48 protein-coding genes, 7 pseudogenes and 1 riboswitch (1 of these 56 running past the window's edge) are annotated in these 54,468 nt (G+C 71.3%); of the genes and pseudogenes, 23 read left to right on the top strand and 32 right to left on the bottom strand.

What is annotated here, in order from left to right; translation table 11 throughout:
- Nucleotides 1–100: 100 nt before the first annotated feature.
- From ABZ396_RS27515 to ABZ396_RS27505, 3 genes are all read right to left on the bottom strand, one after another.
- Nucleotides 101–1,300, bottom strand: coding sequence for a lactate 2-monooxygenase (locus tag ABZ396_RS27515; RefSeq protein ID WP_358923942.1), 1,200 nt, complete (start codon nucleotides 1,298–1,300; stop codon nucleotides 101–103).
- An 85-nt stretch (nucleotides 1,301–1,385) separates the two neighbouring features.
- Nucleotides 1,386–2,978 (bottom strand): cytosine permease, encoded by a 1,593-nt coding sequence (locus tag ABZ396_RS27510; RefSeq protein ID WP_358923940.1) that lies wholly within the window; start codon nucleotides 2,976–2,978, stop codon nucleotides 1,386–1,388.
- A 205-nt stretch (nucleotides 2,979–3,183) separates the two neighbouring features.
- Nucleotides 3,184–3,714, bottom strand: coding sequence for a hypothetical protein (locus ABZ396_RS27505; protein WP_358923938.1), 531 nt, complete (start codon nucleotides 3,712–3,714; stop codon nucleotides 3,184–3,186).
- Nucleotides 3,715–4,038: 324 nt separating this feature from the next.
- Here ABZ396_RS27505 and ABZ396_RS27500 point away from each other — a divergent pair, with 324 nt between their 5' ends.
- Nucleotides 4,039–4,461, top strand: coding sequence for a protease inhibitor (locus tag ABZ396_RS27500; RefSeq protein ID WP_358923936.1), 423 nt, complete (start codon nucleotides 4,039–4,041; stop codon nucleotides 4,459–4,461).
- On the opposite strand, the gene ABZ396_RS27495 is transcribed toward ABZ396_RS27500, so the two are convergent.
- Both ABZ396_RS27495 and ABZ396_RS27490 read right to left on the bottom strand, forming a co-directional pair.
- Complete coding sequence (locus tag ABZ396_RS27495; protein ID WP_358923934.1) at nucleotides 4,434–4,979, bottom strand: STAS domain-containing protein; 546 nt, start codon at nucleotides 4,977–4,979, stop codon at nucleotides 4,434–4,436. The two genes, ABZ396_RS27500 and ABZ396_RS27495, sit on opposite strands and share 28 nt — an antisense overlap.
- Before the next feature lie 278 nt (nucleotides 4,980–5,257).
- Nucleotides 5,258–6,762, bottom strand: a pseudogene (locus ABZ396_RS27490) (MFS transporter).
- A 342-nt stretch (nucleotides 6,763–7,104) separates the two neighbouring features.
- Between ABZ396_RS27490 and ABZ396_RS27485 the strand changes: the two are divergent.
- Both ABZ396_RS27485 and ABZ396_RS27480 read left to right on the top strand, forming a co-directional pair.
- The gene (locus ABZ396_RS27485; RefSeq protein ID WP_358923932.1) at nucleotides 7,105–7,446 is read left to right on the top strand and encodes a metalloregulator ArsR/SmtB family transcription factor; all 342 of its coding nucleotides are present in this window, start codon (nucleotides 7,105–7,107) and stop codon (nucleotides 7,444–7,446) included.
- Between the two features lie 6 nt (nucleotides 7,447–7,452).
- Entirely contained in the window at nucleotides 7,453–7,983 is a 531-nt protein-coding gene (locus tag ABZ396_RS27480; RefSeq protein WP_358923931.1) for an SRPBCC family protein, read from the top strand.
- Between the two features lie 4 nt (nucleotides 7,984–7,987).
- On the opposite strand, the gene ABZ396_RS27475 is transcribed toward ABZ396_RS27480, so the two are convergent.
- The 5 genes and pseudogenes from ABZ396_RS27475 to ABZ396_RS27455 all read right to left on the bottom strand — a co-directional run bounded on the left by ABZ396_RS27475 (nucleotide 7,988) and on the right by ABZ396_RS27455 (nucleotide 15,057).
- Nucleotides 7,988–10,804: an NHLP bacteriocin export ABC transporter permease/ATPase subunit gene (locus tag ABZ396_RS27475; protein ID WP_359186202.1), complete on the bottom strand. Its 2,817-nt coding sequence runs from the start codon at nucleotides 10,802–10,804 to the stop codon at nucleotides 7,988–7,990.
- A 1-nt stretch (nucleotide 10,805) separates the two neighbouring features.
- Nucleotides 10,806–13,028 carry an NHLP family bacteriocin export ABC transporter peptidase/permease/ATPase subunit gene (locus ABZ396_RS27470; RefSeq protein ID WP_358923928.1) on the bottom strand — a complete coding sequence of 741 codons (2,223 nt, stop codon included), beginning with the start codon at nucleotides 13,026–13,028 and terminating at the stop codon, nucleotides 10,806–10,808.
- Complete coding sequence (locus tag ABZ396_RS27465) at nucleotides 13,025–13,831, bottom strand: HlyD family efflux transporter periplasmic adaptor subunit (RefSeq protein ID WP_358923926.1); 807 nt, start codon at nucleotides 13,829–13,831, stop codon at nucleotides 13,025–13,027. The genes ABZ396_RS27470 and ABZ396_RS27465 overlap by 4 nt, the downstream gene beginning before the upstream one ends.
- A 111-nt stretch (nucleotides 13,832–13,942) precedes the next feature.
- Nucleotides 13,943–14,158 carry a type A2 lantipeptide gene (locus tag ABZ396_RS27460; RefSeq protein WP_358923924.1) on the bottom strand — a complete coding sequence of 72 codons (216 nt, stop codon included), beginning with the start codon at nucleotides 14,156–14,158 and terminating at the stop codon, nucleotides 13,943–13,945.
- A gap of 484 nt (nucleotides 14,159–14,642) precedes the next feature.
- Nucleotides 14,643–15,057 (bottom strand): annotated as a pseudogene (locus tag ABZ396_RS27455) (PaaI family thioesterase).
- Nucleotides 15,058–15,265: 208 nt separating this feature from the next.
- On the opposite strand from ABZ396_RS27455, the gene ABZ396_RS27450 reads away from it, so the two are divergent.
- Nucleotides 15,266–16,633 carry a S1 family peptidase gene (locus ABZ396_RS27450; protein ID WP_358923922.1) on the top strand — a complete coding sequence of 456 codons (1,368 nt, stop codon included), beginning with the start codon at nucleotides 15,266–15,268 and terminating at the stop codon, nucleotides 16,631–16,633.
- A 118-nt stretch (nucleotides 16,634–16,751) separates the two neighbouring features.
- Here ABZ396_RS27450 and ABZ396_RS27445 read toward each other — a convergent pair whose 3' ends face one another.
- Together ABZ396_RS27445 and ABZ396_RS27440 are read right to left on the bottom strand one after the other, a co-directional pair.
- A complete protein-coding gene (locus tag ABZ396_RS27445) occupies nucleotides 16,752–18,911 on the bottom strand; it encodes a SpoIIE family protein phosphatase (protein WP_358923973.1) in 2,160 nt (719 codons plus the stop codon).
- A gap of 109 nt (nucleotides 18,912–19,020) precedes the next feature.
- A complete protein-coding gene (locus ABZ396_RS27440; protein WP_358923920.1) occupies nucleotides 19,021–19,278 on the bottom strand; it encodes a hypothetical protein in 258 nt (85 codons plus the stop codon).
- Between the two features lie 102 nt (nucleotides 19,279–19,380).
- On the opposite strand from ABZ396_RS27440, the gene ABZ396_RS27435 reads away from it, so the two are divergent.
- The 6 genes from ABZ396_RS27435 to ABZ396_RS27410 all read left to right on the top strand — a co-directional run bounded on the left by ABZ396_RS27435 (nucleotide 19,381) and on the right by ABZ396_RS27410 (nucleotide 26,246).
- On the top strand, nucleotides 19,381–21,828 hold the full coding sequence (locus ABZ396_RS27435; RefSeq protein ID WP_358923918.1) for a SpoIIE family protein phosphatase: 2,448 nt from the start codon (nucleotides 19,381–19,383) through the stop codon (nucleotides 21,826–21,828).
- Between the two features lie 68 nt (nucleotides 21,829–21,896).
- Nucleotides 21,897–22,172, top strand: coding sequence for a hypothetical protein (locus ABZ396_RS27430; protein WP_358923916.1), 276 nt, complete (start codon nucleotides 21,897–21,899; stop codon nucleotides 22,170–22,172).
- A gap of 162 nt (nucleotides 22,173–22,334) precedes the next feature.
- Complete coding sequence (locus ABZ396_RS27425) at nucleotides 22,335–23,402, top strand: glucose-1-phosphate thymidylyltransferase (protein WP_358923914.1); 1,068 nt, start codon at nucleotides 22,335–22,337, stop codon at nucleotides 23,400–23,402.
- Nucleotides 23,399–24,397 carry a dTDP-glucose 4,6-dehydratase gene (gene rfbB / locus ABZ396_RS27420; protein ID WP_358923912.1) on the top strand — a complete coding sequence of 333 codons (999 nt, stop codon included), beginning with the start codon at nucleotides 23,399–23,401 and terminating at the stop codon, nucleotides 24,395–24,397. Before ABZ396_RS27425 ends, rfbB begins: the two co-directional genes overlap by 4 nt.
- Nucleotides 24,397–25,278 (top strand): dTDP-4-dehydrorhamnose reductase, encoded by an 882-nt coding sequence (rfbD, locus tag ABZ396_RS27415; protein ID WP_358923910.1) that lies wholly within the window; start codon nucleotides 24,397–24,399, stop codon nucleotides 25,276–25,278. The genes rfbB and rfbD overlap by 1 nt, the downstream gene beginning before the upstream one ends.
- 155 nt (nucleotides 25,279–25,433) lie before the next feature.
- Complete coding sequence (locus ABZ396_RS27410) at nucleotides 25,434–26,246, top strand: class I SAM-dependent methyltransferase (protein ID WP_358923909.1); 813 nt, start codon at nucleotides 25,434–25,436, stop codon at nucleotides 26,244–26,246.
- Between the two features lie 46 nt (nucleotides 26,247–26,292).
- On the opposite strand, the gene rfbC is transcribed toward ABZ396_RS27410, so the two are convergent.
- The 5 genes from rfbC to ABZ396_RS27385 all read right to left on the bottom strand — a co-directional run bounded on the left by rfbC (nucleotide 26,293) and on the right by ABZ396_RS27385 (nucleotide 31,509).
- Complete coding sequence (rfbC, locus tag ABZ396_RS27405) at nucleotides 26,293–26,886, bottom strand: dTDP-4-dehydrorhamnose 3,5-epimerase (RefSeq protein ID WP_358923907.1); 594 nt, start codon at nucleotides 26,884–26,886, stop codon at nucleotides 26,293–26,295.
- Nucleotides 26,887–26,891: 5 nt separating this feature from the next.
- A complete protein-coding gene (locus ABZ396_RS27400) occupies nucleotides 26,892–28,919 on the bottom strand; it encodes a glycosyltransferase family A protein (protein ID WP_358923906.1) in 2,028 nt (675 codons plus the stop codon).
- Between the two features lie 150 nt (nucleotides 28,920–29,069).
- Complete coding sequence (locus tag ABZ396_RS27395) at nucleotides 29,070–29,654, bottom strand: hydrolase (RefSeq protein ID WP_358923904.1); 585 nt, start codon at nucleotides 29,652–29,654, stop codon at nucleotides 29,070–29,072.
- Nucleotides 29,655–29,662: 8 nt separating this feature from the next.
- Nucleotides 29,663–31,075, bottom strand: coding sequence for an MFS transporter (locus ABZ396_RS27390; protein ID WP_358923903.1), 1,413 nt, complete (start codon nucleotides 31,073–31,075; stop codon nucleotides 29,663–29,665).
- Nucleotides 31,072–31,509: a MarR family transcriptional regulator gene (locus ABZ396_RS27385; RefSeq protein WP_358923901.1), complete on the bottom strand. Its 438-nt coding sequence runs from the start codon at nucleotides 31,507–31,509 to the stop codon at nucleotides 31,072–31,074. The genes ABZ396_RS27390 and ABZ396_RS27385 overlap by 4 nt, the downstream gene beginning before the upstream one ends.
- A gap of 88 nt (nucleotides 31,510–31,597) precedes the next feature.
- On the opposite strand from ABZ396_RS27385, the gene ABZ396_RS27380 reads away from it, so the two are divergent.
- Entirely contained in the window at nucleotides 31,598–32,098 is a 501-nt protein-coding gene (locus tag ABZ396_RS27380; RefSeq protein WP_358923899.1) for a metallophosphoesterase, read from the top strand.
- A 53-nt stretch (nucleotides 32,099–32,151) separates the two neighbouring features.
- Here the strand turns inward: ABZ396_RS27380 and ABZ396_RS27375 are convergent, their stop codons facing one another.
- Genes ABZ396_RS27375 through ABZ396_RS27345 form a run of 7 tightly spaced genes read right to left on the bottom strand, consistent with a single transcriptional unit; the run spans nucleotide 32,152 to nucleotide 39,774 of the window.
- Nucleotides 32,152–32,781, bottom strand: a complete 630-nt coding sequence (locus ABZ396_RS27375; RefSeq protein ID WP_358923897.1) for an SRPBCC family protein — start codon at nucleotides 32,779–32,781, stop codon at nucleotides 32,152–32,154.
- A gap of 19 nt (nucleotides 32,782–32,800) precedes the next feature.
- Nucleotides 32,801–33,907 (bottom strand): XdhC family protein, encoded by a 1,107-nt coding sequence (locus tag ABZ396_RS27370; RefSeq protein ID WP_358923895.1) that lies wholly within the window; start codon nucleotides 33,905–33,907, stop codon nucleotides 32,801–32,803.
- Nucleotides 33,900–35,072 carry a VWA domain-containing protein gene (locus tag ABZ396_RS27365; RefSeq protein ID WP_359186196.1) on the bottom strand — a complete coding sequence of 391 codons (1,173 nt, stop codon included), beginning with the start codon at nucleotides 35,070–35,072 and terminating at the stop codon, nucleotides 33,900–33,902. Before ABZ396_RS27365 ends, ABZ396_RS27370 begins: the two co-directional genes overlap by 8 nt.
- Before the next feature lie 6 nt (nucleotides 35,073–35,078).
- The gene (locus tag ABZ396_RS27360; RefSeq protein WP_358925588.1) at nucleotides 35,079–35,963 is read right to left on the bottom strand and encodes a MoxR family ATPase; all 885 of its coding nucleotides are present in this window, start codon (nucleotides 35,961–35,963) and stop codon (nucleotides 35,079–35,081) included.
- Between the two features lie 6 nt (nucleotides 35,964–35,969).
- The gene (locus ABZ396_RS27355) at nucleotides 35,970–36,824 is read right to left on the bottom strand and encodes a xanthine dehydrogenase family protein subunit M (RefSeq protein WP_358925582.1); all 855 of its coding nucleotides are present in this window, start codon (nucleotides 36,822–36,824) and stop codon (nucleotides 35,970–35,972) included.
- Nucleotides 36,821–39,295, bottom strand: coding sequence for a xanthine dehydrogenase family protein molybdopterin-binding subunit (locus ABZ396_RS27350; protein WP_358925580.1), 2,475 nt, complete (start codon nucleotides 39,293–39,295; stop codon nucleotides 36,821–36,823). Before ABZ396_RS27350 ends, ABZ396_RS27355 begins: the two co-directional genes overlap by 4 nt.
- Complete coding sequence (locus ABZ396_RS27345; RefSeq protein WP_358925578.1) at nucleotides 39,292–39,774, bottom strand: (2Fe-2S)-binding protein; 483 nt, start codon at nucleotides 39,772–39,774, stop codon at nucleotides 39,292–39,294. The genes ABZ396_RS27350 and ABZ396_RS27345 overlap by 4 nt, the downstream gene beginning before the upstream one ends.
- A 243-nt stretch (nucleotides 39,775–40,017) precedes the next feature.
- Here ABZ396_RS27345 and ABZ396_RS27340 point away from each other — a divergent pair.
- Nucleotides 40,018–40,429, top strand: a pseudogene (locus ABZ396_RS27340) (GTP-binding protein); the annotation flags it as partial.
- A gap of 98 nt (nucleotides 40,430–40,527) precedes the next feature.
- Here ABZ396_RS27340 and ABZ396_RS27335 read toward each other — a convergent pair.
- Nucleotides 40,528–40,674: a hypothetical protein gene (locus tag ABZ396_RS27335; RefSeq protein ID WP_358925586.1), complete on the bottom strand. Its 147-nt coding sequence runs from the start codon at nucleotides 40,672–40,674 to the stop codon at nucleotides 40,528–40,530.
- Between the two features lie 32 nt (nucleotides 40,675–40,706).
- Complete coding sequence (locus tag ABZ396_RS27330; protein WP_358925576.1) at nucleotides 40,707–41,972, bottom strand: PP2C family protein-serine/threonine phosphatase; 1,266 nt, start codon at nucleotides 41,970–41,972, stop codon at nucleotides 40,707–40,709.
- An 863-nt stretch (nucleotides 41,973–42,835) separates the two neighbouring features.
- Here ABZ396_RS27330 and ABZ396_RS27325 point away from each other — a divergent pair.
- A pseudogene (locus ABZ396_RS27325) lies at nucleotides 42,836–43,162 on the top strand (endoglycosylceramidase); the annotation flags it as partial.
- 60 nt (nucleotides 43,163–43,222) lie between these two features.
- On the opposite strand, the gene ABZ396_RS27320 reads toward ABZ396_RS27325, so the two are convergent.
- The gene (locus ABZ396_RS27320) at nucleotides 43,223–44,470 is read right to left on the bottom strand and encodes a YncE family protein (protein ID WP_358925574.1); all 1,248 of its coding nucleotides are present in this window, start codon (nucleotides 44,468–44,470) and stop codon (nucleotides 43,223–43,225) included.
- Nucleotides 44,471–44,644: 174 nt separating this feature from the next.
- Here ABZ396_RS27320 and ABZ396_RS27315 point away from each other — a divergent pair, with 174 nt between their 5' ends.
- From ABZ396_RS27315 to ABZ396_RS27305, 3 genes and pseudogenes are all read left to right on the top strand, one after another.
- Entirely contained in the window at nucleotides 44,645–45,310 is a 666-nt protein-coding gene (locus tag ABZ396_RS27315) for a TetR/AcrR family transcriptional regulator (protein ID WP_358925572.1), read from the top strand.
- Between the two features lie 97 nt (nucleotides 45,311–45,407).
- A pseudogene (locus tag ABZ396_RS27310) lies at nucleotides 45,408–45,536 on the top strand (RICIN domain-containing protein); the annotation flags it as partial.
- 29 nt (nucleotides 45,537–45,565) lie between these two features.
- Nucleotides 45,566–45,778: a hypothetical protein gene (locus tag ABZ396_RS27305; protein WP_358925590.1), complete on the top strand. Its 213-nt coding sequence runs from the start codon at nucleotides 45,566–45,568 to the stop codon at nucleotides 45,776–45,778.
- A 3-nt stretch (nucleotides 45,779–45,781) separates the two neighbouring features.
- Here the strand turns inward: ABZ396_RS27305 and ABZ396_RS27300 are convergent, their stop codons facing one another.
- Nucleotides 45,782–46,630, bottom strand: coding sequence for a bifunctional 5,10-methylenetetrahydrofolate dehydrogenase/5,10-methenyltetrahydrofolate cyclohydrolase (locus ABZ396_RS27300; protein ID WP_358925570.1), 849 nt, complete (start codon nucleotides 46,628–46,630; stop codon nucleotides 45,782–45,784).
- A 26-nt stretch (nucleotides 46,631–46,656) separates the two neighbouring features.
- Nucleotides 46,657–46,739, bottom strand: a riboswitch (ZMP/ZTP riboswitch).
- 161 nt (nucleotides 46,740–46,900) lie between these two features.
- On the bottom strand, nucleotides 46,901–47,266 hold the full coding sequence (locus ABZ396_RS27295) for a nuclear transport factor 2 family protein (protein ID WP_358925568.1): 366 nt from the start codon (nucleotides 47,264–47,266) through the stop codon (nucleotides 46,901–46,903).
- Nucleotides 47,267–47,437: 171 nt separating this feature from the next.
- Between ABZ396_RS27295 and ABZ396_RS27290 the strand changes: the two genes are divergently transcribed.
- The gene (locus ABZ396_RS27290; protein WP_358925566.1) at nucleotides 47,438–47,734 is read left to right on the top strand and encodes a hypothetical protein; all 297 of its coding nucleotides are present in this window, start codon (nucleotides 47,438–47,440) and stop codon (nucleotides 47,732–47,734) included.
- A 53-nt stretch (nucleotides 47,735–47,787) separates the two neighbouring features.
- Here the strand turns inward: ABZ396_RS27290 and ABZ396_RS27285 are convergent, their stop codons facing one another.
- Complete coding sequence (locus ABZ396_RS27285; RefSeq protein ID WP_358925564.1) at nucleotides 47,788–49,509, bottom strand: ABC transporter ATP-binding protein; 1,722 nt, start codon at nucleotides 49,507–49,509, stop codon at nucleotides 47,788–47,790.
- A gap of 421 nt (nucleotides 49,510–49,930) precedes the next feature.
- Between ABZ396_RS27285 and ABZ396_RS27280 the strand changes: the two are divergent.
- Nucleotides 49,931–50,101 (top strand): annotated as a pseudogene (locus tag ABZ396_RS27280) (metal-sensing transcriptional repressor); the annotation flags it as partial.
- Between the two features lie 53 nt (nucleotides 50,102–50,154).
- Here ABZ396_RS27280 and ABZ396_RS27275 read toward each other — a convergent pair.
- Nucleotides 50,155–50,537: pseudogene (locus ABZ396_RS27275) on the bottom strand (TSUP family transporter); the annotation flags it as partial.
- Between the two features lie 102 nt (nucleotides 50,538–50,639).
- Between ABZ396_RS27275 and ABZ396_RS27270 the strand changes: the two are divergent.
- The 4 genes from ABZ396_RS27270 (at nucleotide 50,640) to ABZ396_RS27255 (ending at nucleotide 53,802) form a co-directional block, all read left to right on the top strand.
- The gene (locus ABZ396_RS27270; RefSeq protein WP_358925562.1) at nucleotides 50,640–51,728 is read left to right on the top strand and encodes an S-(hydroxymethyl)mycothiol dehydrogenase; all 1,089 of its coding nucleotides are present in this window, start codon (nucleotides 50,640–50,642) and stop codon (nucleotides 51,726–51,728) included.
- Complete coding sequence (locus ABZ396_RS27265; RefSeq protein WP_358925560.1) at nucleotides 51,728–52,357, top strand: MBL fold metallo-hydrolase; 630 nt, start codon at nucleotides 51,728–51,730, stop codon at nucleotides 52,355–52,357. Before ABZ396_RS27270 ends, ABZ396_RS27265 begins: the two co-directional genes overlap by 1 nt.
- A 57-nt stretch (nucleotides 52,358–52,414) precedes the next feature.
- Entirely contained in the window at nucleotides 52,415–52,792 is a 378-nt protein-coding gene (locus tag ABZ396_RS27260) for a DUF4180 domain-containing protein (RefSeq protein WP_358925559.1), read from the top strand.
- Between the two features lie 95 nt (nucleotides 52,793–52,887).
- Nucleotides 52,888–53,802 carry an SDR family oxidoreductase gene (locus tag ABZ396_RS27255; protein ID WP_358925557.1) on the top strand — a complete coding sequence of 305 codons (915 nt, stop codon included), beginning with the start codon at nucleotides 52,888–52,890 and terminating at the stop codon, nucleotides 53,800–53,802.
- A gap of 13 nt (nucleotides 53,803–53,815) precedes the next feature.
- Here ABZ396_RS27255 and ABZ396_RS27250 read toward each other — a convergent pair whose 3' ends face one another.
- Nucleotides 53,816–54,352, bottom strand: coding sequence for a hypothetical protein (locus ABZ396_RS27250; RefSeq protein ID WP_358925555.1), 537 nt, complete (start codon nucleotides 54,350–54,352; stop codon nucleotides 53,816–53,818).
- Between the two features lie 50 nt (nucleotides 54,353–54,402).
- Here ABZ396_RS27250 and ABZ396_RS27245 point away from each other — a divergent pair, with 50 nt between their 5' ends.
- Nucleotides 54,403–54,468: the start of an SDR family NAD(P)-dependent oxidoreductase gene (locus ABZ396_RS27245; RefSeq protein WP_358925554.1), read on the top strand. Its footprint extends 753 nt past the window's final position; the window shows 66 of its 819 coding nt (coding positions 1–66); the start codon lies at nucleotides 54,403–54,405; its stop codon lies off the right edge, out of view.

The raw sequence follows: 54,468 nt of genomic DNA, 5'->3' as shown, positions 1-54,468 counted from the left end.
GTCCACGCCTCCTCCGCCTTGCAGCTGCACGCACCAGACCCCGCTCGGCTCGGTCAAGAGGCACTGTTCCTCACTGCCGGCCTGATCCAGACGACGCCCCCTAGGGCCATGTGCCGTTCAAAGGGGCGTGCTGGGCCGGTGGTGTGATCAGGTCGGCCGCGGTGATCGCGGCGGGGGTGGAGTGGCCGGACAGGGCGAGGGTGAGGTCGAACTCGGCGAGCAGCGAGCGGATCACGTGTTCCACACCGGCCTGACCGTCCAGACCCAGTCCGTAGACGTACGGCCGGCCCAGCAGGACCGCCCGCGCGCCGAGGGCGAGGGCCTTGAACAGGTCGTCCCCGGTGCGCACCCCGCTGTCGAACAGCACGGTCAGCCGGTCGCCCGCCGCCTCCGCGACCCGCGGCAGCGCGTCGGCCGCGCCGACCGAACCGGCCACCTGCCGGCCGCCGTGGTTGGACACCACGACCCCGTCCATCCCGGCGTCGGCGGCGAGCCGCGCGTCGTCCGGGTGCAGCACGCCCTTGAGCACGATCGGCCCGTCCCAGTGCTCCCGCAGGAACGCCAGGTCCGGCCAGGTGTGACTCGGGTTCCCGAACAGACCGAGGAAGTGCAGCACGGCCGCGTTCGGGTCCTCCTGCACCGGCTTGGCAAGGCCCGCCCGGAACGCCGGGTCGGTGAAGTAGTTGGCGGTGCCCACCCCGTTCAGGAACGGCAGATAGGCCTGGTCGAGATCGCGCGGGCGCCAGGACAGCAAGGGTGTGTCGAGCGTGACGACCAGCGCCGAGAACCCGGCGGCCTCCGCCCGCGCGAGGAAACTCCTCGTCACCTCGCGGTCCTTGCCCCAGTAGAGCTGGAACCACCGCTCGGCGTCCCCCATCGCCTCCGCCACCTGCTCCATCGGCGTACTGGAGGCCGAGGACAGGATGTACGGCACACCCTGCGCGGCGGCGGCCCGGGCGGCCGCGGACTCGGCGTCCGGATGCATGATCGACAGCACGCCGACGGGCGCCAGCGCCAGCGGGGCCGGCAGCGCGCGGCCCAGCACCCGCACCGACAGATCCCGCTCGCCGACGTCGCGCAGCATGCGCGGGACGATACGGCGCCGCTCCAGGGCCGCCCGGTTGGCGCGCATGGTGCTGCCGTCGCCGGCGCCGCCCGCCACATAGCCGACAGGGCCGGGCCCGAGTCGCAGCTCGGTCAGCTCCTCGAGGCGGGTCAGATCGGTGGGCAGCCGCGGCACCGCGCCCGTCATCCCGTTGAGATAGATCTCGTACTGGAAGTCAGCCCAGTGCTTGGCCATCCGTACGCCCCGCCTCTCCACGTCGAGTATGCGCAGGGGTGACCATACCCGCCGGTATGTACGGGGGCCCACCCCGTCCTCCGCGTCAGCTCGCCGCGGTCGCCGCAGGCTGGGCCGCGTCCGGTTCGGCGCCGGGACCGGTGATCGGCGGCACCGGCACCTCGACGGTCCGGGCCAGCCGGGGCCCCTCGGGGCCGTAGGCCGCGCGCGGCTCCGGGAACAGCCGCAGCAGCGTCAGGAACAGTACGGCGGCCACCGCGAGGGACAGGGGCAGGCTGATGTCGACCCCGTTGGCGAGGTCGCCCAGCGGGCCGACGAACTGCCCCGGGATGTTGGTGAACAGCACACCGATCACCGCCGATACCCACCAGGCCGTCATCCCGCGCCAGTTCCAGCCGTGCGAGAACCAGTAACGGCCCCCGCGCTGGCGGCGGTTGAAGACCTGCAGGGCGTCCGGGTCGTACCAGCCGCGCCGGGTGTAGAAGCCCAGCATCATCACGACCATCCACGGAGTGGTGCAGGTGATGATCATCGTGGCGAAGGTCGAGATCGACTGCACCAGGTCCAGGCCGAAGCGGCCGATGAAGATGAACGCGATGGACAACACGCCGACGAGCACGGTCGCCTGGACGCGCGACAGCCTCGGGAAGACCGAGGAGAAGTCCAGGCCCGTGCCGTAGAGCGAGGTGGTCCCGGTCGACATGCCGCCGATCAGGGCGAGCAGACAGACCGGCAGGAAGAACCAGCCGGGGGAGATGGCGAGCAGACCACCGACGAAGTCCGGGGCCGCCGGGTCGACGTACTTGGGTGCCTTCGTGGCGATGATGCTGGCGGTGGCCAGGCCGAAGACGAACGGCAGCAGCGTGGCGATCTGCGAGAGGAACGCGGCCGCGACCACCCGGCGGCGCGGCGCGTCGGCCGGGATGTAGCGGGACCAGTCGCCGAGGAACGCCCCGAACGACACCGGGTTGGACAGCACGATCAGCGCCGCGCCGATGAACGACGGCCAGAACGCCGACGGGGACGCCTGCGCCGCCGCGTCCGCCGAGGCCGTGAACACCCCGGCGTACGACGGGTCGAAGTCCCCTGCGAACGCGATCGCGCCGAGCACGAACAGCACGCTCGCCGTGGCCACCGCGACCTTGTTGACGAACAGCATGAACCGGAAGCCGTACACGCACACCGCGAGGACCAGCCCCGCGAAGAGCGCGTACGCGACGACGTACGCCGGTGTGGAGCGCTCCAGGCCGAACAGCCGGTGCGCGCCGCCGACCAGGGCGTCGCCGGAACTCCACACCGAGATGGAGAAGAACGCGATCGCCGTGAGGAGGGACAGGAACGAGCCGACCACGCGGCCGTGCACACCGAGGTGCGCGGAGGACGCGACAGCGTTGTTGGTGCCGTTCACCGGGCCGAACACCGCCATCGGGCACAGGATCAGCGCGCCCGTCACCACCCCGAGGAGCGTGGCGGCGAGGCCCTGCCAGAAGGACAGGCCGAACAGGATCGGGAACGCGCCGAGCACACAGGTCGAGAACGTGTTGGCACCGCCGAAGGCGAGCCGGAACAGGTCGAGCGGGGTCGCGGAGCGGTCCGCGTCGGGGATCCGCTCGACACCGTGGGCCTCGACTTCGGTGAGGGACGGCGTGGCAGGCTGCGAGTGGTGCTGCGAGGACAAGGGGGCTCCAGCGGGGGACGGCGGCGGAGCGCGGGGCGGCGCGGGGGCGGGCGGACGGCCGGCGGCGTCGCGGGGTGTGCGGCGGACCGGAGGCCGTCCTCAGGGGGTTCTGCCGACGCTAGAGCCCGGGTCAAGCCGGCGGCCAGAGGACTATTCATCCACCTTTCGCAGCCGCAGTGGATGATTCGGCCAGGGCCCGGCGGTCTCAGTCCTGGTCGGCGTCCGGCCCCTGGGCCCGGACCCGTTCGACATGCTCCAGCGAGTCGCGCAGTTCGGCCAGCCAGTCGTCGGTGTGCTTCTGAACCAGCCGCACGCACCAGGCCAGTGCCTCACTGCGGCTGCGTGCCACACCCCCGGCGATCAGCGTGTCCAGCACCTGGCGCTCGGGCTGGCGCAGCCGGGTCATCACCGGCGCGGCCACGTGTGTGAACAGCGCCCGCCGCCCGTCGCACTCCACACCCCAGGACACCTTGCGCCGGAACTGGTGCTCCGCCTCCTGGGCCACACCTATCCGGATCTCCCGGGTGCGCTCCCGGAACTCCTGGATCCGGCCCTCCACGGCGGCTTCCCGCTCGGCTTCCGAGACGCCCTCCGCCAGCTTGGGTCCGGGGATGCGCCCCACGACGGTGATCTCCTCGCGGTCCACCGTCACCTCGACCAGCTCCTCGAACAGGTCGTCGGGCAAACGGCCGGCGAACCAGCCGCGCAGCTTCTCTCGTTCCTCTTGAGTAATCATGTAATGACCATTACTCCGGTGCAGCACAAAGGCAAGGGCTTGCCGAGAAGTCCGCCGACAGCGGAAGCGGAATGTTTCAGGACGATTAACCAGGCGAGGGGATCCGGCCATCCGGCCGTTTCGCGCGATCAGGAACCGCTCGGTTGCACGGTCAGCGCGTTCGATTTCCGTCACTTCACGCCACTGATTCAATACGCAATGTTACTGAAACCCGTGGGTTCGATGTGTGTTTCGGCGGCGGAGTCGGCAGAGTGGCGCCCGCCGCTCCCGGCACCCACCGGGCCGTGGGCGGCACCCGTCGAATCAAGCGGAAGGATGCACACAATGCGAACCACCGCGCGCTGGGCAGCGACCCTCGGTCTCACGGCCGCCGCCGTCTGCGGCCCTCTGACCGGGGCAGCCCTCGCCGCCCCGAGCTCGCTCTACGCCCCGTCGGCCCTGGTGCTCACCACCGGCCACGGCACTGACGCGGCCACCGCCACGCCCGAGCGCGCCGTCACCCTGAACTGCGCCCCGGCCGCCTCCGGTACCCACCCGGCCGCCGCCCAGGCCTGCGCCGAACTGCGCGCCGCCGGCGGCGACTTCGAGGCCCTGGCGCCCAGAACCGATGTGTGGTGCACCAGGCTCTACGATCCCGTCGTGGTCACGGTCGAGGGCGTCTGGCAGGGCAAGCGCGTCTCCTACGAGCGCACCTTCGGCAACCAGTGCATGAGGGACGCCTACGGGGTCAGCGTCTTCGCCTTCTGAGCCCGGGATCGCACGGTCCTCGTGACTGCCGGAACAGGTCCGCAAGTGGGGAGTGCGGCCACTGGAGCGAGGAACCGGCGATCTCGCGCCGGGGGTCGGACGGGCGGAGTGGGGCCGCCCGCCGCCCCCGGCATCACCGCCGCTCCCCGGCGCTCCCGTCCCGGGGGTAAGCCGGGGAGCGGCGGAAAACGACCCAGCAGGCCCGAGGCCCTGAGCAGCCGCGGAATCCGGGGGCCTTCGCACACCAGCCGCAGCCGGCCGCCCCGCTCCTTGGCCCGCGCATCGGCCCGGCACAGCACCCGCAGCCCCGAACGGTCGAGGAAGTCGAGCGCGCGCAGATCGACGAGCAGGTCGGGCTCGGATCCGGTGGTCGCGGCGAGCAGATGCCCGGCGACCAGCTCCTCGGTGGCGACGTCCACCTCACCGAAGACCTCGACCACGAGATACGCCCCGCACCGGCGGGTCCGCGCCCAGGAGTTGGCGGCGGGCAGCCCGGGTTCCACGGCTTCCGGCGTCATCTCTGCTAGTGCCTGTTGCGGCACCAGCCCTGGCACGGGGCACGTACGGGCCCGGTTGTTACCCGCCGGGAGCGCCTGCCATCCCTGATGCGGGCGGCGCAAGATCAGGCTCACTCGGCTCGGTGAACTCCCCTCAAGGGGTGACTTGAGACGCCCTGTGGGGGCCTGAGGGATCTGCGCGCTCGACTCGTACCGGCCCGCGGACGGCAACGGCGAGGGGCCGCCGTCTCCCTGCTGACGGCGACCCCTCGGTCTTCGGCGGCTCTCCGACGGTCACCTCACATATGAACGACCGGCGCCGCATCCGCGTCCTGCTGCGGCACCCCCCGACGGAACAGCAGGAAGGCGATCACCGCACCCGCCGCGAACATGCCGGCCGACCACAGAACGCGGTCGTGTAGCTCTCGATCGTCGCCTGGGCCTGCACCAGCTTGCTGGTCGCGTTCCGCCCGGCCAGATAGTCCGTCGCCGCGCCCGCCGCGAGGGTGTTGAGCAGCGCCGTACCGATCGAACCGCCCACCTGCTGCATGGCGTTGACCGTCGCGGAGGCGACACCCGCCTCGTCGGCCGTCACCCCGCCCGTGGCCAGCTGCATGGTCGCCGGCATGACCAGGCCGAGGCCGAAGCCGGTCACGATCAGCTGCGGCAGCACCGCGCTCACGTAGCTGGAACCCATGCCGATTCCGGTCAGCCAGGCCATGCCGGCCGCGGCGATCGCGAAGCCCAGCGGGACGAGCACCTTCGGGCCTGTCCGCGGCAGCAGGACCGTGGTGCCGACCTGAGCGGCGACCATCAGGGCACCGACCATCGGCAGGAACGCCAGACCGGTCTTCGTCGGGCTGAAGCCCAGGTTCAGCTGCAGGTAGTAGGTGAGGAAGAGGAACACACCGAACATGCCACCGGCGGAGATCAGCACGGCCAGGAAGGAGGCGCCCCGGTTGCGGTCCAGCAGGATGCTCAGCGGCAGCAGCGGGTGCGCCGTCTTGGTCTGCCACCAGGCGAAGGCCGCCAGCAGTGCACCGCCCGCGATCAGGAAGCCCCAGGTCAGCGGCGAACCCCAGTCGTGCGTCTCGGCGTTGGAGAAGCCGTAGACCAGTGAGAAGAGGCCGCCGGCCACGAGGACCGTGCCGGGTACGTCCAGCTTGGAGTTGCCGGCGTCGCGGTGGTTGTGCAGCAGCGCCATACCGCCCGCGAAGGCGACGACGGCGATCGCGACGTTCACATACAGGGTCCAGCGCCAGTCGAACGCGTCGGTCAGGACACCGCCGAGCAGCAGACCCACCGCACCGCCGGCACCCGCGATGGCGCCGTAGACACTGAACGCCCTGGCACGCTCGCGGGCGTCGGTGAACGTGGTGTTGAGGAGGGAGAGCGCGGCCGGTGCGAGCAGCGCGCCGAAGGCACCCTGCAGGGCGCGCGCGGTGACCAGCATTCCGAAGCCGTTCGCCGCACCGCCCAGCGCCGACACGGCGGCGAAGCCGACGACTCCTACGAGAAAGGCGGTCTTACGGCCGAACAGGTCGGCGATGCGTCCGCCGAGCAGCAACAGGGACGCGAAGGCGAGGGCGTACGCGGTGACGATCCACTGCCGGTTGCCGTCGGAGAAGCCGAGGTCCGCCTGGGCCGACGGCAGGGCGATGTTCACGATGGTGGCGTCCAGTACCACCATCAGCTGGGCGACGGCGATGACCGCGAGGATCCACCACCGCTTGGATGAGGCGGCGGCCGGCGGTGCCTCCGCGGCACCGACGCGGACGTCGTCGGTCAGAGTCTTCTCAGACATGGGGGAACCACTCCAGGGAAGTCGTTCGGGATTTTCGAGAGGCCGCTTCGGCGCGACGGGCTTACGAGTCCGCGAACGAAACGGTTTCGTACACATTGAGCGTAGACCACTTCCAGCGAAACGGCAACGTTTCGCAGGGGAGCTCTATTACGAGGTGCGCGGCGCCGGTCCGGCGCTACTGATGATCAGTGGTGCAGGCGGGGGCGCGGATCCAGGCGGAGTACCTGCGTCGTCCGGCCCTTTCGCGGCGGCGGTAAGGGCGTTGGCCACGCTGTTGCTCCCGCGGTGAACCGAGCCTTGTATGCCTTGACGGGAATATAACCTCGCGGGCATGTTGGTCTCATGTCCGCCGATACCCTCTGGACCGCCCTCGCCGACCCCCACCGACGGGCCATGGTCGGCCTCCTCCTGACGCGCCCGAGGCCGGTCGGCGAGATCGTGGACGCATGCGGACTGAGCCAGCCGAGTACCTCGAAGCACCTCAAGGTGCTGCGCGAGGCGGGCCTGGTCCGGGTACGGCAGGACGCGCAGCGCCGCGTCTACATGCTGGACCCCGCGCCGATCGCCGAACTCGACGCCTGGCTCGCTCCGTACCGCAAGCTGTGGAACACCAGCCTGGACGCACTGGAGCACCGCCTGGACGAGACGTCGGACACCCCGCAGGAACCCTCTTCCAAGGACTGATCTGCCATGACCGCCGAACTCACCGGCACCTATCTCACCCTCGACGACGGCCGTTCCGCCGTCCGCTTCAGCCGTACCTACGACCACCCTGTCGAGCGCGTCTGGCAGTTCGCGACCGACCCGGACGAGTCGGCGCACTGGTTTCCGTCGCGCCTCGATATCGAGTTGCGGGACGGCGGTACCGTCACGTTCAGCGGCGACCCACGCCAGGCGGACGCGACGGGCACGGTGCTCGCCGTCGACGAGCCACGGCACCTCTCCTTCACCTGGGGCGGCGACGAAGTGCATTTCGACCTCGAAGCGCTGGATGAGAAGCGCACCCGCTTCACCCTGACCCAGGTGCTCGCGGAGGAGAACACGGCTGCCCGCAACGGCGCCGGCTGGGAGGTGTGCCTGCTCGCCCTCGACGCCCTGGCCGGTGGCGAGCGACACGCGGGTCCGCATTCCGAGGAGGCCGCCGACTGGCGGCAGTTCTACGACGCTTACCTGGGCGCCGGAATCCCCTCCGGCGCGCCCGTCCCCGGCCTCGACGTCTGACCGTTCACGCCAGCTGCCGCCGCACCAGCTCGTGCAGCCGCCCGCCGGTGTCGGCGAGCAACTGGGCAGGCGGGCCCTGCTGGGCGACCTTGCCGTCCTCCATCACTACGACACGGTCGGCGTCCATGACGGTCGACAGCCGGTGGGCGATGACGATCCGGGTGGCGTTCAGCTTGCGGGTGCTCTCGATGACCGTGCGCTGGGTGTCGTTGTCCAGGGCGCTGGTGGCCTCGTCGAAGAACAGGATGCGGGGCCGCCGGATCAGCGCCTGGGCGATCATCAGCCGCTGCCGCTGACCGCCCGAGATGGCGCCGCTCCCGGCGACGATCGTGTGCAGCCCCATCGGCATCCGCTTGATGTCCTCGGCGAGGCCCGCCATCTCGGCCGCCGCCATCGCCTCCTCGGGGGTGTACGGCTCGGTGCCGCAGATGACGTCCAGGATCGAGCCGGTGAACGGCTGCGCGTGCTGGAGCACCACCCCGCACTGCCGGCGCACGGCCGACTGGTCGAGCGCGCCCAGGTCCTGGCCGTCGTACAGCACGCTCCCCGAGACCGGCTTGTCGAAGCCGATCAGCAGCCGCAGCAGCGTCGACTTGCCGCAGCCGCTGGGGCCGACGATCGCCACGAACTCGCCTGGCCGCACCTGGAAGGAGACGTCGTCGAGGACGAGGGGGCCGTCGTCCGCGTACCGGAAGGAGAGACGGCGGGCCTCGATACCGCCGGACAGCGGGCCGGGGCGGGTGCTGGCGGTGCGCACCTCGGGGGCGGCCTCCAGGACCGGCTTGATCTCCTCGAACAACGGGAGTGCGGCCACCGCCGACACGAAGGAACCGGTCAGCTGGGTGACCGAGGTGAGCAGCATCGTCACCGACGTGTTGAAGGTGAGGAAGGCCGCCGCGTCCATGGCGCCCTTCGCCGGGCCGGCCAGCAGCATGAACATCAGCAGGGTGCAGACCGGGAGATAGACCGAACCCAGCACCGTGGTGAGGTTCTTGATCCGGCCCACCTTCTGCTGGAGCTCACGGCTGCGGGCGAACTCGCCCGCCCAGGCCGCGTAGGCGTAGTTCTCGGCCGCCGCCACCCGCAGCTTGGGCAGACCCCGCAGGGTCTGGAAGGCCTGGTTGTTCAGCTTGTTGCCGAGCACCACCAGCCGGCGCTGCCAGCGCACCTGCCACAGCCCGAGCCCCAGGAAGAGGGCGCCGATGACGACGAGCATGGCAAGGGCCGCCAGCGCCATCGGGACGCTGTACCAGAACAGCAGGCCCAGGTTCATCGCCCCGACGGTCACCGACTGCGCTACCACCGGGCCGACGCCCGCCAGCAGCCGGCGGATCGCGCTGATGCCCATGGCCGCGCTCGCCAGCTCCCCGGTCGAGCGCTGGGTGAAGAACTTCGTCGGCAGCCTCAGCAGCCGGTCCCAGACGGCCGGCTGGAGGGTCGCCTCGATACGGCCCTCCAGGCGGAGGATGGTGAGGTTCTCCAGGAGCGTGAACGCGGACGACACCACCGCGCTGACCATCACCGCCAGGCAGACCTGCACGATCAGGTTCGTCTGGGCCTTCGGCACGTACTCGCCCAGCACCTTGCCGGTCGCGATCGGCACCAGGGCGCCGATCGCGACGGTCACCAGTCCGGCAAGCAGCAGGTTGCCGAGGTCGCCGCGCGTACCGCGCAGGCTGAACCGGAGCAGGCCGAGCAGGCTGGGCGCCTTGTCGGGCAGCGGACGGTAGAACATCACCGCGCGCGGCTCGAACTCCTCCGCGTTCGCCTTCTCGATCGGCGTCTCCCGGCCGGTCGCCGGATGGACGGCGACATAGCCGCCGCGCCGCCACAGCAGCGCGACCGGAGCGCCGGACAGGGCACGGTGTCCGATGAGAGGTCCCACGTTGTCCCGCCACCAGCGGCCGTCGAGACGTACCGCCCGGACACGCACCCGGGACGCGAGGGCCACCCGTTCGATCGGGTCGATACGGTCGCTCTCGGTGCCGCTCTGCGCGGGCTCGGCCAGGGTGATGCCGGCCGCCTGGGCGACCAGTTTGCAGGCCGCGTAGGAGGCGTCGGCATCGGCGGCAGTCGTACGCTTGGCCGCCTTGCCGATGGAGGCGAGCAGCGTGCGGTCGGCCTGGGCACGGACCGCCTCACCGGCCTTGATACCGGCCGCGGTGCGGGTCTCGTGGGTGCGCTCCAGCTGTTCGATCCACCGGTCCAGCGTGGTGAGCAGCCGGTACTGCTGGTCGACCATGGTCTGCCACAGGGCGGGGTCCATCAGCAGATCGGCGGCCGCCTCCGCGCCGTACAGCGAGCCGTACTGGACGCTGCCCGGCGGCACCTGCATCCAGAAGACGTCGTCGTCGGTGGGGGCCGCGGCCCGCTCGCTGGCGGTCATCGGCGCCTGGAAGAGGATCGACAGGCCGCGGCCGACGCCGAGCGCGAGGGCGTACTCCAGGGGGCTCGTGGTCGGCGGCACGTACTGCGGGTTGCCGTACTCGTCGTAGGACCACGTCTGGGTGCTGGCGGGCTGGTAGAGCTCGCGCAGGCCGATGCGGTGGACCACGCAGTCGCGGAGCGGGCGGGCCACCAGGGTGTGCTGGGGTCCGGCGACCGGACCGAGCAGGAGAGCGCCCGCCTCCAGCCGTCCCAGGTGGTGCCAGTGACCCTGCTGTTCGGCGTCCACCGCGAACAGGTCCAGGGCGCCGGACACCACCAGCCACAGCACCTGCGGCCCTTCTAGGTCCAGGCGGTTGAAGCCGGTGCAGTCGATCCGGGCGCCCAGCGAGCCGAGCGCGCCGAGAACGAGGTCGCCTTCCTCTACGGTCGTCATCTCATCGCTCCCTGACCAGCGCGGCGTACGCCCCGCCGTGTGCCACCAACTCGTCGTGCCGACCGCGCTCCACGATCGTGCCGTGCTGGAGCACGACGATCTCGTCGCTGTCGCGGACCGTGCTCAGCCGGTGCGCGATCACCACACAGGCGCAGCCGCGCCGGCGCAGGTTGTCCATGACCGTCAGTTCGGTTTCGGCGTCGAGGGCGCTGGTCACCTCGTCGAGCACGAGGATGCTCGGCCTGCGGACCAACGCCCTCGCGATCTCCAGGCGTTGCCGCTGGCCGCCGGAGAAGTTGCGGCCGTCCTGCTCGACCTTGCTGTGGATGCCACCGGGGCGGCGCATCACCACGTCGTACAGGGCCGCGTCCCGCAGCGCCTCCACCACGGCCTCGTCCGGGATGGACGGGTCCCACAGCGCCACGTTGTCGCGGACCGAGCCCTCGAAGAGGAAGACGTCCTGGTCGACGAAGGAGACGGAGGCGGCGAGGGCGCCGCGCGGGATGTCGTCCAGGCGCTGGCCGTCGATGCGGATCACGCCCTCCCAGGGGGCGTACAGGCCCGAGATCAGCCGGGAGACCGTGGACTTGCCGCTGCCCGAGCCACCCACCAGGGCCACCTGCCGGCCGGGGCCGACGGTCAGGTCGAAGCCGGTGAGCAGGGGCTTGTCGAGCGGGCTGTAGCCGAAGGTGATGTTCTCCAGTTCAACATGGCCGTGCAGCCGCCGGGTCGACTCGCCGGAGCCGGGGCGGGCGTAGATCGGGTCCGCCTGGAAGTTCTCCACGTCCTTGAGGCGGGCCACGTCGGCCGCGAAGTCCTGGATGCGGCCCGCGACGCCGTTCAGCCGGGTGAGCGGGGCGGTGAAGCGGGTGACCAGGGACTGGAAGGCGACCAGGAGCCCGACCGAGATACCGCCCTCGACCGCCCGCATACCGCCGATCCACAGGATCAGCGCGCTGTTGAGGGTGGCGAGCGTCGGGGCGACCACCCCGAGCCAGGCGCTCGGCACCCCCAGCCGCTGCTGTTCCTCCAGCGTGCTCGCGTGCTGCCCGGCCCACTTGCGGAAGTAGCCGTCCTCACCGCCGGTCGCCTTCATCGTCTCGATCAGCTGGAGGCCGGTGTAGGAGGTGTTGGTGAGCCGGGCGGTATCCGCGCGCAGCTTGGCGGTCCGGGTCGCGCGCAGCCGCACGACGAACCGCATCGCCACGATGTTCAGCAGCGCCACCCCGATGCCGACGAAGGTGAGCTGCGTGTCGTAGGTGTAAAGGAGCACCGCGTACAGCACCACGACCACCGCGTCCACACCGGCCGCCGCGAGGTCGCGGGCCAGGGTCTCGGCGACCTGGTCGTTGGACTGCAGGCGCTGGACCAGGTCGGCCGGGCTGCGCTGGGAGAAGAAGGTCACCGGCAGCCGCAGCAGATGGCGCAGGAAGCGGGCGCTGGACAGCGTGGAGGAGACGATACGGCCGTGCAGCAGGTTGGCCTGCTGCAGCCAGGTCAGGGCCAGGGTGAGCAGCACACAGGTGCCCATCGCCGCGAACAGCACGGCGAGCAGCGAGGTCTGGCCGCCGATGAGGAACATGTCGATGTACTGGCGGCTCAGCGCGGGCACCGCCGCGCCCACGACCACCAGCAGCAGACTGGCCAGCACCGCCGCCGGCATGGTGCCCGCCGTACCGCGCAGCCGGGCCGGCATCGCGCCGAGGACACCGGGCTTGCGGCCGCCCCTCTCGAAGCCGTCGCCCGGCTCCAGGACCAGCACGACGCCGGTGAAGCTGCCGTCGAACTCCTCCAGGGGCACGAACCGGCGGCCCTTGGCGGGGTCGTTGATGAAGACGCCGCGGCGGCCGAAGCGGCGGCCCATGCCGTCGTAGACGACGTAGTGGTTGAACTCCCAGAACAGGATCGCCGGGGCCTGGACGTCGGCGAGCGCCGCCAGGTCCATCTGCATGCCCTTGGCCGTGAGGCCGTAACTGCGGGCCGCCTTCAGCAGGTTGCTGGCGCGCGAGCCGTCGCGGGAGACACCGCAGGCGATGCGCAGCTCCTCCAGCGGGACATGGCGGCCGTAGTGGCCGAGGACCATGGCGAGGGAGGCGGCGCCGCACTCGACGGCCTCCATCTGGAGCACGCTGGGTGTGCGGACCATGCGGCCGCGGCCCTTGGGCACCGGTCGCTTGGGCGGGGCGGCGCGCCGGCGGCCGCGGGTCTCCTGGGCGGTGGTCACGGGAGCAGCCAATCGACGGGGTGCTGGTCGGCCAGCCGGATCGCACCCGAGGCCAGGGTCATGGAGTCGAGCTTGAACGGCGGCCCGTCCGCCGAGGACCACTTGTAGCCGCTCTTCCTCTTCCTCGACGTGTCCAGCCGGACGAGCACCGCCACCGGGCGGCCCTTCCTGGTGAACTGGTCGCCGAGCTGGCTGTCCCCGAGGAACGCGGAGATCGACTGGGCCGACTGGGCACTGCGGTCCACCGACTTCACATGGCCGCGCAGCACTCCGTACTCCTGTGTCGACACCGACGACACGGTCAGGTCGACCGGGGCGTTCGCGGGGATGGCGGAGGCGTTCTCGGCGGGGACGTAGACCGTCGCGTACAGCGGGTCCGAGGCGTGGGCGATCTTCTCCACGGCGGCGACGTTCGCGCCGGTCTGGATGATCTGCCCGATGGTGGCGGCGAGCGCGCTGATCCGGCCCGCGGCGACCGTACGCACGACCGAGTCGCCCTGGCTGGTGTGCACCTTCAGGACGGGGGAGTTCGCCGGCAGCCGCTGGCCCTGCTCGGCGAGGACGGCCGTGACCTGCCCGGCGACCGGGCTCTGCAGGATGTAGCTGCCCTGCCCGTGGGTGAGGATGGCCTGGGCGCTCACCGTGGAGGCGACCGAACCGGTCACCGCCCACACCGAGGCCGCCGCCATCACGACGACCGAGACGGACAGCGCGAGCCAGCCCTGCGGACGGGCGAAACGCACCGGAAGATCGAGCTCCTCCGGCGACTGAAGCTTGGCGAGGGCCTGTTGGCGGAACTGCACGGAACTTCCCTCACCTGTGGGAGAGACGCTGGTGAACAGGGGGTGTCTCAAAACACCCGAGAGCCCCGGGGCCTGGGTACGGCTCCGGGACTCAGCGGCAACGAGGTGCGGTCAGATACCGGCGACCAGGTTGGTGACCGGCTGGGTGTTCAGGCCGGTGACACCCTCGAGGGTGCCCACAGCCATGTTGACCAGGCCGGAAACCGGGGCAACGCCGTCCACCAGGCCGGTGACGGTGCCGAGAGCGTTCAGGGACAGGCCGCCCGAGACGTTGTCGAGCTCGGCGTCGGAGATCTCGACGGTCTCAACCTGGGGGGTGGAGTTCATGATGGAACTTCCCTTCATATGGATATTCACAAGGGGGAGAACGGCCCCCCAACGGCCCTTTGGGGACAGTACGGATGGCCGCCACCGCGGGCGCCGGGTGCCCGTCTCCGGGAGCCCTTCGCAACACCGCGGTGCGATGGATCAAAGCACGCTCGCGGTCCGCGCATCCAATCAACCATGCGCCTCACCTGGGCTCTTGAGCCTCAGAAGGGCTCATCCGTGCAGGCGTGGGCACGTCTTGTCGGCGACTCCTTCACACACCGCACGACTTCGCCGCAGCCGAATGGCTTGCCTCTGCGGCGGCGAATCCGGCACTCCGCGCCAAAGAGGCGGCAGGGGGCGTGCGGTTGTGCAGATCTGCCGGTTCCGGTGACTTGCTTGGGTAGTGGATGTGCAGATTCTCTGAAGCAAGGATTCCGGTAGGTGATCGCGACAGTCCGTCAATGATCGATTGCTGACCGTGTCGGTCCAAGGGTGCAGGCTTTCACCCCAGGAGTGCGTAGACCGTGCTCGACCGGGCCGCGAGCGCACCCGACCTCTCGTCGCTCATCGTGATGTCGGCGAACGCCATCCGGCGGCCCAGTTTGGTCAGCACCGCTTCGATCAGGACATCCGAACCGGTCACCGCGCGTTGGAACGACGTCGACTGCTGCACCGTCGTCATCGGCACGAAGCCGCCCCGGGCCGCCGAGACCGCGATCACCGCCGCCGTGTCGGCCGCCGCCATCAAGGCCTGCCCCGACAGCCCGCCGCCCTTCCGGGACAGCCGGTCCGACCAGGGTGGACGCAGCAACGCCCGGTCCTCGCCCACCGCCTCGACGGACAGCCCGAGATCGACCACCCAGGGGGGCGAAGTCGGCGGAGAGGATCTTGTCGGCTTCGGCGGTGGTCGTCGTCATATGGGGGATTGTTCCCGGGCCCGGGGCACGCAACGCGCGTCCGCGACCCGACACGCGCGGGTGTGGCCGATTCGCCGTCCGTCCAAGGAAGTTGGGAACCGGAACTGAACGCACCACGTGACCCGCCCGTACCTATGGCCATCCAGGCGCCGCTCACGAACGACTGCCCGATCACGGCAGACACTCCGTCCCTTGGAGGTCGAGAAGTTTGAGTCACAAGCGAATTCCGAAGCGCAGGGCCGCGATAGCGGTGGGCGGTGTCGCCGCGCTCGGCGCTGCGGCCCTACTGCTGCCGAACGCCAACGCGTCACAGGACAACGCCTCCGGCGCCACCACCGCTGCCCCCAAGACCCTGAAGGCGACCGACGCCTCGGACCTCGCCGCGCAGCTCCAGGGCCTGCTCGGCCAGGCCTTCGCCGGGTCCTACTACGACAGCGGCAAGCAGCAGCTCGTCGTCAACGTCATCAACGGCGACGACAACGTGGTGGTCCAGGCGGAGAAGGCCGGCGCGGTCGTCCGCCAGGTGGAGAACAGCAACTCCGAGCTGGCGGCCGCCGCCACCACCCTGAAGACCAAGGCGACGATCCCGGGCACCGCCTGGGCCGTCGACCCGAAGACCAACAAGGTCGTGGTCAGCGCCGACAGCACCGTCACCGGCACCAAGTGGGACACGCTGGAGTCGACGGTGCAGAGCCTTGGCTCGAACATGGCGACCCTGAAGAAGTCGTCGGGCACCTTCAAGACCTTCGTCTCCGGCGGCGACGCGATCTTCTCCCAGGTGCAGAACGGCAGCGTCCGCTGCTCCCTCGGCTTCAACGTCACCGCCTCCGACGGCAGCCCCGCCTTCCTGACGGCCGGTCACTGCGGAGTCGCGGCCCAGGACTGGTCCGACTCCGAGACCGGCCAGCCGATCGCCACCGTGGACCAGGCCACCTTCCCCGGCGAGGGCGACTTCTCGCTCGTCAAGTACAACGACCCCGCCACCCAGGCGCCGAGCGAGGTCAACGTCGGCAACGGCCAGACCGTCGCCATCAACCAGGCCGTGGACGCCACCGTCGGCCAGACCGTGTTCCGGATGGGCTCCACCACCGGTCTGCACGACGGCCAGGTCACCGGCCTCGACGCCACCGTCAACTTCCAGAGCGAGACCGACCCCAACGGCGTCGACACCGTCACCGGTCTCATCCAGACCGACGTCTGCGCCGAGGCCGGCGACAGCGGCGGCTCGCTGTTCACTCAGGACGGCGGCGCGGTCGGCATGACCTCCGGCGGCAGCGGCGACTGCACCTCCGGCGGTGAGACCTTCTTCCAGCCGGTGACCACCGCCCTGCAGGCGACCGGCGCGACCCTCGGCGGCGGCGCGGGCGCCGGTGGCGCCGGTGCCGGTGACGCCGGGGCCACGGCCGACCCGTCCGCGACGGCCGACCCGTCCGCCACGGCCGGCGACGGGAGCGGTGCCGGCGGCGACCAGATCGGCGGCGCCGCCGACCCGTCCGCGACGGCCGGCGACCAGAGCGGCGTCAGCGACCCGTCCGCGACGGCCGGCGACGGGACCGGCGTGAACGACGGCTCGTAGGCCAACGGCGGTTGTCGTCCCACTGCCCCACCGCCCGGCCCCACGAGCGGTTCCGGCCGACCGGTGGACGGTCCGGCCCTCCGGCGGGAGGGCCGGACCGCAGCACGCCCCGCGTACGTCAGCCGTCGGGCCGCGCTCTGAGCAAGAGCACCGCCACGTCGTCGACACGCTCCTGCGCCGCCGCACTGTGCCGCACGAGCGTGTCGGCGAGCTTGTCCAGCGGCTGGTCGCCGTTCTCCGCGAGCAGTTCGCCCAGATCGACCAGCGCGTCCTCGATGTCCACACCGGGTGACTCGACCAGCCCGTCGGTGTACAGGGCGAGCACCGAGCCCGGCGCCAGCGACACCTCGGTGGTCGGGTACGTCGCCCCCGCGTCGATGCCCAGCAGCGGGCCCCCGGCCAGGTCGAGCACGCGTACCCGCCCGTCCGGACGTCTCAGCAACGGTGGCGGATGCCCGGCCCGGGCCATCACCGCCCGCCCCCGCTCCGGATCCAGCCGCAGATACAGGCAGCTCGCGAACAGATCCGCCCCGAAGTCGATCAGCAGCCGGTTGGTGCTGCGCATCACCTCCTCCGGCGCCTGCCCGACGGTGGTGAAAGCCCGGACGCCGGTACGGATCTGGCCCATCAGCCCGGCCGCCGTCACGTTGTGCCCCTGGACGTCCCCGATCACCGCCGCCGCCAGCGGCCGGGTCGGCACCAGGTCGTAGAAGTCGCCGCCGATCTCCATGCCGTGCATGGCGGGCAGATAGCGCGCGGCCGCCTCGATGCCGGGCGGCGGAGCCAGCGAGTGCGGCAGCAGGGCCGCCTGGAGACCGTGCGCCAGCTGGGTCTTCGCGTCGTAGAGCAGGGCCCGCTCCAGCGCCTGCGCGACGAGCCCGCCGAGACTGGTCAGCACGGCGCGCTCGTCGGCGGGGAAGGCGTGCGGCTCGGCGTAGGAGAGGACGCAGGTGCCCACTGGCCGGCCCGACGCGATCAGCGGCAGATACGCCCAGGCGGCGAAGCCGTCCGGGGTCTCGTGCCGGCCCGGATACAGCCGCTCCAGCTGCTGCTTCGACTCGAAGAACGCGGGGACGCCGGTGTTCAGGACATGGGTGCCGGGCGTCCGTTCGGCCAGCGGGAGGCCGTCGAAGCGCTCCACGATCCGTGGCTCCTCGTAACCGCGGTGCCCGAGGACGTGCAGCCGTCCGCCCCGGGTCCCGAGGACCACCAGGGCCTGGCTGCCGACGGCGGGGGCCACCTCGTCGGCCACCAACTGCACGACGTCCTGCACACCGACGGCCTCCGTCAGTGCCCCGGCCAGGCTCAGCACCTGCGAGATGGTGACCAGCCGGGAGCCGGGCGCCGCGTCGGCGCGCGGCAGCGCGCCCACCATCTCGGCGACCGCCCGGGCCCGGCTGATCCGGGTGGTCAGTCCGGTCGTGCTCGGATACATCCGGAACGACAGCCAGTCGCCCGGCGGCTTGAGCGCCACGAACGACGTCACGTGCTGGCTGATCAGCGCCGCCCGGTAACGGTCCTCGTACATCGGGTCGTTCAGCCAGGGCACCGCCACCCACGGCGGGTTGCCGAGCAGATCGCCGACCTGGACGCCGAGCAGCTCGGCCGCCGCCGCGTTGGCGAAGCAGACCCGCCCGTGCAGATCGAGCGAAGCCAGCCCGTACGGCAGCCGCGCCACCATCCGTGCCGCCTCCACCGTGCCCAGCGTGCCCGCCACCCCGGACGCCGGCGCCGCCAGCAGATCCGGCTCGGCCCGCCGCGTACGGTGCTCCCGGCCGGCCCGCTTCAGCCGTTTCGCGAGCCGGTCGCCCGCCGACGTCAGGGCCGCCCGCTCCCGGTCCGACAGCACCGTCGGATGCGAACCTGGCCAGGTCACGAACAACGCCCCGTACGCGGTGTCCCGTGTCGCCACGGGTACCGCGGCCAGCGCGAACGGATAGGGCAGCACCACCGCGATCCGCGGGTACCGGCGGGCCATGTCCTCCTCGCCGCCCACCCACACCAGCCGCCGCTCGCGCACCGCCTCCGCCACCGGGATCGGAGTGCTCAGCCCGACCCGCTCCCAGGGCGCCGCGAACGCCCGGGGCAGCCCCGCCGTCACCGCCATCTCCAGGACCGCCTCGTCGGCGGCGAGGAGATAGACCGCGCCGGAGTGCGCGTGGACCTCCTCCATCACCGAGGCCAGCGCCAACGACAGCAGCGGCGGTCGGCCGGACCGGGTCTCGTCGGCCGCCGTCTCCTCCAGGCCCGGCTGCGCCGACGCGGGAGGGGCCCCCATCCTGTCGGACACGCCCGACCACCTCCTCGTCCGGCCGCGCGTCGCGTCCCCCGGGTCAAGACTCCCTCGTGGCGGCGACGGGCGCACGGCGAAAGCGGCGCAAGCCACCTCACCGGGCCGCGCCCGCGTACCCCGTCCGCCCCGGCACATGCCCCCGCAGCCGAAGAGCGCGGCGGCGTACGGGCGCCGGGCGTGCGCCCTGGTAGAGGCCGCGGGTGCGCAGCAGGTCCTCGTGGGTGCCGTACGCCGTGCCGGGGCCGTCCATCGTCAGGATCCGCTCGGCGCGGGCGGCGGAGGCGGTCCGGTGCGCGACGTCCGTCGGCGAGCGCGTACACCTCGTACCACCTGTCCATCGTGCGGGACGCACGGGTCAAGACATGGTCGGCGCCTTTCGAGCGCAGCGGCCCCCGGGCTGCACGGAACAGTCACAGGGGCTGCGCAGACGCCCCATAAGCGCTGTAATGGCGGCGTGGTCAGTGAGGGCGCTGCGGTACGCGGAACGAGAACGCAACGCGCCGAAATCGCCCTCGAAACGCTCACGGGCGATCCCGGCGCACCCGACCGGCTGCGCCGCGTCCTCGAACAGGCGCTGGTGCTCGCCGGCGCGGCGTTCGCCGCGGTGTACGCGCCGGGGGACGACGGGACCGTGCTGCGCCTGGCCGACTCGGCCGGACTGCCCCGCACCTTCTTCGGGCTGCGTGACGCCTACCCGGCCGTGGGGCGGTCCCCGGCCGCCGAGACCTACGGCACCGGGCGGTCCGTCTGGCTGGGACCCGAGGAACTGGCCGGCTGCCCGGACGCGCGGCGGACCCCGTTCCCGGAGTTCTCACTGGCGGTCCTGCCGTTGCCCGGCCGTGCCGGACTTCTGGCCGCCGTCAGCGAACGGGACGGCGGGTTCGGCGACGAGGACCGTGCCTGCCTGGAACTGATCGCCGACGCGATCGCCCTGCCCGTCCAACTCCCCACGCCCGCCGACACCGGCGTGCTGCCCGCCGACGCGTTCACCCTCGCCATGGACACCGGCCGGATCGAGGTCGGCGACGGCATCCTCGGGCTCTTCGACATGAGCCGGGACGAGTTCGACGGCAAGGTCGAGACACTGCTGGGCCGTACCGTGCCCGAGGACGTGGCCGCCCTGATGTCCGTCGTCGAGGCCGACCACATGTCCATCGGCGACCGCGAGCTGGAGTTCCGGATCCTGGAGCCCTCCGGGTCGCCCAAGTGGCTGCGGCTGCGCGGCCGCCTGGTGCCGGCCGGTGAGGGGCGCCCCGCCCGGCTGGCCGGCACCGTCGCCGACGCCTCCACGCTCCGCTCCGACGTCACGGACGTGGCCCGCGTGCAGCGGCTCGCCGCCGCGCTGGCCACCGCCGGCACGGTCAAGGACGTCAGCCAGGCCGTCGTCGCCGCCCTGCGCGCACCGCTCAAGGCCGACCGCATAGCCCTGGCCGAACTGGAGAACGACCGTCTCGTCGTCACCGTCCTGGACCCGCCCGACGCCGAGTCCTGGCCCGAGCTGTGGCGCACCGAATGGCGCACCGAATGGCCCGACGCGCCGGTGCGCGCCATGCCCACCCTCGCCGCAGTCCTACGCGAGGGCCGCCCCCGGATCTGGCACGCCCCGACCACCCTGGAACCCGCCCTCGCCGAGGTCGGCCCCGGCGGACTCGCCGTCCTCCCGCTGCCCGCGGGCGGCCGGATGGCCGGCGCCTGCCTGATCGGCTGGGACAGCCCGCACGACTTCGGTCCCGACGAACGCGCCCTGCTCACCGCCTCCGCCGGCCTCGCCGGCGAGGCCCTGATGCGCGCCCACGCCTTCGACGCCGAGCACGAACTCGTCGGCATGCTCCAGCGCGCCCTGCTGCCCCGCCGGCTGCCCCGGCTGCCCGGCGCGGTCGCCGTCGCCCGCTATCTGCCCACCGCCGAGGGCCTTGAGGTCGGCGGCGACTGGTACGACGTGATCCCGCTGACCGACAACCACGTCGCCCTCGTCATCGGCGACGTACAGGGTCACAGCGCCGCCGCCGCCACCCTGATGGGCCAGATGCGCACCGCGCTGCGCGCCTACGCGGCCGAGGGGCACACCCCCGACGTGGTCGTCTCGCACGCCAACCGGCTCCTCATGGACATGGAGAGCGACCTCTTCGCCACCTGCTGCTACGTCGACGTCGACATGGAGGACGGCACCGCCTGGTGCGTGCGCGCCGGGCACCTGCCACCGGTCCTGCGTCACCCGGACGGCGTCACCGAGGTCGTCGTGACCGAGGGCGGCCCCCCGCTCGGCGTGGTCGCCCAGGCCGACTTTCCCATGACCCAGCTCAGCCTGCGCTCCGGCACCCTGCTCGCGCTCACCACCGACGGCCTGGTCGAGTCCCCAGGGACCGACATCGACGACGGCATGACGCGCTTCGCCCGCGACCTCGGCGCCTCCGACCCCACCCACCTGGGCCTGGTCGCCGACGCTCTGCTCGGCAACGCCCACCGCACCGACGACGTCGCCCTGCTGCTGATGCGCTACGACGGTATGGCCGTGCGCCCGCTGCGGGAGAGCTGGACGGTCTGGCGGGTCCCCGAGGCGGCCCGGCACGCCCGCCGCTTCAGCCGCCGCATCCTGCGCTCCTGGGCAGTCACCGACGACCTCATGGACGCGGCCCTGCTGGTGGTCTCCGAACTCGTCACCAACGCCCTGATTCACACCGACGGGCCGGTCCGGCTCGATCTGACCCTGGTCGACCACCGGCTGCGGATCGCCGTCGCCGACGCCTCGCCACGCAGTCCGGTGAAACCCTCGAACATCGGCTGGGAGGCCACGGGCGGGCGCGGCATCCTCCTTGTGGAGGCCATGTCGGCCGCCTGGGGGACCGTGCCGGTCAGCGGCGGCAAACAGGTGTGGGCGGACCTCGTCCTGGACATCGGCTGAGCGCCACACGGGTGCACGTCCGGCCGTCTCGGGAGGCGGCGCGGGCCGACCCTTCTTAGGGTCTTGACGTGGCACACACCTTCGAAGAACTCGTGGCGAAGCACCGCGCGGCCGACGCGGCCCACGACAAGGTCCTGGAACTGCGGGACACCTACGGACCCCCGGCCCTGCAGGCGCCGGGCGGCCCCCAGTCAGAGACCTACGAGACGGCCGTGCGCGCGTGGCGCGACCTCGCCCGCGACGAACAGACCGCCGTGAGGGAGTACGCCCGCGACGAGGGCCGGCCGCGGTCCGAGGTCGAGGCGGAGGTGGAACGCGCGGCGGCCCAGCCGGAGGACTCCTGAACCGCGCCGACACGTGCGCTGAAATTACCGTACAAAACGGACGCGATGCCGCTTCGGGGTACCTCGTGGTCACGTGACGTCCGCACCAAGGCCATACTGTCGTAACCCATCAGGAAAACAGAAGAACGTCTCAACCGGATGTTCACCTATAAGGTGTAGCGAATGAAGGCTTTGGTGCTCTCCGGCGGTGCCGGCACACGGCTGCGGCCGATCACCCACACATCGGCGAAACAGCTCGTGCCGGTGGCAAACAAACCCGTGCTCTTCTACGGGCTCGAATCTCTTGCCGACGCGGGCGTCACAGAGGTCGGGATGATCGTCGGCGACACCGCCGCCGAGATCGAGGAAGCGGTCGGCGACGGGTCGAAGTTCGGCCTCGACGTCACCTACATCCCCCAGGACCGCCCACTGGGCCTGGCCCACGCGGTGCTGATCGCGCGGGAGTTCCTCGGCGACGACGACTTCGTCATGTACCTCGGCGACAACTTCATCGTCGGCGGCATCAGCGGACTGGTCGGCGAGTTCAGCGAGACCCGTCCCGACGCCCAGATCCTCCTCACCCATGTGCCCAACCCGCGGGCCTTCGGTGTCGCCGAACTCGACGCCGACGGCCAGGTCATCGGCCTGGAGGAGAAGCCGCAGGAGCCCAAGAGCGACCTCGCCCTGGTCGGCGTCTACCTGTTCACGCCCACCATCCACGACGCCGTGCGCGCCATCAAGCCGTCCTGGCGCGGCGAGCTGGAGATCACCCACGCCATCCAGCACCTCATCGACCAGCGGGCCGACGTGCGCTCCACGGTGATCAAGGGCTACTGGAAGGACACCGGCAATGTCGTGGACATGCTGGAGGTCAACCGGACCGTCCTGGAGGGGATGGAGCCGCGCGTCGACGGCGAGGTCGACGAGGCCAGCCAGATCGTCGGCCGGGTGGTCGTCGAGGCGGGCGCGCGCGTCACCAACTCGCGGATCGTCGGCCCGGTCGTGATCGGTGCCGGGACCGTCGTCGGCGACTCCTACGTGGGCCCCTTCACGTCGGTCGCCGAGAACTGCCGGATCACCGAGAGTGAGCTGGAGTTCTCCATAGTGCTGCGGGACTCCTCCATCGACGGGGTGGGCAGGATCGAGTCCTCGCTGATCGGCCGGCATGTCGAGGTGACCCCGGCACCCGGCACCCCCAGTGCCCACCGCCTCGTTCTCGGAGACCACAGCAAGGTGCAGATCCGTTCATGAACCTCCTCGTCACCGGCGCCGCCGGCTTCATCGGCTCCACGTACGTCCGCGGCCTCCTCGCCGACAGCGCCCCCGACGCGCCGCACATCACCGTGCTGGACAAGCTCACCTACGCGGGCACCCTCACCAACCTGCCCGAGTCGCATCCGCGCCTGACCTTCGTGCACGGCGACATCTGCGACGCCGAGCTGGTCGACCGGCTCATGGCCGAGGCCGACCAGGTGGTGCACTTCGCCGCCGAGTCACACGTCGACCGGTCCATCGACGGCGCCGGCGCGTTCGTCCGCACCAACGTGCTGGGCACCCAGACGCTCCTCGACGCGGCCCTGCGGCACGGCATCGGCCCGTTCGTGCACGTCTCCACCGACGAGGTCTACGGCTCCATCGAGACCGGCTCCTGGCCCGAGACCCACCCGCTCCAGCCGAACTCGCCGTACTCCGCGTCCAAGGCCTCCTCGGACCTGCTCGCGCTGGCTTTCCACCGCACCCACGGCATGGACGTCCGCGTCACCCGCTGCTCCAACAACTACGGGCCGCACCAGTTCCCCGAGAAGGTCATCCCGCTCTTCGTGAGCAACCTCCTCGACGGCAGGAACGTCCCGCTCTACGGCGACGGCAGCAACGTCCGCGACTGGCTGCACGTCGAGGACCACTGCCAGGGCATCGAGCTGGTCCGCACCGGCGGCCGGGCCGGCGAGGTCTACAACATCGGCGGCGGCACCGAGCTCAGCAACAAGGAACTCACCGGCCTGCTCCTTCAGGCCTGCGGCGCCGGCTGGGACCGCGTCGACCACGTCACCGACCGCAAGGGCCACGACCAGCGCTACGCCGTCGACTGGAGCAAGATCCACGACGAGCTGGGCTACACCCCGAAGCACGACTTCACCTCCGGCCTCGCCGCCACCGTTGCCTGGTACCGCGACAACCGGGACTGGTGGGAGCCGCTGAAGGAACGCGCCGCTCTCGAATCCCGCAAGGAGCAGGAGAAGCACTGATGAAGTGGCTCGTCGCCGGAGCGGGCGGGATGCTCGGCCACGACATGGTCGAGGAACTCACCCGCCGGGGTGCGGAGGTCGTGGCCCTCGGCCGTGCCGACCTCGACATCGCCGGCCCCGACTCGGTGGAGTCGGCCCTCGCCGGGCACAAGCCCGACCTGGTGGTGAACTGCGCCGCGTACACGGCCGTCGACGACGCCGAGACCGACGAGGAGCGGGCCCTGCTGATCAACGGCGAGGGCCCGCGGCTGCTGGCCCGCGCAGCCGCCCGGCACGGCGCCCGCCTCGTCCACGTCTCCACGGACTACGTCTTCGACGGCGACGCCCGCACCGCCCCGTACCCCGAGGACCACCCCACGGACCCGCGCACCGCCTACGGGCGCACCAAGCTCGCCGGTGAGCGGGCCGTCCTGGCGGAACTCCCGGGCGCGAGCGCGGTGGTCCGCACGGCCTGGCTGTACGGCACGCACGGCAAGAGTTTCGTGCGCACGATGATCGAACTGGAGTCCCGCCGGGACACCCTCGACGTCGTCGACGACCAGCGCGGACAGCCCACCTGGAGCGCCGACCTGGCCGCCCGGATCGCCGACCTCGGCCCCCGGCTCGGGCGGGACGACCGCGCGCACGGCGTCTTCCACGGCACCAACTCCGGCACGGCCACCTGGTGCGAACTGGCCCGGGAGGTGTTCCGCCTCCTCGATGCCGACCCGGAACGGGTGCGCCCGACCACGAGTGAGGCGTTCGTCCGGCCGGCACCCCGCCCCGCGTACAGCGCCCTCGGCCACGACCGGTGGACCGAGGTCGGTCTGGAACCGCTGCGGGACTGGCGGGCGGCCCTGCACGAGGCGCTGCCGCTCCTCCGCAAGGAGATCTCCCTGTAAAAGGACTGTGGGGCACCCCCGGGTGCCCCACGGTCGTCAATACCGGACCGTCTTTTCCGTACTCTGTTGCGTTCACCACTTGTGCATCCGACTTCGTCAATACGATGATGCTCTGAATGCCATGTGAGTCGGGTGCGGAAAGGACAAGTCTCGCGATGTCGATCCGAGCGACCGTGAAGTCCGTATTGGGTGAGAAGAATGTGCGGATGCTGCGACGGCTGAAGCGGCGTATCTCAGGTCGGCCGGTCAGGCCGGCCGAGCCGACCGGACTCGACGCGATCTCCGGAGATCTCAGCAAACTCGCCCAGCACTTCAAGACGGACAAGTGGGGAATACACCGTTACACGCAGCACTACCAGCGCCACCTCGGGCACCTGAAGAACGAGTCGTTCAACCTGCTGGAAATCGGCATCGGCGGGTACAACAGGCCAGGTCAAGGCGGCGCTTCGCTGCGCATGTGGAAGCAGTTCTTCCCGCGTGCGCGGATTTTCGGAATGGACATCCAGGACAAGTCATTTGTCGACGAGGACCGCATCACGACTTTCGTCGGCGATCAGTCCGATCCGTCGTCCCTGAACGCCGTCGCCGACAAGATCGGTGAGCTGGATGTCATCATCGACGACGGCAGTCACCGTAGTCCGCATGTGCTCACGACGTTCGCGACGCTCTTCCCCCGTCTCAAGGACGGTGGCATCTACATCGTCGAGGACACGCAGTCGTCGTACTGGCCCGAATGGCAGGGCAGTGAGGACCTCGACGCCGCGCACACCAGTATGGGGATGCTCAAGCGACTGGTGGACGGGCTGAATTACGAGGAATTCGTCGTCGAGAACTATCAGCCGACGTACACGGACCTCAATGTGGTGGCCGTGCACTTCTACCACAACCTGGTGATCGTCGAAAAAGGCCGGAATGCCGAGGGCAGCAACAAGCGAAGCGCGCTGAAGCAGCGCTACGCCAAGTCCTGACGCGTCCTATCCGGGGGCCGGGCCGTGGCCCGGCCCCCGGGGCTGCTCAGGCCCGCAACCGCTCGTAGTACGCCAGGCAGTCCGCGTACGTCGGCAGCAGTCCGGACGCTGCCGCCTCGGCCAGGGACGGTGCCTCGGCGTCCTTCTCCGACAGCACCGGCTCGAAGCCCGCGGGCCACTCGATGCCCAGTTCGGGGTCGAGCGGGTTGATGCCATGCTCGCGGCCCGGCGCGTACCCGGACGAGCACAGGTACACCACCGTGGCGTCGTCGGTCAGCGCCATGAACGCGTGCCCGAGGCCCTCCGATAGGAACACGGCGTGCCGGTTCTCCTCGTCGAGCCGCACCGCCTCCCAGCGGCCGAAGGTGGGGGAGCCGACCCGGATGTCCACGACGACGTCCAGCACGGCCCCGCGCACGCACTTGACGTACTTGGACTGGCTCGGCGGCACATCGGCGAAGTGGATGCCGCGCAGCACACCCCGCCCGGAGACCGAGCAGTTGGCCTGGGCGAGGTCGAGGTCGTAGCCGAGGGCCTCGCGGAACTCCGCGGCCCTGAACCACTCGTGGAAACTGCCCCGGTCGTCGGGGAAGACCTTGGGCTCCTGGACCCAGGCGCCTTCGATGTCCAGCGGTCGCACGGTTCTTACTTGCCTTCCTGTCGTGCGGGCTTGCCCTTGCCCAGGGCCCTGACCAGTGCGCGGCGCACCGGCAGCGGCAGCCGGCGAGCGAGGCGGCGCGCCGCGCTCGGCCCGGGCTTCGGCTTGGGGGCGGGCCTGGGCGCGGCCGCCGCGGGCTTCTTCGGGGCCGGCTCGGCCACCTTCAGGCCCTCGGGGGAGTCGCGGACGACCAGCGGCAGTGTGAAGAAACGCGGCTCGGTCGCGTCCGCGATCAGGCACAGCGCGAGCCGCCAGCCGCCCTCCCGCAGCGAACGCACCGGCAGCGGGGCGTCCAGCACCGCTCCGCCGCCCCCGGCGGGCGACAGCGTGGCGGGCACCTCCAGCTCCTCGGCGGCCGGCTTCGGGCCGGTCAGCCGGACCGAAGCCTTGACGTCACCGGCGACATGGAACGGCAGCACCGCGCGCAGCCGGTCGCCCGCGACGGTGAAGTCCCCGGGGTTGAACTCGCCGAAGCCCAGCCGCTTGCTCGCCAGGTCGACGTCCAGCGCGAAGTTGTCCTTGACCGTCCAGTACGGCAGCACCCGGCGACCGCCCACCACACCGGGGAACGGCATCGCGGGGAACGGCTCCCTGGACACCGGGAACAGCCGGTGCTCCCGGGTCCAGCCGCCGATCGTCAGCCGGACGAACCCGTCCCACAGCCCCGGCGGCAGCGCACTGCCGCTGGCCGCGGTCGCCGGGTCGACGGTGGCCGTGGCCCGCACGACAAGGCGGACGCGGTCCGGTTCGCCCTCGGCGGGCAGCGTCTCGCGGCTGATCTCGACCGGCTGGAAGAACTGGGCGTGCGTCTCGCGCTCGCGCATCACCAGGTCGACATTGGCCTTCTGGAAGCGGGCGGCGGTGCCGCGCTCCAGCCGGTCGACGGCGTCGGCGGCCGTCGCCGCCGGGCCGTCGGGCGAGGTGACGGCGGTGTCGGCCGGGTAGGTCTTCGGCGCGCCGTCGGCGGTGTACTCGGCACTGAAGGCGACCCTCAGCGCGCCGCCGTCCCAGGTGACGCTCTCCAGGGCCGTCGAGGGGGCGACGGACGCCTCCCACTCGGCGACCGCGAGCACGTCCTCGTACCGGCCGGCGGCGGCCAGCTCGGCGACGACCCGCTGGGCGGGGCCGAGCAGGGCGAACACGGAGGGGCCCATGCGCTCGGCGATCACCTTGTGGATCTCGTCGAAGAGCTCCCTGCGGTAGTCGTCCGGCAGGTTGAGGAACCGCTTGCCGCGCAGCCGCTCGGTCATCTCGTTGTTCAGCCAGCGGCGGAACATCCGGTCGCGCTTGGGGCCGGGCTCGGTGTAGCGCTCGACGACGTCGAGGGCCTCACGCAGGTTGGCGAAGTAACCGACCGGGTCGAACCGCTGGAAGCCGGCGTTGGAGGCGTCCTCGCGCTTGAGGTGGTAGTAGCAGACGTAGTCGCTCAGCACGGAGATGTTCGACGCGCGCAGGTATGCCTCGGCGACGAAGACATGGTCCTCCAGGCGCCGTCTGCCCTCGGGGAAGCGCAGCCCGATGCGGTCCAGGAAGGACCGGCGCAGCATCTTATGCGGGGTGAGGCTGTCCATCAGCGGGGCGTTCTCGACGGTGGCCCGTGGGTGGTTGCGCCGGAACAGCTCCACCGGCACCGGGCGGCCCTTGCCGGCCATCTTGCCGATGATCAGGTCGGCCTCGTTCTCGACGCCGTAGTCGTACATTCGCTCCAGTGCCTCGTCGCCGAGGAAGTCGTCGTTGTCGACGAACATCACGAACTCGCCCTCGGAGGCGGCGATGCCGACGTTGCGGGGCTTGCCGGACCAGCCGGAGGGCTCCTGGTGGATGACGTGGACGTGCGGGTGCTCGGCGGCGAGGGCGTCGAGCCGGGCGGGGGTCTCGTCGCTGGAGCCGTCGTCCACGAAGATCACTTCGTACTCGTCGCGCGGCAGCGACTGCCGCAGCACCGAGGCGATGCAGTCCTCGATATACGGCCCCGGATTGTAAACAGGGACGACAACACTGACCTTGACCGGCATCCGGCTTCCTAGCCCCCTGGATAAGCCGTCCGTTTTCCTGGACGGCACGTACATGTGGCCGAATGCTAACCCGGTCTTGGCCTCGGGTGTGTTGCGCCCCTTGGTCAAGACCGGGTCGGTGAAGGGTCAGCCGTGCGTCAAATCACCTGCTCAGCCGTGGGTTTTGGCGAGCAGCTCCAGGACCTCGGCCGTGCTGCCGGACTCCCCGAGCCGCGGGAAGATCCGTTCCACGCTGCCGCCGTGCGCCTCGGGGTCGGCGTCGGCCATGGCGTCTGTGGCGAGCGTCACGTGGTAGCCGTGTGCGTAGGCGTCGCGGGCGGTGGACTCCACGCCGATGCTGGTGGCGATGCCGGTCAGAACGATCTGGGTGACGCCCCGGCGGCGCAGCTGGACGTCGAGGTCGGTGCCGTGGAACGCGCTCCAGTTGTGCTTGGTGACGAGGATGTCGCCGGGGTGGCCGTTCAGTTCGTCGACGACGACGTCCCAGCCCTCGGGGAAGGACAGGCCGCGCGGCTGGCGCTCGGTGCGGCCGGGCACGGCGTCGGCGCCGTCGGCCGCGAAGGACACCCGGACCAGGACCACGGGCAGGTCCTGGGCGCGGAAGGCGTCGGCGAGCTCGACGGTACGGGCCACGACCTCGGCGCCGGAGTACGGCTGGGTGGGCATGGCCACGATGCCCTGCTGGAGGTCGATGACGACAAGGGCGGTACGGGGATCGAGGGTGCTCAGAGACATGGGGTGGATCAGGCCTTTCGGAGGGCTTGACGGGGTTGGACGGTGATCCGGGCCAGGGAGCGGTCCGGCAGGGTGATCGCCAGCAGCAGTGCCGAGCCGGCGAGCATGAACAGGGCCAGGCCGTGCAGCCCGCCCGTGTCGGCGCGGTGCGGAAAGAACGCCGCGGTGGCGGCGGACGCCCCGAGTGCGCCGAGGTACATGAAGGTGCGCAGCAGTCCGGCGGCGGAGCCGATCCGCTCGGGGCCGGCCTGCCGGTACAGCGCGTTCTGCGCGGCCAGGCCGAGCAGGCCCTGCGGTATGCCCAGCAGCGCTCCGACAGCGAGCAGCATCCAGACCGGGCTGCCGGCGTCGAACAGCAGCAGCGCCGCGCAGCCCGCGATCTGCAGCACGGAGCCGACGAGCAGCTTGGCGCGGATCGCCTCGCGGCGGCCGGTGAGCGTGGAGACGACCAGCGCGGCGACCGACAGGGGCAGCAGCACGAGCCCCGCGGTGGAGGCGCTGAGCCCGCGCCCCTCCTCCAGCCACTGCGTGTAGCCGTACAGGAAGGCGTAGGAGGTGACGCAGCCGAGGAACTGACGTACGTAGGTGGCGATGAGCGGGCCGTTGCCGCCGAGGACGCGCAGGTCGACGAACGGGTCCGGCACGCGCAGCTCCCGGGCCGCGAAGGCGGCGGCCGCCACGAGGGTCAGGGCCGGCAGGTACCAGCGGTCGAGCCGCGGATCCATCAGGAACAGCATCAGGGAGACCAGCAGGACGGCGAAGAGGGCCATGCCGGGGAGGTCCATGCTCTGGCGCCGCTCGGCGGGTTCGGCCTTCGGCAGCCACAGGACGCCCAGGACCAGACAGGCCGCCGAGAGCGGCACGTTCACGGTGAACACCATGTGCCAGCCGCCGGCGCCGATCAGCAGTCCGCCCAGCGTCGGGCCGATCACGGCCACGGTCTGCCCGGACACGGCGAGTGCGGTGAGCACTCCGGCCGGGCTGTCCCGCCCGGTGCGTTCGGCCTCGCTCCTGGTCAGCCGTATCGCCGCCGGAAACGCCGCCGAGGTGCCGAAGCCGAGCAGGACCCGCGCGGTGATCAGCACGCCCAGCGAGGGTGCCAGCGCGCCCACCACTCCGGCGACGCCCACCAGGCCCGTGGCGACGAGGTAGAGCCGGCGCGGCCCGTACATGTCCACCAGGCGCCCGATCACCGGCTGACCCACCGCCGTCGCCAGGTAGAGCGCGGAGACCAGCCACACCGTCTCGGCGGGCGGCGCCCCGAAGGCGATGCCGATCGGCACCAGGGCCACGGCGATCATCGAGGAGTTGATCGGGTTGAGTACGGAACCCAGGACCATCGGCGCGATCAGCCGCCGGTCGAAGCCGGCGGGGACCTGGCGGGTGTCCTGCGGGGTGCGTCCGGTGAGCCTCGGTATCACGGCCGCGACAGCCGTTGCAGCAGTTCGAACGCGGTGAGCATGGTCTGGCGTTCCTCCTCGGTGTAGCGCTCCTGGAAGGCGCGGGCCAGCCACTCGTCGCGCACCTGCCGGTTGCCCTCGACACGGGCCTGCCCGGCCTCGGTGAGGGTGACCAGCTGGCGGCGGCCGTCGGTGGGGTCGGGGCTGCGGCCGATCAGCCCCTGCTGGTCGAGGGCGGCCAGCGTGGTCGCCATCGACTGCGGCCGCACCCCCTCGGCGGAGGCCAGCGCGCTGGCCGTGGCGGCGCCGTGCTTGGAGACCAGGGTGAGCGCCGACTCCTGGGACGGGGTGAGGTCCGCGTCCTGCGCGATCTCCCGGATACGGCGCCGCAGTCTGCTGAACACCACGCGCAGGTCGCGCGCCGCGCGGGTCGCGGAGTCCGAGATCTGAACCATGCCGCCACCCTAGAACCGTCAGGGGGAACTGTCCAGTTCAAACTGTTAAGCCCAGCTGTAGATCTCGTACGGTCGCTAGGCTGGTCCCGTGCGCCTGCTCCTCACCTCCGACACGCACCTGCCCGTGCGCGCCAAGCGGCTCCCGGACCAGCTCCTCGCCGAACTACCGCGCGCGGACGTCGTCCTCCACGCCGGCGACTGGGTCGACGAGGCCACCCTCGACCTGCTGGAGAGCCACAGCCGGCGGCTGATCGGCGTGTACGGCAACAACGACGGCCCAGGCCTGCGCGCCCGGCTCCCCGAGGTCGCGTACGCCGACCTGGGCGGCCTGCGCTTCGGCGTGATCCACGAGACCGGTCCCGCCCAAGGACGCGAGGCCCGCTGCGCCGCCCGCTTCCCGGACCTGGACGTCCTGGTCTTCGGGCACAGCCACATCCCCTGGGACACCACGGCCCCGGGCGGGCTGCGGCTGCTCAACCCCGGCTCGCCCACCGACCGGCGCCGCCAGCCGCACTGCACCTACGTCACCGCGAGCGTCGCCGACGGTGCGCTCACGGAGGTGACACTGCACCGGCTGCCGCCGCGCTGACGACCGGCCGCGGCCGGATGCAGCGATGATCTCCGGACCGGGCACAGAACGCCTCACCCGCGCCCGGCGGGGTGCCTCCGGTGCCGTCGCCGCCGCGCCGCCACCACCGTGAGTACGGCGATCGCGGCGGCCACCGCCGCCGCCCGCTTCGCCACCGGCACCCCCGCCGTCCGCAGCAGATCGAGCGGCTGTGCCTCCTCCTCGTCGAGCGGCGCCGGTTCCTCGCCTGCACCCTGCGGCCGCTCGGCCAGCCGTTCCGCCAGGCATGCGGCGAACTGTCCCACCAGCCGGTCGCCCACCTCCGACAGCACGCCGCGCCCGAACTGCGCCGGACGTCCCGTCACCGTCAGGTCGGTGTCCACCGACACGGCCGTACCGCCGTCGCGTTCGGCGAGCGTGCCGGTGACCGTGGCCCTGGCCGTGCCCTGCCCCCGGGTCTCCCGGCCGGTCGCCGCCAGCACCATCCGGTGTGCCGTCTCGTCCTGTTCGTGGAAGACCGCGGTGCCCCGGTAGGTCACGGTGACCGGGCCGACCTTGACCTTCACCGAGCCGGTCACGGTCCTGCCGTCGTATTCCTCCACGACCGCGCCCGGCAGACAAGGCGCGACCCGTTCGATGTCGAGGAGCGCGCGCCAGGCGTCGTCGACCGGGACGGGGACGGTGAACTCGTTGTGCAGTTCCATGACTCACTCCTCCTGGCAGTCAGCGGACGGCGGGCGCGTGGATGGCCCCCGTGGTCGTCGCCAGCGGCGCGCCGCTGCCGCCCCAGCGCAGGGCGACGATCTCGGCGGCGACGGACACGGCGACCTCCTCGGGCGTACGGGCACCGAGGTCGAGGCCGAGCGGTGAGCGCAGCCGGGACAGCTCGGCCTCGGCGAGACCGGCCTCGGACAGCCGGGCGCGCCGCTCCTCGTCGGTCCTGCGGCTGCCCATCGCCCCGATGTACGCGGCCGGCCGGTGCAACGCCTCCTCCAGCAGCGGCACGTCGAACTTCGGGTCGTGGGTGAGGACACAGATCACCGTGCGGTCGTCGGTCGCCGTTGCGCTCAGATAGCGGTGCGGCCAGTCGACGACGACCTCGACGGCGGCCGGGAAGCGCTTGGGCGTGGCGAAGACCGGGCGGGCATCGCACACGGTGACCCGGTAGCCGAGGAAGTCACCGATGCGGGCCACCGCCGCCGCGTAGTCGATGGCGCCGAACACCAGCATGCGAGGCGGTGGCGCGAACGACTCCAGGAACACCGTCACGGCGTCCTCGCGGCGCTCCCCGTGCGGGCCGTAGTGCCTCAAGGCCGAGGCACCGAGGGCGAGTTCACCGCGAGCGTCCGCGGTGACGGCGACGTCGAGGCCGGTCGCGCCGAGCGTGCCCGCCGCCCGACCGGGCCAGACGGCGAGCGTGGCGCCGCGCGGTGCGGGACCGTCAACCACCGTCGCCACGGTCACCGGCTCGCCCGCGGCGACCGAGGCGGCGACCGCTCCGAGGGCCGGGTCCGTTTCGGCGGTCACCGGCCGTACCAGCAAAGTGATCTCTCCGCCGCAGGTCAGCCCCACCGCGAACGCGTCCTCGTCGCTGTAGCCGAAGGTCTCCAGCTGTGCCTCGCCGCTCGCCACGACCTCCTGCGCCAGCTCGAACACGGCGCCCTCCACACACCCCCCGGAGACGCTGCCCACGACCTCGTCGTCCGGGCCCACCGCCATGGCCGCTCCGGGCCCGCGCGGCGCGCTGCGGCTGACCGCGACCACCGTGGCCAGCCCGAACGGGGCCCCGGCCGCGTGCCAGCCGGCCAGCGCCGGCAGAATCTCACGCACGATCCGCTCCCTTCACCGGTGCGACACCGGCCCGCGCCCCGCGCACCACGGCCGCGAGCCGCTCCAGCGCCGCCAGGCTGTGCCCGTCGACGAAGGCGTCGACGCTGGGCAGCGCGGCCGCCATCCCGGCCGCCGATGGTGCGTAACCGGGCCGTGCCTTGCGGGGGTTCGCCCAGACCACCTGGTGAGCCAGGGCGTGCAGCCGGCGCATCTGATGTCCGAGCAGCTCCGGATCGCCGCGCTCCCAGCCGTCCGAGAGCAGGACGACGATCGCGCCGCGCGCCATCCCGCGCTGCCCCCACCGGTTCAGGAACTCCCGCAGCAGTTCGCCGAGCCGGGTGCCGCCGCGCCAGTCCGGTACGGCCGCCGCGACGGCCGTCATCGCCAGGTCGGGGTCGCGGTGCGACAGTTCCCGGCTCACCCGGGTCAGCCGGGTGCCGATGGTGAACACCTCCGTGCGGCCCCCGCGTACCGCCGCGTGCGCGAACCGCAACAGCGCGTCGGCGTACGGTCCCATGGAGCCGCTCACATCGACGAGCAGCACCACCCGGCGGGGCCGCGCCACGCGCGCGTGCCGCCGCAGCAGGGCCGGCTCCCCACCCCGCCGCAGCAACTCCCGCACCGTACGGCGCGGATCGACGCGCCCGCGCCGGGCGGGCCGCCGCCGCGCCGAGCGCCGGGTCTGCCCCTCCAGCGTGAACACGGCCAGCAGCCGGCGCAGCTGCGCCCGTTCGGCGGGGTCCAGTTCGGTGACATCGCGGTGGCGCAGCACCTCGGCGGAGCTGGCGAGGGCGGCGGTCGGCGGCCCCGACGGGCCGCTCGCGCCCGGGCCAGGGGGTGCCGCGGCCGCCTCCCGTGCGACGAGCCGCAGCCGGGGTGGGGGATTCGTACGCACCGGCTGCGGAGCGGGGCTCCCGGACGGTCCGAAGTAGGCGGCGAACACCCGGCCGTAGCGCTCCAGATCGTCATGGCCGCCGCACAGTGTCGCCCGCCCCGCCCAGTACACGTCGGAGCGCATCTCCGGCCGCAGGGCGGTCACGGCGCGCAGGAACGCGTACCCGCGCTCGGCGCTCGCGTCCACGCCCGCCGCCCGCAACGCCCGGACGAAACCGAGCAGTACGGCGTCCGCCGGCACTGCCGCCGGCCTCGGTACCGTGGCGTCCATCTCCGGTCACCCGCCCCGGGCCGCGAGGACCGCCGCGAGATCCAGCCCCCGCGCCCGCTCCGTGTCCTCCCGGTACTTCAGCACCGAGCCCAGTGTCTGCACGGCGAGTTCCGCGTCCACCTCGCTCGCCCCCAAAGCGTCCAGGGCCTCGGCCCAGTCCAGCGTCTCGGCCACACCCGGCGGTTTGATCAGGTCCGCGCCCCGCAGGGCCTGCACCAGCGCCGTGACCTGCTCGGCCAGCCGCGCCGACACCCCCGGCAACCGGCGGCGCACAATGGCGAGTTCGCGGGCGAAGGAGGGATGGTCGAACCAGTGGTAGAGGCAGCGCCGTTTCAGCGCGTCGTGCACCTCGCGGGTCCGGTTCGAGGTCAGCACGACCACCGGCGGCTCCTCGGCCCGCAGCGTGCCGAGCTCCGGGACAGTGACGGAGTACTCGGACAGCAGCTCCAGCAGGAACGCCTCGAACTCGTCGTCGGCCCGGTCGATCTCGTCGACCAGCAGGACCGACGGCTGCGTCTGCAGGGCTGACAGCAGCGGCCGGGCGATCAGGAAGCGCCGGTCGTACAGCTCGCTCTCCAGGCGGTCCGCGTCGCTGACCCCGGCGGCTTCGGCGGCCCTCAGATGCAGCAGCTGCCGGGGGAAGTCCCAGTCGTACAGGGCCTGCGAGGCGTCGATGCCCTCGTGGCACTGCAGGCGGATCAGCGGCGCGCCGAGCGCCTCGGCCAGGGCGGACGCGAGCGCGGTCTTGCCCACGCCCGCGTCGCCCTCGCAGAACAGCGGCCGGTGCAGCCTCAGTGCCAGGAAGCAGGAGACGGCCAGCCCTTCGTCGACGAGGTACCCCGTCTCCTCCAGGCGGGCCCGCACCTGCTCCGGGTCGTCCTTCCGGATGATCGGCGCTCACCCCATCCCGCCGGCGGTCAGCACCGCCCGCCGGGTCAGCACCCGTGCGAGGTGCTCCCGGTACTCGGGCGAGGCCGACAGGTCCTGCGAGGGCCGGGTGCCCTCGGCCGCCGCCTCGGCGGCCCCGGCCACGGCCGCCGGGCCGTCGGCACCGGACAGCGCCTCCTCGGCCGCCGTCGCCCGCAGCGGGACCGAGCCCATGTTGGTGAGCCCGATGCGTGCCTCGGCGATGTGCCCGTCGTCCCGCCGGACCAGCGCGGCGACCGCGACGATGGCCCAGGACTGGGCGACCGCCTGGAACTTCTCGTAGTGGAAGCCCCAGCCGTCCGTCTTCGGGATCCGCACCTCCACCAGCAGTTCGTCGGGTGCCAGGGCCGACTGGAGGTAGTCCACGAAGAACTCCCGGGCCGGGATCGTACGCCGGCCGCCCGGGCCGGCGACGACCAGTTCGGCGTCGAGGGCCAGGGCGACGGCGGGCAGGTCCCCGGCCGGGTCGGCGTGCGCCAGGGAGCCGCCGAGGGTGCCCCGATGCCGTACGGCGGGGTCGGCGACGGTGGCCGTGGCCTGCGCCAGCAGTCCGGCGTGCCGGCGTACCAGGGGGTCGTGGACGACGTCGTGATGCGTGGTCAGCGCGCCGATGGCCAGTGCGTCGCCGTCCTCGCGGACCCCGCGCAGCTCCGGGATCCGGCCGACGTCCACGACCAGCTCCGGGAAGGCGAGCCGCAGTCGCAGCAGCGGCAGCAGGCTCTGCCCGCCGGCCAGCACCTTCGCCTCCTCGCCCGCGTCGGCGAGCGCGCGTACCGCCTCGTCGACGCTCGTCGGGCGGGTGTACTCGAACGCGGGGGGAATCATGCGGAACCCTCCTCGTACTGACCCAGGTCGCCGGACCGGGCGGCTTGCCCGGACTGCCCGGACTGTGCGGGACCGGTCCCGCCGGCCTCCTCGCCCGCCCCGCCCCGGCCGGCGCGGGCGGCCTGCACGGCCTGCCACACCCGGTGCGGCGAGCACGGCATCCGTACGTCCTGCACGCCCAGTGGCCGCAGTGCGTCCACCACGGCGTTGACCACGGCGGGCGTCGACGCGATCGTCCCGGCCTCGCCGACTCCCTTCACCCCCATGGAGTTCGAGGTCGCCGGGGTCTCCGTCCGGTCGGTGACGAAGTCCGGCAGATCCGCCGCCGACGGCACCAGGTAGTCGGCCATGGTGCCGGAGACGAGGTTGCCGTCGTCGTCGTACACGGCCTCCTCGTACAGCGCCTGCGCGATGCCCTGGGCGAGGCCGCCGTGCACCTGGCCCTCGACGATCATCGGGTTGACGACCCGGCCGACGTCGTCGACGCAGACGTACGACCTGATCCGGGTCCGCCCGGTCTCCGTGTCGACCTCGACCGCGCACAGATGGGTGCCGTGGGGGTAGGAGAAGTTCTCCGGGTCGACCACGGTCTCGGCGTTGATGGTCGGTTCCACGCCGTCGGGCAGGTCGTGGCTGGTGAACGTCTCGAAGGCGATCTCCTGGATGGTCTTCCGGGCCTCCGGCGAGCCCTTCACCGCGAACACGCCGTCCGTGAACTCCAGGTCCTGCTCACTCGCCTCCAGCAGGTGCGCGGCGACCTTCCGCGCCTTCTCGACCACCTTCGTCGCCGCCCGGTGCACGGCCTCGCCGCCGACGGACAGCGACCGTGAGCCGTAGGTGTCCATGCCCTGCGGGGCCGACCTGGTGTCGCCGTGCACCACCTCGACGTCCTCGAACGGCACCCCCAGCACGTCGGCCGCGATCTGGCTCCAGCAGGTCTCGTGGCCCTGCCCGTGCGGGCTGGTGCCGGTGACCACCTCGACCTTGCCGGTGGGCAGCATCCGGATGCTCGCCGCCTCCCAGCCGCCGGCCCCGTACCTGAGGTCGCGCAGCACCCGGCTCGGGGCCAGACCGCACATCTCCGTGTACGTCGACACACCGATGCCGAGCCGTACCGGGTCGCCGCGTCCGGCGCGCTCGCGCTGCTCGGCGCGCAGGTCGTCGTACCCGAACAGGGCGAGGGCCTTCTCGGTGGCCGCCTCGTAGTTGCCGCTGTCGTAGGTCAGCCCCGCGATCGAGGTGTACGGGAACTCCTCGTGCCGGATCCAGTTCCGGCGCCGCAACTCCACGGGATCCAGGCCTAGTTCGGCCGCCAGCTCGTCCATGATCCGCTCGATGGCGAAGGTCGCCTCCGGGCGTCCGGCGCCGCGGTAGGCGTCGGTGGGGGTGCGGGTGGTGAAGACCCCCGTGCAGGTGAATTCGTAGGCGTCCATCTTGTAGATCGCCGGGTACATGAAGGCGCCGAGGATCGGGATGCCCGGGGTGACCAGCATCAGGTAGGCGCCCATGTCGGCGATCAGGTCCACCTTCAGGCCGAGCAGCCTGCCCTCGCGGGTGGCGGCCACCTCGATGTCCTGGATCATGCCGCGGCCGTGATGGGTGGCGAGGTAGCCCTCGGAGCGGGACTCGGTCCACTTCACCGGGCGACCCAGCTTGCGCGCCACCGTGAGGGCGAGGGCCTCCTCGCCGTACACCTGGAGCTTGGAGCCGAAGCCGCCGCCCACGTCCGGGGCGATCACCCGGAGCTTGTGCTCGGGGATCCCGGTGACCGTGGCCAGCATGATCCGCAGGATGTGCGGGATCTGGGTCGCCGAGTAGACCGTGTACTCCCCGGACGCGGCGATCGGGGTGACGACGACCGCACGCGGCTCGATGGCGTTGGGGATCAGCCGCTGTTGGTGGTAACGGCGCTTCAGTGTCACCTCGGCGCGCTGCCGTACGGACGCGAAGCTCTCGCCGGTGGCGAGCGGCCAGGTGTAGCAGCGGTTGGTGCCCTTGTCCGCGTGGACCAGCGGGGCGTCGTCCGCCAGCGCCGCTTCCAGGTCGAGGACCGGTGGCAGCGGGTCGTAGTCGACCTCGATCGCCTCGAGCGCGTCGGCCGCGGCGTACCGGTCGCGGGCGACGACCACGGCCACCGGGTCACCCGCGTGGCGCACCTCGTCGACGGCGACCGGCGGGTGGTCGGGGAGCACCATGTCCTCGGTCACCGGCCAGGCGCAGGGCAGTGAGCCCAGTCCCTCGGCGAGGTCGGCGCCGGCGAACGCGGCCACGACACCGGGGCGTTCGAGGGCGGGGGAGACGTCGACGCGGGTGAGACGGGCGTGGGCCATCGGGCTGCGCAGGATGGCGAGATGGAGCAGTCCGGCGACCTGGATGTTGTCGGTCCAGTTGGTCTGGCCGGTGATCAGCCGGGCGTCCTCCTTGCGCAGCCGGGCACGGCCCACCTCGTGTTCGACGGCCTGATCGGTCATGCCGTGGCCTCCTCGCCGACCTGCTGTCCGGAGGCGGCGAGCACCGCGCGGACGATGTTCTGGTAGCCGGTGCACCGGCAGAGATTGCCCTCCAGGGCCTGGCGGACCTCGTCGGAGGTGGGGTGCGGGTTCTCGCGCAGCAGATCGCGGGCCGCCATGATCATCCCGGGGGTGCAGTACCCGCACTGCAGACCGTGCCGCTCGTGGAACGCGTGCTGGAGTGCCGTCCACTCCCCGTTCCTGGCCAGCCCCTGGACGGTGGTCACCGTGCCGCCGTCCGCCTGGACGGCCAGCACCGAGCAGCTCTTGACGGTCGCCCCGTCCAGGTCGACCGTGCACGCGCCGCAGTTCGAGGTGTCGCAGCCGATCGGGGTGCCGGTCAGGCCGAGACGGTCGCGCAGGTAGTGGGCGAGCAGCAGGCGGGGCTCCACCTCGTCCTCGTAGGGCGTGCCGTCCACCTGCACCTTGATGTGGGTCATGTGCCCTCCAGACCATGCGGGCAGGAGTAAGGAAAAACGGGGCATACGCGCCAGAAGGTCGTGATGCAGTTCACTCTAAGACCGGGCTCTGAAGGCGGCGAGCGCTGCGGCAGGGCTTTCGTTGAACATTAATCCGTTGCTGCGGGCGAGGGGCCCCTGCCGCACTCCCCCTGCCCCGACGGCTCACCGAGAGGACCACCGATGCGCGCTGCGTGCATGTCCCCCCAGGAAGGAATCCCACCCATGCCGAAGGACATCACGCTCAGTGGTCTGCTCAATCTCGGAATTCTCGCGCATGTCGACGCAGGTAGGACCAGTCTGACCGAACGGCTGCTGCACACGGCCGGGCTCATCGACGAGATCGGCAGCGTCGACGACGGCAGCACCCGGACCGACAGCCTCGCCCTGGAGCGGCAGTGCGGTATCACCATCAGGTCCGCGGTCGTGTCGTCCCCCCTCGACGGGGTGACCGTCAACCTCATCGACACCCCGGGCCACCCCGACTTCATCGCCGAGGTGGAACGGGTCCTCGGTGTGCTGGACGGCGCGGTCCTGGTCGTCTCGGCCGTGGAGGGAGTCCAGGGCGCAGACCCGCGTGCTGATGCGGACCCTGCGGCAGCTGCGCATCCCCACGCTGATCTTTGTCAACGAGATCCATCGCCTGGCTATTTGTGCAGCTCAGAGGCGTGATAGTACCCTCGGGAGTCAGCAAGAGGTCAGCATGTCGTCGTATCCGTGTCTGAGCGTGCTGACCTACCGGCCGCTGTGCAGACGCGGCGCTGGTGGCCGCTTGGTGAACTGCTGCGGCAGCCCGCCCTCGCCGGTCAGTTGCAGGCCCTCGGCCTGGGCCCGGGTCACCGACTCGTCAATCAGCCGGTCGGCCACCGACTTCGACGGCATTGCCTGGACTGCCTTCGCGGACTTGGGCTAGGTCACGTCATCATGTCATCGATGCATCTTCCATGATCGGGAGCTACTGCGAACGATTTACAGTCCCAGTGTCGGCTCATGAAGCGCTCCGTCGGTTCAACGTCGGGCGGTGTGACGCGGTGGGCGACCAGGGCGGCAAGGTCGTCATTGTGGGTGCCGTGGACGTAGGCGCACAGGTCCTGGTGGAGGTGGTCGAGGAGTTGGCGGGGCTCGCCAAGGGCCCATCGGCGGACGCGCTGGGCGACGGGGTAGAAGGTCCCGGTACGGTCGCGGGTCTCGCTGACGCCGTCGGTGTAGAGCAGCAGGCGGTCGTCGGCGGTGAAGGGGATGGTGTCGACCTGATAGTGGTCGCCGAGGAGGTCGGCCATGTTGATGGGCGGTGACGGCGCGCTGGGTTCCACCTCGCGCACTTCGCCGCCGTGCAGCAGCAGTGGCGCGGGGTGCCCGCAGTTGAGCACACGAGCGATGGGTTCCCCGGCGGGGATCTCCACAAGCACGATGGTGGCGAAGCGCTCCAGAGCCTCGTCGGGCATGGTCCGGGAGTATTGGCACATGGCGGTCTCCATATGTGCTGCCAGGGACGGCAGGTCGGGCGCGCTGAGCACGAGCACCCGGAACGTGCTGAGGATGACCGAGGCGGCTTCGACGGCCGGAAGTCCCTTGCCGCGGACGTCGCCGATGATCAGCCGCACCCCTTGCGGGGTCGCCATCGCCTCGTAGAAGTCGCCGCCGATGCGGGCCTGCGCGGCGGCGCCCTGGTAGAGCACCTCGACGTCGATGTCTTCGATGTGCTGTGGGAGTGGGCGCAGCAGCACCCGCTGCGCGGTCTCGGCCACGGAGCGCACCTCGGCGAGGGTGTGCTCCCGGTTCTGCCGTACCCGGCTGGCGTAGGCGGCGGTCAGAGTGCTGGCCGTGACCGCGAGCAGGGTGAAATTGCCCGGCGTCTGTCCCAGAGTGTGGTCGGCGGCGGAGATGACAAACCCGGCTATCAGGGCGAGCAGCCCGATGCCCAGCGTGCCGGCCACGGAGAACATCGCGGCGGCCAGCGCCGGCGTCGCCCCGAGCAATCGGTAGAACTGCAGGTGGGGCGTGAAGAAGGCCGCCAACGAGGCCAGCACGATCACCATCAGCGGGATCAGGAGCGCCGGCTCAAACGGCCGGCCCTCGTCCCGCATCCGCCGGGAGAGCCGCTGCGAGGCGATCACCTGCCTGAGTGCTCGAACGGCGGTGCCGCAGGTTGCGATGACCCCTCTGACCTGCAGACTCATACTTTTGCCCCTCGGTGGAGACGCTCCGTGGAAGCCTATTAGCGCACGAAAATACCTGGAATATGTCTAATAGTCCATTGAGTACAACGAGTGATGAATGTCAGCACGGCCACTGGTCGCCGCGTCTCGACGTCGACCAGCACGGTGCCGTAGAAGCGCCCTTTGCGGGGCGCGTATTCCTTGACCCCGACCACCGCGGCGCTGCTACCTCGGGATCGGGCAGGGCCTCGACCAGTCGCAGAACGGTGCTGCGGCTGACAGCAACCCCGAAGACACCGGCCATACGGGCGCCTGCCCGGCCGGCGAGCGCGAGGCCGACTACGGCCAGCGTCGACCGCAGGTGCTCGGTCCACCGGCCGTACCGCCGGGTCGGGCCGGCTCTCTGTTCGACGAAGGTCCGCCGTTTGCACAACGTGTTCCCGCAGATGAACCGCCGGACCCACAGACACAGCCGAACCCGCTTCCCCGCCACTTGGCACGTCAGCGGGATACCGCATGTTGGAGCTGTGAACCCGCTCCGACCAGCCCCTGCACCCAACGCACTCGGCCCCGGCCATCGTGCACCGGGCCTGTATCAGTACCGACTCATCGTCCACATCGACCGACACCACCGCGATATCCGCGATCGACGGGAACAGCAGCTCCTCCGGCCGGAGCACCATCTCTTCCACGGACCCGAACTGTCAGCCAATCCAAGATCGCCACGGATGATTTTGAGGCAACCTCACGACGGCCAGTGGGGCCTCCAACCGTCACTCACGGTGCACGCTTCACGGAAAGTGAGCCTGAACCGGTTCTCGTGAACAAAGCCAGGTGTTTCGCCAGGTGACGTCTGCCGGCCCGCGCATGATCGGTCACAGGCCGGTTCAGGGGACGTCATCCAGGTCTGGCGTTCCGGCAGTGCCACCGCACCCACCGAACTCCACCTCCCGGCCTCCTTCCGGACCGCGTCGACCACGGTCGTCTCCGACCTGGGAACCGTCTACACACCCCCGTCGTACAGCTCCGCGACCCCGGTCGGCGCGGCGGCCGGACCGGGCGGCACGGGCAGCCGCCGGCTGCTGCTCACCGACTCGGACTCCGGCGCGCTGCACTTCGCGCTGGTCGCCAACGGGGCGACCTCACCGAGCTCCACCCTGCTGAACCCAGCAAGGTCGGAGCTGGCCGCCTGGGTGGCGGCGAAGTTCTGAACAGCGCTTCGGCCTCCGGGGTGCCGAGCATCCCGGAGGCCGAAGTATTCTCACGGTCCGTCAACTCCCTGATGCACCCGTCCAGTCGGCCTGCACATGCCCGAGCCGGACGCGCTGCGGGTGGTCGCCGACCGCGACCGAGGTCACCTTCTCGCCCGTGGCGAAGTCGATGGCCGTCACCTGGTCGGCGCCGCTCTCGGAGATGACGCAGTCCTTGCCGTCACCGCTGACCGTGGCCCAGTACGGGGTCGACGCGGTGATGAGCGGTCCCTCCTGCAGGGTGGCCCGGTCGACGACGGTCGCGTAGTTGTCCATCGTCCCGGCGACGCACAGCTTGGTGCCGTCCGGCTTCATCGAGAGGCCGTGGTGACGCGAGTCGAGGAGCCAGGTGGTGCGGTCCTTGCTGGTCGCCGGGTTCTCCGGCAGCGTCTTCACCCGGGTGATCTTGTCGGTGGCGATGTCGTACTCCAGGAAGCCGTTGAAGAACGACACCTGGAAGTACATCTTGGACCAGTCGGGGGTGAAGGCCGCGGGCCGGACCGCGTCCGAGAAGTCCGTCAGCCCGATCGCGTTCAGCCGGTCGCGCATGTCGATGGTCTTGACCTGCTTGAAGGTGGTGGCGTCGGCGACGGTGATGTGCCGGTCGCCCTTGGTCCAGTCCCAGACCGGATCGTCGAGCGAGGTGGTGACCTCGCCGATGGACATGTTCCAGATGTACTTGCCGTCGGGGCTGAAGACGTTCTCGTGCGGCTTGGCACCGGTGGCGAACTCGCCCAGCTGCCTACCGCTGTTGATGTCCAGCACGTGCACCTTGTCCGCGGTGGACGCCGACACCGCGACCTTGGTGCCGTCAGGGGAGACGGCCATGTGGTCGGCGCGGTAACCGGCCACCGGGAAACGCCAGTTGATCGTGTCGGTGGCCAGGTCGACGGAGACGACGTCGGCGAAGCTCGGACGCGAGACGACCACGGACCTGCCGTCCGGAGTGGAGTACATGTCGTCGGCGTACTGGTCGTGGCCCTGCCCGACCTCGTTGCGTATCGACGTGTAGTAGATCCACTTGACGGGGTCGGCGTTGATCTCGGCGATCCGCTGGGCCTTGTCGGGGACGACGTTGATCTGGCCGACCTTGGCGAAGTCGCCGGACGAGTTCAGGACGGTCGCGGTGCCGTCCCAGTTGTTGCCGACGAACAGCACCTCGCGCAGGGAGGCGTCGGTTGCGGCGGTGGCGGCGGTCGCGGGCGCGGCGACGGTCAGGACGAGGGCGGCGGCTACGGAGCAAAGGTGCCTGGGTCTGAAGGCAGGCATGACTGCTCTCTCCTCTGATGGGTGTGGGGGGGCACGCGTGCGGTCACGGGATTGCGGAATCTGAACACGAGCGCATTCAAACGAACTTACTGAAAAGTAAGGAGGGGGCGGCTTACTCCACAAGAGGCGTACACGACAAAATTGGCCATCGGGCCGATGGCGGAGGGGGCAGTCTTGGTGGGCAGGCTCAAGGCACCGACAGGACGCTACGGCGGCCGGTCCGCCGAGGAACGCAAGGCCGAGCGGCGCAGGCGCTTCCTGGACGCGGCGCTCCAGCTCTTCGGCGACACGCCGGGGTTTCGCGCCACGACCGTTGCCGCGCTCAGCCAGGCGGCGGGCCTTTCGACCCGTCAGTTCTACGAGGAGTTCCACACCCTGGAGGACGTACTCGCCGCGCTGCACTTGGAGGTCAACGGGTGGGCCGAGGAGGCGGTGCGAAGCGCGTTCGCGGAGGCGAAGCCGCTGCCGCTGGTGGAGCGGGTGACGGTGCTCTTCCGTGCGTATGCCCGTGACGTCACCTCGGACCCGCGCCGCATCCGGGTCGCCTTCGTCGAGATCATCGGCGTCAGCCCGCGGCTGGAGGAGCAGCGCCTCGCGCGGCGGGCACGGTGGGTGGAGTTGATATGCGGGGAGGCGAACGCGGCGGTGGCGCGCGGGGATGCGGCGCCGCGCGACTACCGGCTGGCGGCGACGGCCTTCATCGGCAGCGTGAACGGGTTGCTGCACGACTGGAGCGCCGGGTGGGTGGACGCCACCCTGGAGGACGTCGTCGAGGAGTTGGTGCGGCTGCTGGTGGGGATGTTGCGGCCGGAGGGGTGGGTGTCGGGGCGCTCCAGGTAGCCCCTGTCCGCAAGTGCGTCGAGGTCGGTCTTCACCCCTGTCGCATCCGTTGACTTCACTCTCCGGCGGCTCTACGGTCGGCGGCTCAACCGCACCTGACGGGACGATCACCAACGTCAACGCGGGGTTGTGCCTGGACGCGCAGAACGCGGCGAGCAGCAACGGGACTTCGCTGGTGCTGTGGGCGTGCAATGGGGGGACCAACCAGCAGTGGGGTCAGAGTTGAGCCGGCAGTTCCTTGGGCGCGGGCGGGCTGTGGCTGGTCGCGCCCGCGCGGCGGTAGCTGCATATCAACACCGCCCCGCGCCCCTTTACGTCTACGCCGACGGCACCGGCGGCCGGCGGATGCTGATCCTGGACCCGGCCACCGGTGCCGTACTCGGCCTGGAGACCACCTTCACCTGGGACGACCCGGAGTACGGGGTACGGGCCGGGGACGTCATGGAGTACAGGGCCTGGCTGCGTTGACCGTCACACCCCGAGCTGCCGGGCGGCCGCGGTGACGGTCTGCTCCAGCAGTACGGCGATGGTCATGGGGCCGACCCCGCCCGGCACCGGTGTGATCAGCGAAGCCCGTTCGACGGCGGTGCCGAAGTCGACGTCACCGACGTTCCCGGCGTTGTAGCCCGCGTCGAGCACGACCGCGCCCGGCTTGATGTCCTTGCCCCGGATCAGCCGGGGGCGGCCGACGGCGGCGACCACGATGTCCGCCTCTCGTACGGCCGCCGGCAGGTCCCGGGTGCGGGAGTGGCAGTAGGTGACGGTGGCGTCGCGGGCGAGCAGCAGCATGCCGGCCGGCTTGCCCAGGATCGCGCTGCGGCCGACGACCACCGCGCGCTTCCCGGCCGGGTCCACGCCGTACGCGTCGAGGAGGCGCAGGATGCCGCCGGGCGTGCAGGAGACGAAGCCCGGCAGGCCGAAGCTCATCGTCGCGAACGACGCGAAGGTCACGCCGTCCACGTCCTTCTGCGGCGCGATCGCCTCGAACGCGGCCCGCTCGTCGATGTGTTCGCCGACCGGGTGCTGGAGCAGGATGCCGTGCACCGCCGGATCGGCCGACAACTCCCGCAGCGTGCCGACGAGTTCCTCGGTGGTCGTGGTGGCGGGCAGGGCCACGTGCCGGGAGCTGATGCCCGCCGTGCGGCTGCGGTTCTGCTTCATCCGGACGTAGGTGACGGAGGCGGGGTCCTCGCCGACCAGCACGGTCGCCAGGCACGGCGTGGTGCCGGTGCGTGCGGTGAGGCCGGCGGCGCGCTGTGCGGTCTGCTCGACGATCCGGCGGGCGACGGCGGTTCCGTCCATGAGACGGGCGTGGGTCATGCGGCACACTCCTGAGCTGGTTCGACCTTGATCGCCCAGGCGCACGGCATCGACAGTGCGGACCGCTCCCCGGTGGTGCTCCACCTCAGCGCCAGTCACGGCCCGCGCCCAGCGTAACCGAGACGTTCAGCGTTTCCCCCGGCGGTGCGCCGCCCGCAGGACCGTCCGCAGCAGTACGGCGGACGTACGGGGACGTGTGCGGCAGCCCCGCCGGTGCCGAGAAGGTCCAGGTCAGCCGAGAGCTGACCTGGACCCTCGCGGTCCTTCCGACTATTCGTCCCATGCCTGGATCATGATCTGCTCGGCGATCTTGCCGTCGCGCAGCGTGATCATCGACTCGGCGAGCACCCGGACGCCGTCCGCGTACTCGCAGGACTCGCTGTAGGCGGCCCGGTCGCCCTGCACGATGCACTGGTCCAGCTTGTGCGTCATGTCGCGGCCGTAGACGTCGTCCAGCATCTCGGCTATGTCCCCGCGGCCGTGCAGGACCTTGGGGTGGCTGGGCTGGGCGTTGCGGTCGACGATGCGGATCTCCGCGTCGTCCGTGTAGAGCGACAGCAGGGTGTTCCCCGTGTTCCCTTCTACGGCCCGGCGCAGCGTCTCGGTGTCGAACGTGGAGCCTGTCGCGGTGCCCATGGTGACCTCCTGCGGAGCCCGCGACCCGATGCGGAGCGGGCCGCGAGAGCCCCACCTTCGAGCCTCCTCCGCCCCGCCCGGCTCGGCAAGCGCAGGCCGGGCGCTCCGCCTGACGGGTGAGGGGGACCGGCTGCCCGTGTCCGGCCCGGCGCCCGCGCCGTTGCTGAAGACATGATCTCAACACGACGTATCGTCGCCGCCGTCGGCCTCGCCGTCGGGGTCACCGGCCTCGCCGCGCCGCTGGCGAACGCGGCCGACGCGAGTGCGCAGCACCCCGGGAAGCTCACCGCGCTCGGCACGCTCGACTCGCTCGCCCGCAGCGACATCCCGGCGGAGTACAAAGACGAGATCCCCAAGGTCTCGGAGCAGGTGCAGGCGCTGAACGGAATCCACAAGCTGAGCGAACTGCACCAGATCACCGACCTGGCCGCGCCCCTCATGGGGCTGGTGCCGGGCATCGAGTCCTGACCTCGGCCGCACCCCGAGGGCCGTCCCGGAACAGGGGCGGCCCTTCGTCGTACTCAGTGCTGGGAGGCGAGGAACTGCGTCGCCGCCAGTTCCGCGTACAGCGGGTCCGCCGTAACCAGCTCGCGGTGCGTGCCCACCGCACGGACCCGGCCCGCGTCCACCACGACGATCCGGTCGGCCATCGTCACCGTCGACAGCCGGTGCGCGACCACCAGCACCGTGGTCGACCGCGCCACATCGGCGACCGTGTCCCTGAGGGCCGCCTCGTTCACCGCGTCCAGCTGCGAGGTCGCCTCGTCCAGGAGCAGCAGCCGGGGCCGGCGCAGCAACGCCCGGGCGATCGCGACCCGTTGCCGCTCTCCGCCCGACAGCTTGGTCCCGCGGTGCCCGACCAGTGTGTCCAGGCCCTGCGGCAGCCGGGCGACCAGACCGTCGAGCCGGGTCGTCTTCAGCACCCGCGTCACCGCGTCCTCGTCCGCTTCAGGGTTGCCGAGGAGCAGATTGTCCTTCAGTGACCCCGACAGCACGGGCGCGTCCTGCTCGACGTATCCGATGGCCGAGCGCAGCAGGGGCAGGTCCCAGTCGGTGAGCGGGCGGCCGTCGAGGGTGATCGTGCCGGACTCCGGGTCGTAGAACCGTTCGATGAGCGAGAAGACGGTGGTCTTGCCCGCGCCGGACGGGCCGACGAACGCCGTCATGCCCCGGGCGGGTATCGCGAAGCTGACCCCGTGGTGGACGTACGGCAGGTCGTCGGCGTAGCGGAAGCGTACGTCGGTGAAGGTGACGGAGGCCGGTTCGGCGCCCGCGGACGGCAACTCGGCGGGCTCGGACGGGGGTTCGGCGGGCAGCCGCAGTGCCTCCTGGATCCGGGCGAGCGCGCCGGCGCCGGTCTGGTACTGCGTGACCGCGCCGACCACCTGCTGGATCGGCGACATCAGGTAGAAGACGTAGAGCAGGAACGCCACGAGCGTGCCGATACCGATCGCGCCGGTCGCCACCCGCGCCCCGCCCACCGCAAGGACCGTGATGAACGCCAGCTGCATCGCGAGCCCCGCCGTGTTGCCCGCCGCGGCCGACCACTTGGCGGCCCGCACGCTCTGCCGCCAGGACTCCTCGGCGGCCTCGTGCAGGGCGCGCTCCTCACGGTGCTCGGCCCCGGACGCCTTGACGGTGCGCAGCGCGCCCAGCACCCGCTCCAGCGAGGCGCCCATCACCCCGACCGCGTCCTGTGCCCGGCGGCTCGCCCGGTTGATGCGCGGCACGATCGCGCCCAGCACCGTGCCCGCCCCCGCGATCACGGCGAGTGTGACGCCCAGCAGCACGGGGTCGACCACCCCCATCATCACCACGGTGGCGACCAGGGTGAGTCCGCCGGTGCCAAGGGCGACCAGCGAGTCCGTGGTGACCTCGCGCAACAGGGTGGTGTCCGAGGTGATCCGCGCCATCAGGTCACCGGGTTCGGTGCGGTCCACGGCGGTGATGCGCAGCCGCAGAAGGTACGACGACAGGGTGCGTCGTGCCCCGAGCACCACCGACTCGGCGGTACGCCGCAGCACATACGAACCCAGCGCGCCCACACCGGCGTTGGTGACCACCAGAGCCGCCATCGCGAGCAGCTTCCCGGTGATGGAACGGTCGTGGGACAGGTCCTCGATCAGCCCCCGGGCCACCAGCGGCAGCAGCAGCCCGGTCGCCCCCGTCACCAGCGAGAGCACCGCACCCGTCAACAGGGCCCAGCGGTGCGGACGTACATAGGAGAGGAGCAGCCGGAACACGGACGGACCGGTCCGGTCTCGCGTCCGTCTCGGCGAAACTGCGTCTGCGGTGGTCACGGTGCTCCTCGTCCGGGCGGTGGGCGGCGCACCAAGGCTACGACGGCCCGCTCCGGCCCCGGGGCCCGGTCACCTACGGGCGGAATCGATCGTCGCCAGGCCGCACGCCGTCCTGGCCGGCAGCAGCAGCCAGGCCGGGTGGAGCTGTCCGAGCCCAGTCCCACGAGGACGCGCGATCCGGCGGTGAAGCGGACCTGGCGCTCCATGGCCCACTTCGCGCGGGACGCGCGCCCTGCGGCCGGTGCAGTTCGTGACCGCGCTCGGCCCAGCCCGCGTGCCGCCGGTGAGGGTGGCCGCCGGGACGCCGTGCTCGGCGAGGATCGCGGGCGTTCCCGGTGCGAACGCCGCAGGCGCACCCCTGGACGAGGACGTGGACACCCAGCTCGCCGGCGCCTCGCGCGCCCTGGACCGGGCGGGCTTCGCGATCATCGTGACCGGGCTCCAGCAGTGCCTCACCGACGCCGATGGAAACGGGTCGGACGGCGAGACGACCGAGCGGATGAAGGGCCACCTGGAGGAGCTGTTCCCCTCGCTGGACTGGCCAGCGGGGCCCGGCGCTGGAACACCGCGTCGGCCGGCCCGAACGCGGGCCACCGTGAGCAGGGCGTAAGCGAACACCCGCTGGAGTATGCCCGCGGACAGCCGGGTGGCGAGCCGTTGGCCGGCTCAGGCGCCGAGGATCGATGCCGCGGCGAACGGGCCCACGGCCGACCAGTCGGCGTCGGCCCGCGTACCGGCGCGTGCCGCGGCGTGGTGAGCGAATTGATCGTGATGACCAGACCGATGGCCGCACGCATCCGCAGTGCCCTGCGATACACGAGGGACGGTACGGCGAGAAAGCCGCCGCCCGCCCCGAGCACCCCGGCGACCGCGCCGAGGCCGGCTCCCGCCGGCATGGTCCCGGCCGCCGCGAACACGGCGCCGGCCCGCCACCGCACGGTGCCCTCGCGGGCATGAACCACGGCGGTCGACCGGAAAGATCCGGAGTGATCGACGTGCTCCGTGCCGTTACCGATCGGTCACGCGTAGGGTCGGAAGACAGGCACGTCAGCGAGCGACGAAAGGTCAGGTCCATGGCGCAGGAAGTACGCGGCGTGATCGCACCGGGCAAGGACGAGCCCGTGCGGGTCGAGACGATTGTGGTGCCGGACCCCGGGCCGGGCGAAGCCGTCGTACAGGTCCAGGCCTGCGGGGTCTGTCATACCGACCTGCACTACAAACAGGGCGGAATCACCGACGAGTTCCCGTTCCTGCTCGGCCACGAGGCCGCCGGTGTGGTGGAGTCGGTCGGCGAGGACGTCACGGACGTGGCCCCCGGGGATTTCGTGATCCTCAACTGGCGTGCCGTGTGCGGGAACTGCCGGGCCTGTCTGCGCGGCCGCCCCTGGTACTGCTTCAACACCCACAACGCCAGGCAGAAGATGACCCTCGCCTCGACCGGCCAGGAGCTCTCTCCGGCGCTCGGCATCGGCGCCTTCGCCGACAAGACGCTGGTCGCCGCCGGACAGTGCACCAAGGTCGACCCGACCGTCTCCCCGGCGGTCGCCGGACTGCTCGGCTGCGGGGTGATGGCCGGCATCGGCGCCGCGATCAACACGGGCAGCGTGGGCCGGGGCGACTCGGTCGCCGTGATCGGCTGCGGCGGTGTGGGCGACGCGGCGATCGCCGGGTCCCGGCTGGCGGGCGCCGCGAAGATCATCGCCGTCGACATCGACGAGCTGAAGCTGGAGAAGGCGCGCACTCTGGGCGCCACCCACACGATCAACTCGCGTGAGAGCGATCCGGTGGCAGCCATCCGTGAGCTGACCGGCGGCTTCGGCGCAGACGTCGTCATCGAGGCGGTCGGCCGTCCGGAGACCTACCGCCAGGCCTTCTACGCCCGCGACCTCGCCGGTACCGTCGTCCTCGTCGGTGTGCCGACCCCCGAGATGAAGCTCGAACTGCCGCTCCTCGACGTCTTCGGCCGTGGCGGCGCGCTCAAGTCCAGCTGGTACGGCGACTGCCTGCCTTCCCGGGACTTCCCCATGCTCATCGACCTGCATCTGCAGGGCCGGCTGCCCCTGGACGCCTTCGTCACCGAGACCATCCAGCTCGACGAGGTGGAGAAGGCGTTCGACCGGATGCACCAGGGCGACGTCCTGCGTTCGGTGGTGGTGCTGTGATGACCACGCGCATCGAACGCCTCGTCACCTCCGGGCAGTTCACCCTCGACGGCGGCACCTGGGAGGTCGAGAACAACGTGTGGATCGTCGGCGACGAACGCGAAGTGATCGTCATCGACGCCGCCCACGACGCCCAGGCCATCGCCGAGGCGGTCGAGGACCGCCGCCTGAAGGCCATCGTGTGCACCCACGCCCACAACGACCACATCGACGCCGCGCCCGCCCTCGCGGACCTCACCGGCGCCAAGATCTGGCTGCACCCCGACGACCTGCCGCTGTGGAAGCTCACCCACCCCGACCGCGACCCCGACAACCACCTGGCCGACGGGCTGGTCATCGAGGCGGCCGGCGCCGACCTGACCGTGCTGCACACGCCCGGCCACGCGCCCGGCGCCGTCTGCCTCTACGAGCCCGGCCTGGCCACCGTCTTCACCGGTGACACCCTCTTCCAGGGCGGCCCCGGCGCGACCGGACGGTCGTACTCCCACTTCCCGACGATCATCGACTCCATCCGGGACAAGCTGCTCACCCTCCCGCCGGAGACGAAGGTCCTGACCGGACACGGCGACTCGACCACCATCGGCGCCGAGGCACCCCATCTGGAGGAGTGGATCGCCCGCGGGCACTGACCCGTCCGGCCGGAAAAGCGGGGCGCACCGTCGTGACGCGCCCCTACCATCACGCCCATGACCTCCACCGCCACGCTCGTGACCCTGCACACCACCCGCGTCCTGCGCTGTGCCGCCGACGGGCCGGCGCTCGACGGTGAGAGCGCCGCACTCGATCTCGTCGGCGACGCGTTCGGCCAGGACGCGGAGCTCGTCGCCGTCCCGGCCGAACGGGTCGGGGCCGAGTTCTTCCGGCTCCGCTCGGGGGTCGCCGGCGCGGTGGCGCAGAAGTTCGCGAACTACCGGCTGCGGCTGGCCGTCGTCGGCGACATCTCCCGGCACCTCGCGGGGAGTTCCGCGCTGCGCGACTTCGTGTACGAGGCGAACCGCGGCCGCCAGCTCTGGTTCGTGAGCGACGACCGCGAACTGGAGGACCGGCTGCGTCCCACCGGGTGACATGCGGCATCCGCCCGGAAAAGGCGACAGGAGATGTCAGGCTTCCGCGCGACCCTCGACGGGGACAGCGACGGATCACGCATCGGAGGCCTGACATGCCCGGACCGCTCGACGGAAAGGTCGCTCTCGTCGCGGGGGCGACACGCGGAGCCGGTCGCGGCATCGCCGTGGAACTGGGCGCGGCGGGCGCCACCGTCTACGCGACGGGTCGCTCCACCCGCGCCCGCCGCTCCGAGTACGACCGCCCGGAGACCATCGAGGACACCGCCGACCTGGTCACCGCGGCCGGCGGTTACGGCATCGCCGTACCCGCCGACCACCTCCAACCGTCCGCCGTACGGACCCTCGTGGACCGCATGGCGGACGAACAGGGCCGCCTGGACATCCTGGTGAACGACATCTGGGGCGCCGAGAACCTCTTCGCCTGGCACCGCCCCGTGTGGGAGCACGACCTCGACGACGGGCTGCGGCTGCTCCGGCTCGCCGTCGAGACACACGCGATCACCAGCCACTTCGCCCTGCCCCTGCTGCTGCGCCGGCCGGGCGGCCTGGTCATCGAGATGACCGACGGCACCGCCGACTACAACCGCGACACCTACCGCGTCTCCTTCTTCTACGACCTCGCCAAGACGGCCGTGCTGCGCATGGGCTTCGCCCTGGGCCACGAACTCGGCCCACGCGGCGCCACCGCCGTCGCGCTCACCCCGGGCTGGCTGCGCTCGGAGATCATGCTCGACCACTTCGGCGTCACCGAGGACACATGGCGCGACGCCCTCGACCGCGTCCCGCACTTCGCCATCTCCGAGACACCGCGCTACGTCGGACGCGCCGTCGCCGCACTCGCCGCCGACCCCGGCGTGGCCCGCTGGAACGGGCAGTCCCTGTCCAGCGGCGGCCTGGCCCAGGTATACGGCTTCACGGACCTGGACGGCAGCCGGCCGGACGCCTGGCGTTACCTCGTCGAGGTGCAGGACCCCGGAAGGCCGGCCGACACCACCGGCTACCGCTGACCAGGCACGCCCCTCACCCGTCGGAGACCGGCCGGGTCGGCCAGAGCGCCGGATGCCCCGCGGGCAGCGCGAGATCCTCGCGTGCGGCGGTGTAGTACCGCTCGCGGCAGGCCCGCTGTCGCTCCAGCAGGTCCTGCCAGGCGTCCGCGTCCACCGTCCCGGCGCGCATGAACCGCTCCATGTCCATCACCGTGGTCACCCACTCCCGTGCCCCCTCCACCACCTCCCGGCTGCCCAGCATGATCAGCGCCTCCCCGGCCGGATCGCGGCCGTCGCTGGCCGCGGCCAGCAGCGGCTCGGCCTCGTCCGGGGAGAGCGGATGCGGATGCGGGTCGTTGCCGAGGTGGGCGGCGAGCCGGTAGGTGAGGTTCACCGATTTCTTCAGCGCTTGCGCGTAGTCGCTGTAGACCGCCAGCCGCCGCTCCTCCCAGCGCGCGGCGCGCTCACGCCGGAACCGCGCCCGATCACCCCGCACCACGGCCAGATACGAACCGAGCGCGCCGATCACGACGCCTATGAGGGCCGGGAGTTGCTGCAAGAACGCTGACATGTGCGCACGCTATCTGTCCTGTTGATCGTTCCGCCCGTACGGTCGTTGCCATGACCGGACTGAATCGCTTTGCGGGACACGGGGTTCTCGTCACGGGCGCGGCCCGTGGCATCGGC

The organism is Streptomyces sp. NPDC005866, from assembly GCF_040629895.1.
In the GTDB taxonomy this organism is placed as follows: domain Bacteria; phylum Actinomycetota; class Actinomycetes; order Streptomycetales; family Streptomycetaceae; genus Streptomyces.
This window is presented reverse-complemented; position numbering and strand designations above follow the sequence as displayed.

Coding starts and splice junctions, on each gene's coding strand:
- ABZ396_RS27515 (WP_358923942.1), bottom strand. CDS start 1,300: ATGGCCAAGCACTGGGCTGACTTCCAGTACGAGATCTATCTCAACGGG.
- ABZ396_RS27505 (WP_358923938.1), bottom strand. CDS start 3,714: ATGATTACTCAAGAGGAACGAGAGAAGCTGCGCGGCTGGTTCGCCGGC.
- ABZ396_RS27500 (WP_358923936.1), top strand. CDS start 4,039: ATGCGAACCACCGCGCGCTGGGCAGCGACCCTCGGTCTCACGGCCGCC.
- ABZ396_RS27495 (WP_358923934.1), bottom strand. CDS start 4,979: ATGACGCCGGAAGCCGTGGAACCCGGGCTGCCCGCCGCCAACTCCTGG.
- ABZ396_RS27485 (WP_358923932.1), top strand. CDS start 7,105: ATGTCCGCCGATACCCTCTGGACCGCCCTCGCCGACCCCCACCGACGG.
- ABZ396_RS27480 (WP_358923931.1), top strand. CDS start 7,453: ATGACCGCCGAACTCACCGGCACCTATCTCACCCTCGACGACGGCCGT.
- ABZ396_RS27475 (WP_359186202.1), bottom strand. CDS start 10,804: ATGACGACCGTAGAGGAAGGCGACCTCGTTCTCGGCGCGCTCGGCTCG.
- ABZ396_RS27460 (WP_358923924.1), bottom strand. CDS start 14,158: ATGAACTCCACCCCCCAGGTTGAGACCGTCGAGATCTCCGACGCCGAG.
- ABZ396_RS27445 (WP_358923973.1), bottom strand. CDS start 18,911: ATGGGGGCCCCTCCCGCGTCGGCGCAGCCGGGCCTGGAGGAGACGGCG.
- ABZ396_RS27425 (WP_358923914.1), top strand. CDS start 22,335: ATGAAGGCTTTGGTGCTCTCCGGCGGTGCCGGCACACGGCTGCGGCCG.
- rfbB (WP_358923912.1), top strand. CDS start 23,399: ATGAACCTCCTCGTCACCGGCGCCGCCGGCTTCATCGGCTCCACGTAC.
- rfbD (WP_358923910.1), top strand. CDS start 24,397: ATGAAGTGGCTCGTCGCCGGAGCGGGCGGGATGCTCGGCCACGACATG.
- ABZ396_RS27410 (WP_358923909.1), top strand. CDS start 25,434: ATGTCGATCCGAGCGACCGTGAAGTCCGTATTGGGTGAGAAGAATGTG.
- ABZ396_RS27400 (WP_358923906.1), bottom strand. CDS start 28,919: ATGCCGGTCAAGGTCAGTGTTGTCGTCCCTGTTTACAATCCGGGGCCG.
- ABZ396_RS27395 (WP_358923904.1), bottom strand. CDS start 29,654: ATGTCTCTGAGCACCCTCGATCCCCGTACCGCCCTTGTCGTCATCGAC.
- ABZ396_RS27385 (WP_358923901.1), bottom strand. CDS start 31,509: ATGGTTCAGATCTCGGACTCCGCGACCCGCGCGGCGCGCGACCTGCGC.
- ABZ396_RS27375 (WP_358923897.1), bottom strand. CDS start 32,781: ATGGAACTGCACAACGAGTTCACCGTCCCCGTCCCGGTCGACGACGCC.
- ABZ396_RS27365 (WP_359186196.1), bottom strand. CDS start 35,072: ATGGACGCCACGGTACCGAGGCCGGCGGCAGTGCCGGCGGACGCCGTA.
- ABZ396_RS27355 (WP_358925582.1), bottom strand. CDS start 36,824: ATGATTCCCCCCGCGTTCGAGTACACCCGCCCGACGAGCGTCGACGAG.
- ABZ396_RS27350 (WP_358925580.1), bottom strand. CDS start 39,295: ATGACCGATCAGGCCGTCGAACACGAGGTGGGCCGTGCCCGGCTGCGC.
- ABZ396_RS27345 (WP_358925578.1), bottom strand. CDS start 39,774: ATGACCCACATCAAGGTGCAGGTGGACGGCACGCCCTACGAGGACGAG.
- ABZ396_RS27335 (WP_358925586.1), bottom strand. CDS start 40,674: ATGCCGTCGAAGTCGGTGGCCGACCGGCTGATTGACGAGTCGGTGACC.
- ABZ396_RS27330 (WP_358925576.1), bottom strand. CDS start 41,972: ATGAGTCTGCAGGTCAGAGGGGTCATCGCAACCTGCGGCACCGCCGTT.
- ABZ396_RS27320 (WP_358925574.1), bottom strand. CDS start 44,470: ATGCCTGCCTTCAGACCCAGGCACCTTTGCTCCGTAGCCGCCGCCCTC.
- ABZ396_RS27300 (WP_358925570.1), bottom strand. CDS start 46,630: ATGACCCACGCCCGTCTCATGGACGGAACCGCCGTCGCCCGCCGGATC.
- ABZ396_RS27295 (WP_358925568.1), bottom strand. CDS start 47,266: ATGGGCACCGCGACAGGCTCCACGTTCGACACCGAGACGCTGCGCCGG.
- ABZ396_RS27290 (WP_358925566.1), top strand. CDS start 47,438: ATGATCTCAACACGACGTATCGTCGCCGCCGTCGGCCTCGCCGTCGGG.
- ABZ396_RS27270 (WP_358925562.1), top strand. CDS start 50,640: ATGGCGCAGGAAGTACGCGGCGTGATCGCACCGGGCAAGGACGAGCCC.
- ABZ396_RS27265 (WP_358925560.1), top strand. CDS start 51,728: ATGACCACGCGCATCGAACGCCTCGTCACCTCCGGGCAGTTCACCCTC.
- ABZ396_RS27260 (WP_358925559.1), top strand. CDS start 52,415: ATGACCTCCACCGCCACGCTCGTGACCCTGCACACCACCCGCGTCCTG.
- ABZ396_RS27255 (WP_358925557.1), top strand. CDS start 52,888: ATGCCCGGACCGCTCGACGGAAAGGTCGCTCTCGTCGCGGGGGCGACA.
- ABZ396_RS27250 (WP_358925555.1), bottom strand. CDS start 54,352: ATGTCAGCGTTCTTGCAGCAACTCCCGGCCCTCATAGGCGTCGTGATC.